Source organism: Mycobacterium sp. 852002-53434_SCH5985345 (genome assembly GCF_001667155.1).
Taxonomy (GTDB): Bacteria; Actinomycetota; Actinomycetes; order Mycobacteriales; family Mycobacteriaceae; genus Mycobacterium.
Map to the genome: position 1 here is coordinate 114979 of NZ_LZIE01000063.1, position 41071 is coordinate 156049.

At 67.3% G+C, this 41071-nt stretch carries 37 protein-coding genes and 1 pseudogene (1 of these 38 cut by a window edge); 17 read left to right on the forward strand and 21 right to left on the reverse strand.

Features of this window, described 5'->3' with window-relative positions:
- Nucleotides 1-416: pseudogene (locus tag A5756_RS15625) on the forward strand (heavy metal-binding domain-containing protein) (it extends 371 nt beyond the left edge of the window).
- Nucleotides 416-796 carry a DUF5073 family protein gene (locus tag A5756_RS15630; RefSeq protein WP_066953831.1) on the forward strand — a complete coding sequence of 127 codons (381 nt, stop codon included), beginning with the start codon at nt 416-418 and terminating at the stop codon, nt 794-796. Before A5756_RS15625 ends, A5756_RS15630 begins: the two are co-directional and overlap by 1 nt.
- Before the next feature lie 8 nt (nt 797-804).
- On the opposite strand, the gene A5756_RS15635 is transcribed toward A5756_RS15630, so the two are convergent.
- From A5756_RS15635 to A5756_RS15645, 3 genes are all read right to left on the reverse strand, one after another.
- Entirely contained in the window at nt 805-1440 is a 636-nt protein-coding gene (locus A5756_RS15635) for a cutinase family protein (protein WP_369817356.1), read from the reverse strand.
- A gap of 90 nt (nt 1441-1530) precedes the next feature.
- Nucleotides 1531-2007, reverse strand: a complete 477-nt coding sequence (locus tag A5756_RS15640) for a hypothetical protein (protein ID WP_066953834.1) — start codon at nt 2005-2007, stop codon at nt 1531-1533.
- Between the two features lie 43 nt (nt 2008-2050).
- Nucleotides 2051-2722, reverse strand: coding sequence for a TetR/AcrR family transcriptional regulator (locus tag A5756_RS15645; RefSeq protein ID WP_066953837.1), 672 nt, complete (start codon nt 2720-2722; stop codon nt 2051-2053).
- A 155-nt stretch (nt 2723-2877) separates the two neighbouring features.
- Here A5756_RS15645 and A5756_RS15650 point away from each other — a divergent pair, with 155 nt between their 5' ends.
- Nucleotides 2878-4644 (forward strand): amidohydrolase family protein, encoded by a 1767-nt coding sequence (locus A5756_RS15650; protein WP_066953840.1) that lies wholly within the window; start codon nt 2878-2880, stop codon nt 4642-4644.
- An 18-nt stretch (nt 4645-4662) separates the two neighbouring features.
- Here the strand turns inward: A5756_RS15650 and A5756_RS15655 are convergent, their stop codons facing one another.
- Nucleotides 4663-5226, reverse strand: coding sequence for a TetR/AcrR family transcriptional regulator (locus A5756_RS15655; RefSeq protein WP_197505781.1), 564 nt, complete (start codon nt 5224-5226; stop codon nt 4663-4665).
- Nucleotides 5227-5403: 177 nt separating this feature from the next.
- Between A5756_RS15655 and A5756_RS15660 the strand changes: the two genes are divergently transcribed.
- Both A5756_RS15660 and A5756_RS15665 read left to right on the forward strand, forming a co-directional pair.
- Nucleotides 5404-5964 (forward strand): bifunctional 2-polyprenyl-6-hydroxyphenol methylase/3-demethylubiquinol 3-O-methyltransferase UbiG, encoded by a 561-nt coding sequence (locus tag A5756_RS15660; RefSeq protein WP_066953845.1) that lies wholly within the window; start codon nt 5404-5406, stop codon nt 5962-5964.
- 88 nt (nt 5965-6052) lie between these two features.
- A complete protein-coding gene (locus A5756_RS15665) occupies nt 6053-6898 on the forward strand; it encodes an enoyl-CoA hydratase/isomerase family protein (protein WP_066953848.1) in 846 nt (281 codons plus the stop codon).
- On the opposite strand, the gene A5756_RS15670 is transcribed toward A5756_RS15665, so the two are convergent.
- The 8 genes from A5756_RS15670 to A5756_RS15705 are packed head-to-tail and all read right to left on the reverse strand — an operon-like array spanning nt 6895 to nt 15549.
- Nucleotides 6895-8592, reverse strand: coding sequence for an FAD-binding protein (locus A5756_RS15670; RefSeq protein WP_066953851.1), 1698 nt, complete (start codon nt 8590-8592; stop codon nt 6895-6897). The two genes, A5756_RS15665 and A5756_RS15670, sit on opposite strands and share 4 nt — an antisense overlap.
- Nucleotides 8589-9986 (reverse strand): SRPBCC family protein, encoded by a 1398-nt coding sequence (locus A5756_RS15675; protein ID WP_066953853.1) that lies wholly within the window; start codon nt 9984-9986, stop codon nt 8589-8591. Before A5756_RS15675 ends, A5756_RS15670 begins: the two co-directional genes overlap by 4 nt.
- Before the next feature lie 18 nt (nt 9987-10004).
- Nucleotides 10005-11540 carry an acyl-CoA synthetase gene (locus A5756_RS15680; RefSeq protein ID WP_066953856.1) on the reverse strand — a complete coding sequence of 512 codons (1536 nt, stop codon included), beginning with the start codon at nt 11538-11540 and terminating at the stop codon, nt 10005-10007.
- 21 nt (nt 11541-11561) lie between these two features.
- A complete protein-coding gene (locus A5756_RS15685) occupies nt 11562-12434 on the reverse strand; it encodes an enoyl-CoA hydratase-related protein (RefSeq protein WP_066953859.1) in 873 nt (290 codons plus the stop codon).
- Nucleotides 12435-12454: 20 nt separating this feature from the next.
- Nucleotides 12455-12691 (reverse strand): lipoyl domain-containing protein, encoded by a 237-nt coding sequence (locus A5756_RS15690; protein ID WP_066953863.1) that lies wholly within the window; start codon nt 12689-12691, stop codon nt 12455-12457.
- Nucleotides 12684-13700 carry an alpha-ketoacid dehydrogenase subunit beta gene (locus A5756_RS15695; RefSeq protein ID WP_066953866.1) on the reverse strand — a complete coding sequence of 339 codons (1017 nt, stop codon included), beginning with the start codon at nt 13698-13700 and terminating at the stop codon, nt 12684-12686. The genes A5756_RS15690 and A5756_RS15695 overlap by 8 nt, the downstream gene beginning before the upstream one ends.
- The gene (locus A5756_RS15700; RefSeq protein ID WP_066954010.1) at nt 13697-14680 is read right to left on the reverse strand and encodes a thiamine pyrophosphate-dependent dehydrogenase E1 component subunit alpha; all 984 of its coding nucleotides are present in this window, start codon (nt 14678-14680) and stop codon (nt 13697-13699) included. The genes A5756_RS15695 and A5756_RS15700 overlap by 4 nt, the downstream gene beginning before the upstream one ends.
- A 5-nt stretch (nt 14681-14685) precedes the next feature.
- Nucleotides 14686-15549, reverse strand: a complete 864-nt coding sequence (locus tag A5756_RS15705) for a mycofactocin-coupled SDR family oxidoreductase (RefSeq protein WP_066953869.1) — start codon at nt 15547-15549, stop codon at nt 14686-14688.
- Between the two features lie 266 nt (nt 15550-15815).
- On the opposite strand from A5756_RS15705, the gene A5756_RS15710 reads away from it, so the two are divergent.
- From A5756_RS15710 to A5756_RS15720, 3 genes are all read left to right on the forward strand, one after another.
- Nucleotides 15816-17048 (forward strand): CaiB/BaiF CoA-transferase family protein, encoded by a 1233-nt coding sequence (locus A5756_RS15710; protein WP_066953872.1) that lies wholly within the window; start codon nt 15816-15818, stop codon nt 17046-17048.
- A gap of 114 nt (nt 17049-17162) precedes the next feature.
- Nucleotides 17163-18527 (forward strand): wax ester/triacylglycerol synthase domain-containing protein, encoded by a 1365-nt coding sequence (locus A5756_RS15715; RefSeq protein ID WP_066953875.1) that lies wholly within the window; start codon nt 17163-17165, stop codon nt 18525-18527.
- A gap of 244 nt (nt 18528-18771) precedes the next feature.
- Nucleotides 18772-19059: an ANTAR domain-containing protein gene (locus tag A5756_RS15720; RefSeq protein WP_066953878.1), complete on the forward strand. Its 288-nt coding sequence runs from the start codon at nt 18772-18774 to the stop codon at nt 19057-19059.
- A gap of 94 nt (nt 19060-19153) precedes the next feature.
- Here A5756_RS15720 and A5756_RS15725 read toward each other — a convergent pair whose 3' ends face one another.
- On the reverse strand, nt 19154-19900 hold the full coding sequence (locus A5756_RS15725) for an IclR family transcriptional regulator (RefSeq protein WP_066953882.1): 747 nt from the start codon (nt 19898-19900) through the stop codon (nt 19154-19156).
- 67 nt (nt 19901-19967) lie between these two features.
- Here A5756_RS15725 and A5756_RS15730 point away from each other — a divergent pair, with 67 nt between their 5' ends.
- Nucleotides 19968-21308 carry an FAD-binding oxidoreductase gene (locus tag A5756_RS15730; RefSeq protein WP_066953885.1) on the forward strand — a complete coding sequence of 447 codons (1341 nt, stop codon included), beginning with the start codon at nt 19968-19970 and terminating at the stop codon, nt 21306-21308.
- Nucleotides 21308-22138: a DAPG hydrolase family protein gene (locus A5756_RS15735; RefSeq protein WP_066953888.1), complete on the forward strand. Its 831-nt coding sequence runs from the start codon at nt 21308-21310 to the stop codon at nt 22136-22138. Before A5756_RS15730 ends, A5756_RS15735 begins: the two co-directional genes overlap by 1 nt.
- Before the next feature lie 8 nt (nt 22139-22146).
- Here the strand turns inward: A5756_RS15735 and A5756_RS15740 are convergent, their stop codons facing one another.
- Nucleotides 22147-23109: a DMT family transporter gene (locus A5756_RS15740; protein WP_082960043.1), complete on the reverse strand. Its 963-nt coding sequence runs from the start codon at nt 23107-23109 to the stop codon at nt 22147-22149.
- A gap of 62 nt (nt 23110-23171) precedes the next feature.
- On the opposite strand from A5756_RS15740, the gene A5756_RS15745 reads away from it, so the two are divergent.
- The gene (locus A5756_RS15745) at nt 23172-23780 is read left to right on the forward strand and encodes a CGNR zinc finger domain-containing protein (RefSeq protein WP_066953894.1); all 609 of its coding nucleotides are present in this window, start codon (nt 23172-23174) and stop codon (nt 23778-23780) included.
- On the opposite strand, the gene A5756_RS15750 is transcribed toward A5756_RS15745, so the two are convergent.
- Nucleotides 23777-25522, reverse strand: coding sequence for a DUF4407 domain-containing protein (locus A5756_RS15750; protein ID WP_066954013.1), 1746 nt, complete (start codon nt 25520-25522; stop codon nt 23777-23779). The genes A5756_RS15745 and A5756_RS15750 overlap by 4 nt on opposite strands.
- A 194-nt stretch (nt 25523-25716) precedes the next feature.
- Between A5756_RS15750 and A5756_RS15755 the strand changes: the two genes are divergently transcribed.
- Complete coding sequence (locus A5756_RS15755) at nt 25717-26274, forward strand: hypothetical protein (RefSeq protein WP_066953897.1); 558 nt, start codon at nt 25717-25719, stop codon at nt 26272-26274.
- A gap of 113 nt (nt 26275-26387) precedes the next feature.
- Nucleotides 26388-26816 carry an SRPBCC family protein gene (locus A5756_RS15760; RefSeq protein ID WP_066953901.1) on the forward strand — a complete coding sequence of 143 codons (429 nt, stop codon included), beginning with the start codon at nt 26388-26390 and terminating at the stop codon, nt 26814-26816.
- 18 nt (nt 26817-26834) lie between these two features.
- Here A5756_RS15760 and A5756_RS15765 read toward each other — a convergent pair whose 3' ends face one another.
- The 5 genes from A5756_RS15765 to malQ form a co-directional block, all read right to left on the reverse strand.
- The gene (locus tag A5756_RS15765; protein ID WP_066953904.1) at nt 26835-27116 is read right to left on the reverse strand and encodes a hypothetical protein; all 282 of its coding nucleotides are present in this window, start codon (nt 27114-27116) and stop codon (nt 26835-26837) included.
- Nucleotides 27117-27225: 109 nt separating this feature from the next.
- Nucleotides 27226-28968 (reverse strand): molybdopterin-dependent oxidoreductase, encoded by a 1743-nt coding sequence (locus tag A5756_RS15770; protein ID WP_066954016.1) that lies wholly within the window; start codon nt 28966-28968, stop codon nt 27226-27228.
- A 323-nt stretch (nt 28969-29291) separates the two neighbouring features.
- Nucleotides 29292-29756, reverse strand: a complete 465-nt coding sequence (locus A5756_RS15775) for a nuclear transport factor 2 family protein (RefSeq protein ID WP_066954019.1) — start codon at nt 29754-29756, stop codon at nt 29292-29294.
- A 5-nt stretch (nt 29757-29761) separates the two neighbouring features.
- On the reverse strand, nt 29762-30643 hold the full coding sequence (locus A5756_RS15780) for an LLM class F420-dependent oxidoreductase (RefSeq protein WP_066953908.1): 882 nt from the start codon (nt 30641-30643) through the stop codon (nt 29762-29764).
- 4 nt (nt 30644-30647) lie between these two features.
- Entirely contained in the window at nt 30648-32819 is a 2172-nt protein-coding gene (gene malQ, locus A5756_RS15785) for a 4-alpha-glucanotransferase (protein WP_066953912.1), read from the reverse strand.
- Between the two features lie 403 nt (nt 32820-33222).
- On the opposite strand from malQ, the gene eccB reads away from it, so the two are divergent.
- Complete coding sequence (eccB, locus tag A5756_RS15790; protein ID WP_066953915.1) at nt 33223-34740, forward strand: type VII secretion protein EccB; 1518 nt, start codon at nt 33223-33225, stop codon at nt 34738-34740.
- Entirely contained in the window at nt 34737-38906 is a 4170-nt protein-coding gene (eccCa, locus tag A5756_RS15795) for a type VII secretion protein EccCa (protein ID WP_066953918.1), read from the forward strand. The genes eccB and eccCa overlap by 4 nt, the downstream gene beginning before the upstream one ends.
- A 32-nt stretch (nt 38907-38938) precedes the next feature.
- Here eccCa and A5756_RS15800 read toward each other — a convergent pair whose 3' ends face one another.
- Entirely contained in the window at nt 38939-40111 is a 1173-nt protein-coding gene (locus A5756_RS15800; RefSeq protein WP_066953921.1) for a cytochrome P450, read from the reverse strand.
- Nucleotides 40112-40331: 220 nt separating this feature from the next.
- On the opposite strand from A5756_RS15800, the gene A5756_RS15805 reads away from it, so the two are divergent.
- Complete coding sequence (locus A5756_RS15805) at nt 40332-40526, forward strand: ferredoxin (protein WP_066953924.1); 195 nt, start codon at nt 40332-40334, stop codon at nt 40524-40526.
- Nucleotides 40527-40996: 470 nt separating this feature from the next.
- Nucleotides 40997-41071: PPE domain-containing protein (locus A5756_RS25935; RefSeq protein WP_156622491.1), on the forward strand; the 75-nt coding region annotated here is incomplete at its 3' end.

A 41071-nucleotide genomic window follows, 5' to 3' on the forward strand; every position in this document is an offset into this window, starting at 1 on the left:
GAAGCCCGGGGCCTATCGCCGCCCCAACGGGCAGGCGTTCACCAGTCACCTGTCCGGGCAGGATCTGACCACCCTCCTGCGATCGGGATTTGTCCCGGTGGCGTTCGTGATGGGCAACTGCGTATTTCCACATCGCCGTGCAAGGGTTCCTGCGCACGCTCGGCCAGGTTGGACGCAACGCCGAGATGCCCCAGTGGACGCAGGGGAGCTACCAGGCGCGCGAGCTGGCGATGTCGCGCATGCAGAGTGAGGCCGAGCGCGACGGCGGAACCGGCGTCGTCGGGGTGCACTTCGCCATTTCCAACTACGCCTGGGGGCATCACACCGTGGAGTTCTATGTCGCGGGTACCGCGGTCCGCCGCGGCGGTGAGGCGCAGACGCTGACGCCGTCGTTCGTCCTGCCCATGAGCGATTGATGACGAGCCTCGATTACGAGCGGGTCGGCGAGTCCATCGGAACGGCCTTGTCCGGTCCCGGGGGAGTCGGGCTGGTCCTGAGAGTCTTCTCGGGCGTTCCGGGGGTGATTTTCGCTCCGGCGCGCCGCGGTTTCTTCCGGTCGCAGCCGGAGCGGGTGCAGATCGGCCATTGGCGTTATGAAGTCACTCCCGACGGCCGCCTGAGCGCCGCCCACCTGGTGAACGGCATCGTCCTGGCCGAAGAGGTCCTCGCCGCCGGCGCCGTCGGACCGCACATCGCTCGTGCCCTCGGGCAGCTGGTGACCAGCTACGGCCCGACGATCATCCCCAACATCGATGCGGCCCTCGAGGTCCTCGAGGCCGGGGCCGGACCGCGCTGAAAGCCGGTTCAGACGCGACCGGCGGCGAAATCGGCCGCCTGGTCGACCATGCCCGCCTCGACGTACTGCCGGTGCGCGACGGGGTTTCCCGCGTCCGAGCAGATCGGGTCGCCGGGCACGCATAATTCGATGGTCTTGGCCGCGTACGAAGGGCCGATCGTCACGGGCGGCTCGTTGATGATGTTCATGAACTGGCTCGACGGCTTTCCGAACAGCGCGACCGCCGACACGTGGTTGGAGACCTCGGCCGGCATCGGCTGCAGCGCCTGCACCAGGTGCACCCCGTCCGGTACCGCGCTTTCGGTGACGAAGCCAATCACGGCCGCGCCCTGGGAGTATCCGCCCAGCACCATCCTCGTTCGCGGGCAGGAGACCGCCATGTGTTCGACGTGCGCGCCCGCGTCGCTGATACCGTCCACTGCCCTGGGGAAGTCCGTGGTCGCCGGGTAGTCGACGGGATACACGCCCAGGGACCTGCCGCCGACGCGCGGGCGCAGGCTGTCGACGAAGCTCTGCCCGATCCGGCCGACGCCGGGCGGCTCGTTGGTACCCCGGGCGAACACCACCTCGACATCGGGACACGGCTCGGCGGCCGCGACGGGGGCGACCGGGAACCCCCAAAAGGGTGCCAGCACAGCACAAATCAAACTGCCGAGACGAAGCGCCTTCACAGCGTGATTTTGTCACAGGGTGACAAAGTGCGCGCGTTATGCGGCGGCGGCCCCCGGGCCGGGCTACCGCGGCGAGTCGGCCCCGGGCGCGTGGGATCGTCTGTGCACCAACGAGCCGGCGGAGCGCAGCACGCCGCGAAACGCGTAGGCGGCGGTCACGATGGTCAGCAGGATCAGCAGGACGAACATGGGCAACCAGTTGCCCCGGCTGTGGTCGACGTCCCACCAGATGATGGTGAACAGCACCGCGCAGACCAGGAGCACCACGTCCCGCCAGTTGCCCCGGTAGGACAACGCCGCCTTGCGCAGGGCCCGGCCCCGGTCGGCGGTCTCGATCAGGTCGTCGATGCGGGCGTCGATGGTGCGCTGCAATTCGGCGCGCCGCGTGGCGGCCTCCGGCGGCAGCCGCTCGAGCAAGTCCATGTCCTGCGCGATCAGCCCCCGATAGTCCGGGCCCCGGAATTGGCCGGCCGCGACGGCCAGCATCGCGCCACCGAACACCGGCGCACTATTCAGAGCGATCTGTCCGAGACCCGTCATGCCCGCTCCTTCCGGTCGTCGTCAACGTCGCTCGATGACGGGGTCAGGATGCCTTGAAAGGGCGGCGTCGTGTTCGCGGCGGCTCCGGGCTTTGCAGCGCATCCATCGCGCGCACCAGCTGCGGGTAGGCGATCGCCGGTCCCAGCCAACGCGTGAGATAGCGCCGCAGATCGGCACCGCTGCGCGGCGCCCGCCCCGGGTCGGCGAGGAACGAATGCAGCACCCGCAGGCTGAATTCGTTCAATTCGTCGAGGCCGGATTCGTCGAAACCGTAACGCTCCCAATCGATGTCGTAGCGATGCAGCATCGACCGGCCGAACGCCAGGGCGGTGTCCGAGATGATGGAGACCTTCTGCCCGCCGCGATGGCGTTGGCTGAGCACGAATTCGACCTGGTTGTCCGACGCCAGCTCTTCGATGGCGTACGCCATTCCTTCGGTCATCGCCACGACGGGATCGGTGACCCCCTCGAGGTGTGCCGCCATCCGATCCAGGAACCCGTCGGCCGATCGCATCGCCGAGGCCACCAACAGCGCCTGCGTCCCGGGGAAGTACCGATACACGGTCTGCCGGGTGACCCCGAGCGCCCGCGCCACGTCGGCGATCCGCAGCGCCGACCCGCGTTCGTCGATGATCTTGTCGGCGGCATCCAGGATGCGCTCGATCGCCTCCTCGTCGGAGGCGGGCGTGTTCCCTGCCCAACCGTGACTGCGCATCTATCGAGCGGCAAACCCGTAGTCGGTGATCCCCACAGCCGGATCATAGCGGCTGGGAGCAGGCGATCGTGGCTGGTTAACACGACCGGACACTTCCGTCGTTATGTATGCTCATTGCGAACCATGGGGGTGCCGCGCGGCAGGAAGGCCGACCTTTGCACTACGACACCGTGATCACCAACGGCCGTTGGTTCGACGGGACGGGCGCGCCGTCGGGGCGCAGAAACATCGGGGTGCGCGACGGCCGGGTCGTCACCATCACGCCCGAACCGCTCGACACGGCGGGCGCCGACGTAATCGACGCGACGGGCCAGTGGGTGATCCCCGGAATAATCGACATCCACACTCACTACGACGTCGAAATACTCTGTGAGCCCGAGCTTTCCGAATCGCTGAGGCACGGCGTGACGACCGTGATGCTGGGATCGTGTTCGCTGTCCACGGTGTATCTGGACAACGTCGACGCGGGTGACATCTTCGGCCGGGTCGAAGCGATTCCGCGGCGCTATGTCATCGAGCACCTGGATGCGGCCCGCTCGTGGACCAATCCGGCGGAGTATGTCGCCGAACTCGAGCGGCGGAACTTGGGTCCGAACGTCGCGGCCTTCATGGGCCACTCCGACATGCGCGCCGCGACGATGGGCCTGGACCGGGCAACCCGCAGGGACGTCCGGCCATCGGCAGCCGAGTTGGCGCGGATGGAGTCGATGCTGAACGAGGCGCTCGACGAAGGCTTCGTCGGGATGTCGTCGCAACAACTGCTGTTCGACAAACTCGACGGCGAGGTCTGCCGGTCGCGCACCCTGCCGTCGACCTACGCGAAGTCCCGCGAACTGCGCCGGTTGAACGCTATCTTGCGGCGGCGCAACAAGATTCTGCAGTCGGGGCCGGACATCAAGAACCCGCTATCGGTGGTGTCACAGCTGGCGACGTCGCTGGGATTCGGCCGGCCCCGGTTGAAGACCAGCCTGCTCTCGGCGGCCGACATCAAGGCCATACCGCCGGTGATCCACCTCATGGACTCCCTTGCCCGGGTGGTGAACGCCCTGGGCGGCGACTTTCGTTGGCAGCATCTGCCCGTCCCGTTCGAGGTCTACGCCGACGGCATCTCGCTGGTGGTTTTCGAGGAGTTCGGCGCCGGTGCGGCGGCGCTGCACCTGCAGGGTGAGATCGAGCGCAATCAGCTCATGCGCGACGAGGACTACCGCCGCTGGTTCCGCGAGGACTACGACAAGAGGTTCGGGCCACGGGTGTGGCACCGCGACTTCTTCGACGCCGAGATCGTCGCCTGCCCGGACGCGTCGGTGATCGGCAAGTCGTTCGGCCAGGTGGGCCTGGACCGCGGCGGGCTGCATCCGGTCGACGCATTCCTCGACTTGGTGGTGGAGCACGGCGAAAACCTGCGCTGGCGGACCACTATCTCCAATCATCGTCCCCAGGTGCTCAGGAAGCTGGCGCAGAGCGGAACCGTCCAGATGGGTTTCTCGGACGCCGGCGCACACCTGCGCAACATGGCCTTCTACAACTCCGGACTGCGGCTGCTGCGGCACGTGCACGAGGCGGATAAGCACGGCTCCCCGTTCATGTCGATCGAGCGTGCCGTGCACCGGCTCACCGGCGAGCTCGGGTCCTGGTACGGAATCGACGCGGGCACCCTGCGCGAAGGGGATCGCGCCGACATCGTCGTGATCAACCCGGACAAGCTCGACGGTTCGCTGGATCGTTACGCCGAGCATCCGGTGCAGTCCTACGGCGGCTTGACCCGGATGGTCAACCGCAACGACGACACGGTCAGCGCCGTGTTGGTGGCGGGACAGTTCGCGTTCGGTGCCGGCGAGGCCGCACCGGCGCTGGGCAAGCGGAAGTTCGGCCGCTTCCTGCGGGCGGGCGAGTCGTCCAGGAGCTTGACGCCGGTCGCTTAATCGTTGCCGCGCAGCGGTTTATGCCACGGATGCACCCAGAATCAGGTTGACGGCCTCGTCGAGTTGTCCCGCAATCTCGTCGAAGCTGACGAACCGGGCGGTCATCAGAGCGCCGGAGAACGTCATCTGCAGCGTCGATTTCACGGCGCGGGGCCAGCCCGGCCCCAGTGCGGCGCCGATACGGGTGGCCACCTCGTGGCCGATCTGCTCCCGAATCGGCTTCACCGCCGGATCGTCGGCCATTAGGGCCGCGCCGCACGCGGCGGTCAGTTCGGGCTCGTCGGCGACCACGACGGCCATGTCGCGCAGCGTCGCGCTGACGCGCGTCTTCGTCGTGTCGTTGACATCGGTATACAGCGGCAGCTCGCGGAGAAAGCGCAGGTACACCGCCGCGACCAGCGCGCTTTTCGACGGAAAGTAGGTGTAGGCGCTGGCGGGCGACACTCCGGCGCGACTCGCCACCGAACGCATCGTCAGGTTGGCGTACGACGACGCGCGCAGCTCGTCCAGCCCGGCATCCAGGACCTTGCGGATCGTCTGGCCGGGCCGGCGATCGGACCGGCGAGCCGCATCTTTAGACACCCGTCCAGTGTAGGAAGGCGGCGAGAGCGCGAACAACTTCCGTCCGGGTCGTGTCCAGGGACCGATCCGCGCCCCGCGCTGTTGTTTTGCGTCAGCCGCCGAAGGGCGGTCCGGTATCCGTCGGCCGAGATTTACAGACAGCTGTCCAGAACAGCGGGTGCCTCTAGAGTGGCGGCTATGGCCGAGGCGGACCGGCAGCGCTGGGACGAGCGGTACGCGACGAGAACACCGCCGTCAGTGAACGCGGTGGGACCACCCGACTTCTTGGTACCCCATGTAGATGTAGTGCCTACTGCGGGAAGGGCTCTCGATCTCGCTTGCGGACCCGGAGCCGGCGCGGTGTGGCTCGCGATGCGCGGGCTTGAGGTGGTGGGCGTGGACGTATCCCCGGTGGCGGTCGGCCAGGCGCGCGAGCTGGCCCAGCGCGCCGGCGTGAGCGGCCGGTGCCGCTTCGACGTCGCCGACCTCGATGACGGCCTGCCGGCCGGGCCGTCCGTCGACGTCATCCTGTGCCATAGATTCCGGGACCGCCGCCTCGACCGGGCGATCGTCGAACGCCTGGCGCCCGGCGGCGTGCTGGCGATCGCTGTGCTGAGCGAAGTGGGGGCCGCCGCGGGACCGTTTCGGGCGGTCGCCGGTGAGCTTCCCGCGGCGTTTGCCGATCTCGACCTGTTGGCCGCCGGTGAAGCCGAGGGCTACGCTTGGCTGCTGGCGCGCGCACGGCGCGAAGCTCGCTGAGTAGCAAGAGTTTTCCGCACGAATCGCGGCACGCCGAAATGGCGTTTGGCGGTGCCATTTCGGCTGCCGGCCGGGTAATGTCACGCAAATGGAGCGGCGCGTTCTCGAAGCGGTCATCTATGAGCGCGAGCCGCCGATTGCGCGGATCATCCTGAACCGGGTCGACAAGGCCAACACCAAGGACGCGGTCCTGGTGACCGAAGTCGACGAATGCCTGCATGAGGCCGACCGCGACAAGGAGATCAAGGTCGTCATCCTCAAGGCCAACGGAAAGGGTTTCTGTGGCGGACATGTGGCCCGCTGGGGCCCCGACGAAAACCCGTATCCCGACTTCGGCGAGACGTTCGAGGATCTGTACAAGGGCACGGCCGACCTGTTCCTGTGGCCGACGCTGTACCTGTGGGAGTTTCCGAAGCCGACCATCTCCGCGATTCACGGCTACTGCATGGGCGGCGGAATCTATCTCGGTCTGCTGACCGACTTCTGCGTCGCGTCGGAGGACGCGTATTTCCAAATGCCGCTTGCCCAAAGCCTTGGCGAGCCCGGCGGGCACACCATGATCGAACCGTGGTTGCTGATGAACTGGCATCGCACCATGGACTGGCTGCTGCTGGCTCCGACGCTCTCCGCGCAGGAAGCCCTCGACTGGGGCCTGCTCAACAAGGTGGTGCCGCGCGAAGACCTCGACGAAGTGGTCGAGCAGATGGCGCGCAAGATCGCCCAAATCCCGTTGACCACCCTGATGGCGGTGAAGAACAACGTGAAGCGCGCGTGGGAACTGATGGGCATGCGGGTGCACCTGCAAGTCAGCCACATCCTGACGAACATGGTCGGCGCCGCCTCCGACGTCCAGGCGCGGCGGGCCGAGCTGAAGCAATCGGGTATGAAGCCACGCGATTTCGTCGGCCGCGACGAAAAGGATGCCGGGACCTAGCGCCTTGGATCGCCGGCGACACCCCGGCCGCCGGCGTGCCGGGCGGCGACATAGCCGAACACCATTGTGTAGGCGATGCTTCCGCCCGCGCCCAGATAATTGCGGCCCATGACAGTCGCGGTGATGTTTCCCGTCGCGTACAGTCCGTCGATCACGCGGTCGTCCTCGTCGAGCACCTGGGCGTGCTCGTTCGTAATCACCCCGCCGCACGTTCCGACGTCGGCCGGAACGACTTTGGTGGCGTAGAACGGTGACCGCTCGAGCGGGCCGAGGGCGGCGTTCGGGCGATGCCCGGGATCACCCAGACAGTCGTTGTACGCCGACTGACCGCGCCCGAAGTCCGGGTCAAGGCCCTTGGCCGCAAAGCCGTTGAAGCGCTTGATCGTCTGCTCCAACGCGTCGGCCGGTACGCCCATCTGGCGCGCCAGCTCGCCGACGGTCTCGCCCCGCATCACCGCGCCCCGCGCGATGAGTTCTTCGGGCAGGCGACGCTTCTTGAACGGGTTGGCCCCCGAAACGTACCGGCTGATGTAACCCTCGTCGAAGACCATCCAGCACGGCACCGCCTTGTTCGCGTACATCGCCTTGCCGACTTCGACGTACGAGTTGGACTCGTTGCAGAATCGCCGGCCGGTTCCGTCGACGTAGATGGCGCCGGGACGCTGCCGCCCGCTGCCCAGCGCCTTCGCGGCGTCACCTCCGTCGGCGATGAAAACCGAGGGCAGCCACCAGGCCTCGTCCATCAGGTCGGTCTTGGCGCCCAGCCGGATCGCGGTCTGCAACACCTCGCCGGTGTCGCCGGCGTTCGCGATCGACCAGAGCCCCTCGTTGGGCTGCTCCCCGCTGTAGCGGCGGCGCATGTCCGCGTTACGGCTGAAGCCGCCCGCCGCCAACAGGACGCCCTTGCGCGCCTCGATGTTCAGCGCCTCGCCGTGACGTGAGACGCGCGCGCCGACGACCCGGCCGTCCTCGACGATCAGGTCCTCCATCGCCGCGCCGGTCCAGATCGGCGGCTCGCCGCGCAGATCGATCAGCACCTTGAGCATCTGACCGATGAGCGAGGCGCCGTTGGTGAGGATCTCCCGACGGCGGAGCCGGGCGGCCCTGGTGCGCGCGAACACTCGCATCGCCACCGCGAAGGCTCGCGGCGACCGATTGAAGTACTGCACCGAACGCAGCTCGTTGGTCTTGAGAACGAACCCGCCGTAAGCCTTGGCCATCGAGGGCTGGACCCGGTCACGCCAGTTGCCCAGCGCGGCGGCATCGTACGGGACGCACTCGATGGCGCGACCGGCTTCGTTGCCCCCCTTGTGGTTCGGGTAATAGTCGCTCCAGCCGGGGCACCGCACAAACCGAACACCCTTGCGGGTGAGGAAGTTGATCATTTCGTATCCCGCGCTGAGGAACGTCTCGCGGCGCGCCGGTGACGAGGCCGGACCGATGTCGCCGACGACGTCGTCGAAATATGCCAGGCCGTCCTCGTGCGAGTCCGGGATGCCGTCGGCGCGCATCAGCGGGTTGTTCGGCAGCCACACCATGCCACCCGAAAGGCCGGTGGAACCTCCGACCAGGGATTGCTTTTCGATCACCAGCGGCTCGATGCCGGAGTCGAGCGCCGCCAGCGCCGCGACCATGCCGCCCCCGCCGCTGCCGGCGATGAGCAGGTCCACGGAGCGGTCCCACCGGGTGGTCATCGTGCCTCCGCGCGCAAGGCCAGGTCGGCGACCGGTACGTCGATGGTGGTGTTGGTCTTCTGGATCGCGGGGACCAGCGCCTCGTGCGGCAGCCCGGCGAGGAAGCCGTCGACGACGCGTTCGAAGTTGGAGATCAGGCCCTCGATCTGGTCCGACAGCCGCATGTATTCGAAGCCCTTGGAGTGCAACCCTTTCTGCTGTCTCGGCAGATTGGAGAAGTCTTGCGCGGGGATCGGCGGCCAGCGCGGGTCGTCGGGCGCCATCGGCGCCGGGGGCTGGGGCCTGCCTGCGGGAACGTCGTCGGGAAACCGGGTGAGGGACCAGATCTCGAACAGGGTGTCCTCGGGGCCGAGCGGGCGGATGCGGTACGACGACGCGCTGCTGTAGGTGGGGAGGATGAAGTAGTGCGGGAAGCAGAACCCGATCGCATCGGTGATCCCGCGGCGGACCAGCTCGTTCAGGTCGGGCATGGTGCTGCCCCGGGCCCGATGCCAGCTGACGACGGCGTCGTTGAGGGCGCTGCGCCAGGCATTCATCGCCGCCGCGGGATCGGCGGGCAGCTCGATGTTCTGCAGCCCCTCGGCGATTCGGATGTCGTTGTCGTGCGTCATGCCGCCCATGCCGGTGCCGAGGGTGCGCATGAAGTACAGGCTGCTCGCGACGACGGGATGCACCGCCGATTTGGCGGGGCCACCGTTCTGTGCGGACGGCAGCAGCTGAGGATGGGTTTGGGGGACGTGGTAGCCCTCCATGAACGCCGCCGCCGCCAGCTTCCAATTCACCGGCAACCGGCACGACTGCCACCACTCGACCCGCAGCGATTCCACCCGCCAGGCGTCGTACGTCGACGCGAAGGGCTCCAGGCAGTCGCGCAGCGCGGGGGCCCCGTCGTCGAGGTTGATCCACGCGCATCCGCCCCAGGTCTCACACCGCACCGAAACCAGCTGCAGATCTTGGGGATTCATGTTTTCCGCGGCGAACGCCTCGGGCCGCAACACGAACGTGCTGCGCCCGTCGATGCCCCAGCACCAGCCGTGGAAGGGGCAAACGAAAGTCCGCCGGGACCCGCTGCCTTCCACCAGCTTCACCCCGCGATGGCGGCACGCGTTGTGGTAAGCCTGGACCGTGTCCGCGTCGACACGCACCACGATGATCGACTGATCGAGGATCTCGTATTCGACGAAGTCGCCGGGCTTGGGAATCTCCTCGAGCCGGCACGCCATCTGCCAGACGCGCGGCCAGAAGGCCTCCGCCTCCAGCGCGTAGAACTCGGGGTCGTAATAGCGCTGCTTGGGAATGCGGTCGACGGACTGGACCGCCCACGGCACCGGTAGCGGTGTCCAGTTCCTGGCCGTGCTCACCGAGCTGGTCGCTGAGTCTGTCTTGGAAGCCATCTCGCCATTCCTCTTCGATTACACGATCCGCGTTGACCGCCCCTGCCAGTAACGCTCGCGAATGCGTCTCTTGTACAGCTTTCCGTTCGGGTCCCGGGGCAGTTCCGGAACGAATTCGACGGTGCGCGGGCACTTGTAGCCCGCCAGGTGCGCTCGGCAGTACTCGATGAGTTCGGCCTCGAGGTCGGGCCCCGGCCGGACACCGTCGACCGGCTGTACGACGGCCTTGACCTCCTCGCCGAACTCGTCGTTGGGGACGCCAAAGACGGCCGCGTCAACAAGCTTGGGATGCATGATCAGAAGGTTCTCGACTTCCTGGGGGTAGATGTTCACCCCGCCGGAAACGATCATGAATGTGGACCGGTCGGTGAGGTAGAGATAGCCGTCGTCGTCGACGTACCCCATGTCGCCCAGGGTGCGCCAGCCCCGGTCGTTGAACACCGAGGCGGTCTTGGCGGGGTCCTTGAAGTATTCAAAGGCGGGCCCGCCTTCGAAGAAGAGCTCACCGGCGTGGCCGGCGGGCAACTCGACGCCGCCGTCTCCGATGACGTGCACCGGCGACATGGGTTTGCCCACCGAACCGGGATGGGCCAGCCATTCCTCCGGACCGATGGTCGTGCCCGCGAATCCCTCGGTGCCACCGTAGTATTCGTGGATGATCGGCCCGAACCACTTCATCATGTGGTGTTTGACGTCGACCGGGCAGGGCGCGGCCGCATGGATCACACATCGCAGGCTCGACACGTCATACCTTTCCCGAACCGCCCTGGGCAGCTTGAGCATTCGCACGAACATGGTGGGCACGAACTGGGCATGCGTCACGCGGTGCGTCTCGATCAACCGCAGGACGGTCTCGGCGTCGAACTTGCGCATGAGGATCGCCGCGGCGCCGACGCGGTTGACCGCCATGGTGTAGTTCACTCCGGCCGCGTGGTAGAGCGGTGCGGGGGAGAGGTACACGCTCGACGGGCTCATCCCGTACTTGTGGGTGAGCGCCAATTCCAGCACCGCCTGAGCCCAGGAACCGTTGCCGTCGGTCGGAAGGGGCCGGCGGACCGCCTTCGGCCTGCCGGTGGTGCCCGACGAATACAGCATCTCCGACCCGTCCGACGCGGGCGGTGCGGCACCGGCCGTCGCCAGCGCCTCCTCGTACGCGCGCCAGCCGGGCAAGGCTCCCCCCACCGCGAGGTGAACGGTGACGGCCGGGTTGGCCGCGCGGACGTGGGCGGCAAGTTCGGGCATGGTGGCGTCGACGAAGACCGCCCGCGCATCGGAGTCGTCGATGACGTAGGCGACCTCGTCCGCGGTGAAGTGGGTGTTGACCGCGGTGTAATAGAGGCCGGAAAGCTGGCAGGCCCAGGTGATTTCGAGGAACTCGGGTCGGTTCGGCAAGATCAGGGCCACGCCGTCGCCGGGGCGCAGCCCGGCGCCGTGCAGCACCGCGGCGACGCGCTGGCTGCGGGCGTACAGCGCGGAGTGCGAGATCGTGTCACCGCCCGCGACGATGAGGGCCGGCGCCTGTCCGGCCCTCGTGGCGTGATCGGCAAGGTTCACTTGCGCGAGCCCCGCGGAACCCTAAGTGGCCGTGGCGCCGTCGGTCGACGCGGCCGCCGCGGCCTGCCGCCGGGCGTGCTCGGACGGCAACACCTTGTCCTTGAACACCGTCTGAATCAGCTGCTGGACGTCCTTGCTTATCGAGGCCAGCGCGACCAGGTCATTGGAGCTCTGCCAGTGCACCCGCATGCCCATCAGCTCCCAGGCCCGCTTCAGGTTGGCCTTCGTGAGCATCAGCGTCGTCAACGGAGCCTGGGCGATGTGCCGGGCAATGGCCTCGACACGGTCGTCGAGCTGATCACGTGGAACGACCTCGTTCACCAGGCCGACCTCCAGCGCCTTCTTGGCGTCGATCACCTCGGCGGTGAACAGGTAGTAGGCCGCGCGGCGCCAGTTCATGAAGACCCAGGGCTCGATGGAACATTCGCCCGAGGGCATCCCGAAGCCCTGCAGCGGCGGGTAGGAGAAATAGGCGTCCTCGGCGGCGATGACGATGTCGGTGGTCAGGCCCATATGGGTGCCGCCGCCGACGCAGTAGCCGTGCACCTGCGCGATGGTGGGCTTGGAGAACTCCCACAGATTCAGGGTCGGCTTGACGAACAGGTCCGACTGCGCCTTCCAGGGGTGGCCGGTCACCATGGCGTTCTCCACGAACGACGGGTAGTCGACGGCGTTGTTGCCGATGGCGTGTCCGGAGCAGAAGCCCTTGCCGTTGGCCTTGAGGACGAGCACCTTGATGTCGTAGTCGCGGTCGGCGTCCAGCAGCGCGGCATCCACCTCTTCGGCCAGCTTCTGATCCTGGGCGTTCGCCTTCTCCGGCCAGTTGAGGATGACGCGGGCGATGGGCCCCTCTTTCTGGTAGATGATTCTCTCGCGAGTCTCGTTGAGATCCATACGTGCTCACCTTTCCTGGTTCAAGAAGTGATGACGCCGATTTCGGCGCCGATGTCGTAGGTGGTGCCGACCTGGCCCGTCCATTGCACGGTGCCCGACGCCCCCGCTTCGATCTCCTGTTCCACCTTCTCGGTGGCGATCACGTAGAGGGGCGTGCCCGCATCCACGTGCTGGCCGGCGTCGACGAGAAGGTCGGTGAGCTCGGCCTCCGACACGGCCACCGAGACCCGCGGAATGCGGATGATGAAGTCAGCCATGCACTCTCGCTCCCGTCAGGGTCCTCCCTAAGGTCTTCAGCGCCGCGGCGACGATTCGTGCCGGGGAGGGGTACACCTGCGCTTCGAGCGCCGCCGCGGCCGGGTTGGGGACGAATCGGGCGGCCACCCGTTCGACGGGCGCCGCCAGCTCGGAGAACAGCTCCGCGTGCAGGATCGCAGCGAGCTCCGCTCCGGGGCCGGCGAATTGGACCGCGTCATGGATGATGACGGCACGGCGGGTACGGCGGGCGGAGTCGACGATGGTCTCGACGTCGAGCGGTACCAGCGTGCGCAGATCGACGACCTCGGCGCTCACACCCTGTTCGGCCAGCGTGGCCGCGGCGGTGAGGGCGTCGTGCACGCAGCGTCCGTAGCCGATCAGGCTCACGTCGGTGCCCGGCCGCTTGATGTCGGCGAGGCCCAGCGGGATGGAGAACGCGGGATCGACGGGGACGGGACCCTTCTTGCCCTGCAGCCGAATGGTTTCGACGAAGAGGCAGGGATCCTCGTCGAAGATCGCCGATGTCAGGAGGCCCTTCCCGTCGCGGGGTGTGGACGGCACGATCACCTTCATGCCGGGGATGTGCATGAACCACGCCTCGAGGCTTTGCGAATGCGTGGCACCGGTGGCCAGCCCGGCGTAGACCTGGGTGCGAATGGTGATCGGCGCCGTCGTGCGTCCGGCGGTCATGAACCTCAGCTTGGCCGCGTTGTTGATCAGCTGGTCGGCCGCGATGCCGATGAAATCCATGATCATGATCTCGGCCACCGGCAGCAGGCCGTCGATGGCGGCGCCGATGGCCGCGCCGACGATCGCCGCCTCCGAGATCGGGGTGTCCAGGACGCGGTCGTGACCGTACTTCGTCGACAGTCCCGCGGTCGGTCCGGACGCGCCCGGATCGGCGATGTCCTCACCGAGCAGGAACACCCGATCGTCGGCGGCAAGCGCTTGATCCAGTGCGAGGTTGAGCGCCTCGCGCATCGTCATCTCCCGCTCTTGCGTGTTCATACCGGGAACCTGATCGGGGTCGCGTACACATCCATATCCAGCTCTTCGATAGACGGGGAATCGGCGCCCATCACGGCTTGCAGCGCAGTTTCCACCGCCGCCAGCGCCTCGTCGTCGATGCGGTCGAGTTCGTCCGGAGTGCAGATGCCGGTGTCGGCGAGGTGGCTGCGGAACCGGGGGACCGGGTCGGCCTCCATCGCGGCGGCAAGTTGATCCTTGGGAATGTAGGGCATCCGGTCGCCGAAGTAATGGCCGCGGAAGCGAAACGTCACGCATTCGATGAAGGTGGGGCCGTCACCGGAGCGGGCCCGCCGCAGCGCGTCCTCGAGTGCGGATTTGACTGCCAGCGGGTCGTTTCCGTCGACACGCACCCCGGGCATGCCATAGCCGGCCGCCCGGTCGGCGACGTGTTCGAGCTTCATGGTGTCGGCCGTGGGCGTCATCTCGGCGTACTGGTTGTTCTGGCAGACGAAGACCATCGGCAGGTCCCACAGCGCCGCCATGTTCGCGGCCTCGTGGAAGGACCCGGTGTTCGTCGCGCCGTCACCGAAACTGACCACCGTGACGCGATCGGAACCCTTGCGTTTGGCCGCCATCGCCAATCCCACCGCCACCGGTGGTCCGGCCCCGACGATCCCGGTCGAAAGCATCACGCCCTTAGCGGGATTGGCGATGTGCATAGTGCCGCCCTTGCCGCGGCTGGCGCCGACGGTGCGGCCCATCATCTCGCCGTAGATCTCCTCGAGCGGGACGCCCTTGCCGATGAGGTCGTGCAGCCCGCGGTAGGTGGTCACCAGCCGATCGTCGGGGCGCAGCGCCACGCCCATTGCGGCGGCGATGGCCTCCTGGCCGCGCGAGGGCCAGTAGACGCACATGAACTCGCCGGTGCCGATGCCTTTGGACAGCCGGTCGTCGGCCGCCTTCATCAGCACCATCAGCTCATAAAGCCGGCGCTGGGCGTCCGGTGCGGAGTCGGTCATCGGTATCACGCACCCGACCACGGCTTGACCTTGAGGAAGCCGCCGCCGTCGACGCGGAGCTGCTGGCCGGTGATGTAGCGCGCCGCGTCGGAGGCCAGGAACAACACCGCCTCGCTGATGTCCTCGGGTTCGACGTAGGGGATCGGCATCGCCTGCACGAGCGGGAAGACCGGTTCGGCATCCTCGCGGGTCGGATCTTTCAAGTCCGGCCGGAAGGCCCGATACATCGGCGGGCTGTGCAACATGTCGGTGTTGACGTTGGTGGGGTGCACCGCGTTCATCCGGATGGAGAACCGGGCGAGCGCCAGGGCGAAGTCGTTGACGTAATGCGCGGCAGCCAATTTCGCGAAGGCATATCCGGCACCGCCGGGCCCCCCGTCGATGCCGGTGGTGTTCATCGACGACATGAACGCCGCGTTGGAACCGATGACGATGATCGACGCGCCGGCCTGCAGGTGCTTGAGGCTCGCGTGCACCAGGTTCAGCACGCCGACCAGGTCCACGTCCACGGCGTCGGCGAAGGCCTGCGGCGGCAGGCCCGCGGTGAGCGGGCAGATGCCCGCGTTGGCGACGACGACGTCGAGATGCCCCAACTCGGCGACGCCCCCATCGATCGCCGCGGACAGGGCCACCCGATCGCGAACGTCCGCGACCGCGGTGAACGCGCGCTGGCCCTCCTTCTCGACCAACCGGGCCGTCTCGTCGAGGTCTTCCCGCCGGGCCAGGGGATACTCATTGGTCTCGATGTCGGCGCACAGGTCCACCGCGATGATGTCCGCGCCTTCGGCGGCCAGCATCCGCGCGTGCGAACGGCCTTGGCCGCGTGCGGCGCCACTGATCACGGCCACCTTGCCGGTTACCCTGCCCATCGCCCGTCCTTCGTCCGTGTATCTACACCGCGACCCACGTTGGGGCCCAACACCATTCGTCGGTGCGGCCGCAATGACTCCGCCGGCCGTCCCGTTTCGCCGGGATACGCGGGGTCACGGGTGTTGGAATCGGGCCAACGGTCGGATCCATCGCATCTCTTCCACGAAAAACTGCTCTGACCTGCAGCTGGGCTACCACTACGCCCTAGACTAGCTAGAATATCTAAAATAGCAAGGAATGAACTGGTCGACCGAGGGAGTTGGCGATGTCTGGCGTGCGCGGTGGTGTCCTGCAAGGGGTGCGGGTGGTCGAATTGGCGTCGTGGACCTACGTGCCGTCGGCCGGTGCGGCCCTGTCGGACTGGGGCGCCGACGTGATCAAAGTCGAGGGCGTCGCCTCGGGTGACCCCGGGCGCGCGCTGGTCGTCGGCGGCTTCACCCGGCAGGCGGCGCGCCCGGACGCCGACTTCATCCTCGAGCTGGGCAACCGAGGCAAGCGCAGCATCGCCATCGACATCAAGTCCGAAACCGGTCGCGAGCTGTTCGGCCGCCTCTTGGCGAGTGCGGATGTGTTCCTTACCAATTGGCTGCCCGGGGCGCTCGAGCGGGCCCGGCTCACCGTGGACGACATCCGTTCGTTCAACCCGAAAATCATCATCGCGCGCGGCACCGGGCTGGGCGTGCGGGGACCGGACCGCGACCGCGGCGGGTTCGACGCGGCCACCTATCTCGCGCGGGGCGGCGTCGCCTACACGCTCACGCCGTTCGGCACGGACACGCCCGCGGTGCAGGGGCCGGGGTTCGGCGACCTCCAAGGCGGGGCGACGCTCGCCGGTGGCGTCTGCGCCGCGCTCTTCCACCGCGAGCGCACTGGTGAACCGACGATCGTCGACTCCTCGCTGCTGGCCCAGGCGATGTGGGCGATAGCGCCGTCCATCTCGGCGGCCGACTTCTTCGACATCGACGGGATCCCGGGGGCGCCGCCGGGGCTGGCCATCAACCCGCTCGTGAACAGGTACAAGACCCGCGACGGCAGGTGGATTCAGTTGGTGTTCCTGCAGCCGGACAAGTTCTGGGCAGGGTTCTGTGAACGTGTGGGCCTGGCTGACCTGGTCACCGATGAGCGATTCGTGCCGTCGAGCAACTTGATCGCCAACGCCGCGGAGGCCACCGAGATTCTGGCCAACGTGTTCGCCCGGCACGATCTCGCCCACTGGCAGAAGGCGCTCGAAGACGAGCCGGGCGTGTGGGGTGCCCTGGCGACGCCGCGGGAAACGCTCAACGATCCGCAGGTCGAACCCAACGGGTACGTGGTGACCAACGTCGACGACCACGGCGAGAAGTACCGGATCGTCGCCGCGCCCGTTCAGTTCGACGAGACCCCGCCGGCGCCCGCGCGTGCGCCGGAACACGGTCAGCACACGGAAGAGATCCTGCTGGAACTCGACGTCGATTGGGACGACATCGCCAGGGCCAAGGATCTCAAGGCGATTCTGTAGGACGCCGGGACGGTCGACGAAAGGCGCTATCTGTGGTGACCAAAGTCATCGGCTGCCGATAACCCGGTGACCCAGGACGCTCGCCGACGTACGTTCGGTGCAAGGAGCACCGACATGACTGCATTCATGCGCGCCACAGACGCGTTCACCTGGGCGATGGAGACTGACCCACGGCTGCGATCGACCGTGGTCAGCGTCATACTTCTGGACCGGCCCCCGGACTGGGACGAAGTGCGGAAGCGATTCGACTTGATCAGCCGCACGCTCCCGATGTTCCGGCAGCGCGTGGTGCAGTCACCTCCGCCGGCCCCGCCGCGATGGGAGCGTTACCGGGACTTCGACCTCGATTACCACCTGCGGCGAGCGACAGTTTCCGCCCCCGGAACTCTTGACGACGTGCTCGAGATGGCCCGATTGGCCGAGATGCAGGATTTCGATCGGGCCCGCGCGTTGTGGGAAACGACGTTCGTCGAGGGTCTGGAAAACGGCGGTGCGGCCGTGATCTGCAAGTTTCACCACGCGCTCACCGATGGGGTCGGCGGGGTCCAGATCGCGATGCACCTGTTCGACCTCTCGGAAGATCTGTATTCCGTGGAACCCATGCCGCCCGAGCCACGGGTCACGGCCCCGGCGCTGCTGGGGGGTTACCGCGACGCCGTGCGCTACGACACCGGCTTGCTCAACAGCGCCCTGACGGGCGCGGCCACGTTGGTGCCACGTCTGATGTACGACGGCGTCCGCCGGCCCGTCGCCACCATCCGGTCCGCGGCGAACACCGCGGCATCGGTCTACCGAACCGTCCGGCCGATCAGCCGACCCGGGTCACCGCTGGCGACGGACCGTGGCCTGATCCGGCGTCTCGGGGTGCATCAGGTGCCGACGCGGCCGCTTCGGGAAGCGGCGCACCGTTGCGGTGGGGCGTTGAATGACGCTTTCGTCGCCGGGGTGGCGGGTGGACTGCGCCTCTATCACGAGAAGCACGGCGTCGCGGTGAACGACTTGCACATCACGATGCCGATCAGCCTGCGGACCGAAGCCGATGGCATTGGCGGGAACCGGATCACGCTGATGCGCTTCGACGTGCCCGTCGGCGAGGCGGATCCAGCAAAGCGGATCGCGGCGATACGCCAGCGCACCGCGGCGGTACGGAACGAAAGATCGCTGCCCTACACGCAATTGATCGCCGGAGTGCTCAATCTGGTGCCCCGTTGGTACATCGGCTCGGTTCTGCGCCACGTCGATTTCGTGGCCAGCGATGTGCCGGGCGTTCCCGTGCCGGTCTACCTCGGCGGTGCAGCGGTGCGGGCCCAGTACGCGTTCGGACCCACCATCGGCGCGGCGGTCAACGTCACGCTCCTCACCTATGTCGACACGTGTGGTCTCGGGTTGAACGTCGATACCACCGCGATACCCGACTACGACGTATTCCATGACGCTATCGTCGGTGGCTTTGACGAATTATTGTCTTTGGCAAACTGATCCGAAGATCACGGATTCCGGCACCGACCAGGCACTTCACCGGATTGGTTGATTAGCAACCGATCCCGGAACGGTCACAGGCGGGTATCGATCGCGGCGGTGGTCTGGCACAACGCGAAAGATCGACAAATCATGGCACAGGGCGCCTTTGAGGTTTGCGGCCGCGATGATGCGTAGCGCAGGAATTCCTCGTCCGCTGTGCGAGTGGTGGATTCGTGACGGCGCCGCAGGAGGTATCCACAACATGACAACGAATTGGGTTCCCGCCCAGACCTCGTGTGGCCCACACTCTGGTCGCATCCTCGACACCGCGCGGGGCATTCTCATCGGCCTTCGCCGGTGCCCGTCGGAAGCGGCCCTGGACGAATTGCACAGCGCGGCATTGCGGCACAAAGTGCCGGTATTCGCGATGGCGTGGGCGCTGGTACACCTGGCCGGCGACGGCGAAAAGACACCGAGCTTCACCGACGCGCAATCCGCGGCTCGGCACGAGTGGGGAACGCTGTTCTCCTCCGCCGCAGTGCCCTGCTGAGCGGGCATCAAGACGTTGGGACGGCCGAGCTTTCGAGGGGTAACCCGGCCGTCTCCAACTCCAATCACGCCGGCATCGACGAGCTCCGCCGAGGCTAGCGCGGCCAGGCCGCCGATTCGCCGGCCGCACGCAATGCCGCCACGATGCGCTGCTCCTTCTCCCGGAAGCGCTCCGTCGGTGCCGGCACCGAGATAGCGATCAGGTTGTCGCCCACCCCGCGTCGCGCGATCGCGGCCGCCGAGATACCCGGCGTGTGTTCGTCTCGGTCGAAAGCGATTCCGGTGCGCCGGATCTCGGCCACCTCGGCGCGGAGGCGGTCGGAGGACCCGGGATCCAAGCGGGAGATCACCGCCTCGGCGTCGGCGTCGTCGAGGGCCGCGAGGGCCGCTTTGCCGTTGGCGGTCGACTCCAGCGGGAACCGGACGCCGACGGCCGACACGGCGCGCAGGCGATGCGACGATTCGATCTGGTCGACGAACCACATTCGCCGGCCACGCAAAACCGAGAGGTCGACCGTCTCGCCGTCGGTCGCGCGCGCTACCCGTTCGATCGTTGGGCGGAACACCGCCGCGATGTGCGCGCCGTCGGAATTGCCCAACCCCAGCAATCGGTCGCCCAGGGAGAAACGGCCCTGTGGATCGACACTGGCCAGTCCGACCTCGACCAGGCCCACCAGCAGCCGGCGAGCCGTCGACTTGGCCAGCCCGAGACGCTCACCGAGGTCCACCAGACGCAACCGGCCCGGCTCCGCGGCGATCTCGTCCAGCGCGGCGGCGGCGCGACGCAGTACCTGGATGCCCTCGTCGCGCCCGGCTGCAAAATTGTCCCCCGAGGACGGCATCCGTCCACTATAGTGTTCCGCATTGCGGATCACAAAGATCCGAACTGCGGATCACGGGAGATTCCAGATGAGCGGGCTACCGGCCGGGCGGCACCATTTCCGCGGCGATGACGGCTACGAGGCGGCCCGTCGTGGCACCGTCTGGCACCAGCGGGTACCGGAACGCTACCCCGAAGTGATCGTGCAGGCCGTCGACACCGACGACATCATCGCCGGCATCCGCCATGCGACGGCCCACGGTCTCAAGGTCAGCATTGTCTCGGGCGGACACAGCTTCGCGGCCAGCCATCTGCGCGACGGCTCCGTCCTGCTCGACGTCAGCCGCCTCGACCACGTTTCCATCGACGCCGAAAATGGCCTTGCCCGAGTGGGTCCGGGCAAGGGCGGCAGCCTCCTCATGGCCGACCTCGAGGCGCAGGGCTTGTTCTTTCCCGGCGGTCACTGCAAAGGGGTCTGCCTCGGTGGCTATCTCCTGCAGGGCGGATACGGCTGGAACAGCCGAATCTTCGGCCCGGCCTGCGAGAGCGTGGTGGGCCTCGATGTCGTCACCGCCGAGGGCGAACGGATTCACTGCGACGCCAGCAACAACGCCGACCTCTACTGGGCCGCCCGTGGTGCCGGACCCGGTTTTTTCGGCGTGGTCACGTCGTTCTATCTGAAGCTTTATCCGCGCCCGGGCGCCTGCGGCACCAGCGTCTATGTCTATCCGTTCGAGCTGGCCGACGAGGTTTTCGCGTGGACCCGCGCCGTCAGCGCCGAAGTGGACCCCCGGGTCGAGCTGCAGGCCGTGGCATCCCGCGGCGAACCGAACATGGGCATCGACACCCCGGTCATCTCGCTGGCGTCGCCCGCCTTCGCGGATTCCGATGCTGAGGCGGAAAAGGCGCTCGCCCTGTTCGGCACCTGCCCGGTCGCCGATCGGGCGCTGGTCAAAATCCCATACATGCCAACCGATCTCGCGACCTGGTATGACGTCGCGATGAGCCATTACCTGTCCGATCATTACTACGCGGTTGACAACATGTGGACGTCGGCGCCCGCGGAAGACCTGCTGCCGGGCATCCGGACGATCCTGGACACCATGCCCCCACACCCGGCGCATTTTCTGTGGTTGAACTGGGGCCCGTGCCCTCCCCGCCAGGACATGGCCTACAGCATCGAAGGCGACATCTACCTGGCGCTCTACGGTTCGTGGAAGGACCCGGCCGACGAGGCGAAGTACGCCGACTGGGCGCGGTCCAACATGGCCGCGATGTCCGAATTCGCCATCGGGATTCAGCTCGCCGACGAGAACCTCGGCCAGCGTCCGGCGCGGTTCGCCAGCGACGCCGCAATGGCCAAACTCGACCGCGTGCGCGCCGAGTACGACCCCGACGGTGTGTTCAACAGCTGGATGGGGCGACTCTGATGGCGGGCGATCTGTATCTGGGGTATCGCGGTGACGACGCGAACACCCCGTTCGGCAAGTTCTTCACGCCCGAAATGGCCGCGCTGCCACGCCATGTCGTCGAGGCACTCGAACACGGGCCGCAAGGCGCCATGGCGCTGTTGGCCTTCGACGACGCCGCGCGCGTCGCCGACGACGGCTACCAGCGGACCGAGACCGGCTACGGGGTCCTTGACGACGGCGGCTATCAGGTGTCGGTACGCACCGACATGCCGGGGGTCACGCCGGAGATGTGGTCGTGGTGGTTCGGCTGGCACGGCTGCGACGCCCGCCGCTACAAGCTGTGGCATCCCCGGGCCCATCTGCACGCCGCCTGGAAAGGTCAACGGCAGGACGGCCGGGACGACGCGGCCGTCGGCCTACGGGGCGCCGACCGCTACGTCGGCCGCTGGTCGTTGATCAGCGAGTACATCGGCTCGACGATGCTCAATGGCGCAATCCAATTCGTCGATCCTGCGGCGATGGGCTGCCCACCCGACAGCGACGGTGCGGTGGCGATCTGCGCCCGGCTGGGATCCAGCGAGGCCCCGGTGGACGTCGGATGGTTCATCCACCACGTCCGGTCGACGCCGAACGGGTCCGAGATGCGGTCACGATTCTGGATGGGCGGCAGGCACATCGAAGTGCGCAACGTCCCCGGCGTCGCTTCGCGCGCGGTGCGCCCGATCGCCTCGCGGGTGCTCGGCAACGCGGAAACCGGCGCCCGCAATCTGATGGTGCACTGCGCACAGGAGATGAATCACCTGGCGGCCTTCCTCCCGGAACTCTATGCCGCCTTCGGCAACGAGTAGCCGCACCGTTAGCGCCGAGCGCTCGCCGACGGATGCGTTGCACGAACCGCCGGAACCTCGGGCGTGCATGCATCGTGTGATGCGTTGGAAGATAGGGAAATTCGTGTGCTGCCGAGATATCCCGCCAACATCACGAGTGCGCAACCTGCAAGCTGAAGGGGAGACGGGCGTTCACCGAGCGCGACCGCGCCGAGCGTGATAGCACCCACCGGGGTGAGCAACAGGAGGGCGGAGCTCACGGTGCTGGGTAGGCGGCCCGAGCAGAAGGCGACGAGCAGCCAGCCGAACAATTGCCCGGTGATGGCAACCAGGGTCAACCATGCGAGAGCTCGCCAGCCCGGCCAGACCAGCAGGCCATGCCACCACGGGCCGACTGCCACCGCCACAATCGCGGACGTCGCGAGCACGACGCTATATGTCTGCATCGGCCTGCCGGCTTGCCCGCCGCGTCGCAGCAGGAACAGAAACCCGGAGTAGCACAGCGCTGCGCCCACGGCGTGCATCGTTCCGCGGATGGGATCAGAGCCCGAAATCCCTTGCTCGAGTAGGCCGCCGGCGAGCAACACGCCGACCAGCAAGGCGGGCAGCGACAGCAGGAATCGGCGCGAAATGCGTTCCCCGTCGGCCAGCCAGCTGAGCACCGGGACAACGGCGACCTGGGCATTGACGAGGACCGTCGACAAGCCCGCTCCCACTTCCGGGATGGCCTGCGTCCACAGCAACATATCGCCGGCGAACAAGGCGCCACACAGGATCGCCGACAGCAGCGCCCGCCGTGGCAAGCCGCCGCGGCGCCGCCATTCCGGGGCCGCAAGGAGCATGACCACGGGCAACGCGATCAGGCAGCGCGCGGCCGTGGCGGTGGCCGGTGTGGTGGCGGCCAACTTGAGCAGCACCGCCGACGCCGACACGGACAAGGCGCCCGTTGCCAATCCGACCCGATCCAGTGAGGGTGCGGGAACATGTCTCATGGTCGGGGGATACCCACCATGCTAATGGGTAAATCAGTGCTTAACCATTAGCATGGTTGCTTATGGCACGGTCGGAAGCGGCCAATCTCGATTTGCGCGGGGGCCATCCCGCAGTCGATTTGGTCAACACGGTGGCATGGCGGGGCGACCCCCATCGCCGTACCGACTATTTGTCGGACTATCCGGACCTGGTCGCTTGGGCGGAGCACGCAGGGGTGTTGTCGCTCCGCGAGGCGCGCACCCTCGCCGCGGGCGTCACCTCGGACCGCGTTGCTTGCGACGGAGCGCTGCATCGGACGAAGCAGCTCAGGGAGGCCCTCCATCGCATCTGGACGGGGTGCGGGTCCGCCCGCGATGCCGGCAAAGTCGCTGACGCCTACCGATCCGCGCTGCGGGCCAGGCGCCTGGTCGTCGGTGCGGATGCCGCCGACTGGCAGGAGCCTGCGTTGATGGCGCAAACCCCGCTCCACCGGCTCGCGGTCGAAGCGGTGACGTTCCTGACGGGGGTCCCGGGCTCACGTATCAAGCGATGCGGCGACGACGAGTGCGGATGGCTGTTCCTCGACACCAGCCACCGGCAGAACCGTCGCTGGTGCAGTACGGCCGACTGCGGCAACAGGGCCCGGGTCCGTCGGTTCTACGAGCGCACCAGGGACAGCTCAGATCGTTAAGCCGGCGGGAGCCGACGCGGGCCGGTCGGCGAATCCAGTTCGGCCGGACCCTCCCGCTGCGCCAACTCCGGGTTGTCGGCGCGCGCGCCCAGCGACGGGCCGCGCGGCTCCTGGCCACCCAGGTGGGTCACCGCCGCGCGCTCGACCCGCGACGAATCGATGAATCCCGCCTGACCGGGAGGGGCTTCACCGGCCTCAGCGGGCCGGGTGGGCCGACCGCCCGCGTCGGAACTTTCGGCGTCGACCGTCACCTTGTGGGTGCGCCTGAACGCGAACGTGATCTCCTCGACCTCTTCGAAGACGTGACGCGCGGTGCGCAGCGGCGCGGTCGTGGTGTCGATGACCCGGGCCACGAACGGCGGCACCAGCGGGCGTATCCAGCGCGCCGCGGCCTTGGTGGCGTCCGGAATCGACGGAATCGACGAGTTGTCCCGATCTTTGCGCGGCTCCACCTCGCGCGCGATGGGCGCCGGCAAGTTCTCCACATCGGCGGTGTGCACCGGGACGGGGGGGCCGAGGGCCGCACGGCTGGCGGCCTCGGCTTCCGCGGCGATCGGCAGGTAAATGTCTTCGTCGGCGGGCTCGAAGGCGCGGTGCGACGACGCCAGCACCGGGGGATCGAACGCGTCCACGATGCGCCGGCGTTGCTGCTCGCGGTCGATCTCGGTCTGAGCCTCGATCGCCAGCCGGGCCTGGGTGAGTTGGTGCTCGGCCCACATGATTTCGGCCTCGCGGCGAACCTCGGCCCGCTTGATCGCGATCGCCGTGTCCGCCTCGAGTTCCGCGCGTTCCCGCTCCGCACGCGCCGCCGCACGGCGATCGTGGCTGGTCTCGCCCCGCCACCGCCCCAGGATCAGCGGCAGCAAGTAGAGCAGCACGCAGAACGCCATGGTCAGCAGCCGCATCGCCAGCGCACCGAAGTCGGCGGAGGTCAGGTCGTTCATGGCGACCCAGCGCGCACCCAGACCACGATCCGCGTCCGCGGTGACGCCGTGGCGTGCCTCGTCGAGCGCGTGCGCTTCGCGGGAGATTTCGGCGTCCAGCCCGGGCGCCTGGCGATCCCGGGCCGCCAGCGCGTCGTCGAGTTCGCGCTGGGCGTCCGCGAGAAGCTCGTTCGCCGTGCGCGTTTCGGGCCCGGCACCGGGCACACCGGTGATCCGGGTCTGCGGGCAGCCGGGCGTGGGGTGGTATTCGCAACGCGCGATGACCAGGGCCTGGTCTTGCTGCTGGTGAGCGCGGTCGACAGCCGTGTCGAGCGCGCCGCGTGCATCCCTGCTCTGTTGCAGGGACGCCGTCGCCTGCGCGACCGCCGGCGCGGAGCCGGCGTTGCGCAGGGCGCGTTCGTCGAGACGGTGGTCGATCGAGCCGGAGAGCAGGATGACTGCGGCCAATTCGCCGACGGTGACGCCGAGGGCGGCCGCGACCACCGCCCGTGCCGCGAGTCCGGCGCGACTCCGGCCGGAACCGGAGGTGACGGCGCGGGTGACCGCGCCGGCCAGCAGGCCGAAGAGCAGGGTCAGCGGCACCACGAACAGGAGCGACCAGTGGGCCGATTCGCTCACCGCCAGCGCTGCGACGAGCCAGGCCAGCATCGCTCCGAACAACACCACCGCGCCGGTGACGGCGTGCGTGGACCGCTCATGGCGCTCATCCAGCTCCCGCCGGTGCCCGCCGCCAAGCCAGGTGAGCAGGCCCGCGGGCGAGAAGTCCGAGCGCCGCTCGGGGATTTTCCGGGCACACATCGAAATCACCTCCCAAGTCATCAAGCCTCCCAGGCCACCACCCGCAGGATCGAATCGAAGCGCCCGGCCTGTGGCGTGCTTCACAGCGCGCCCGGATCACCGATGATCCCGGCGGGGGTGTAACGAACGCGGATTTCTGCGACGCGGGCAGATCAGCGACGGTTCCGGCGGCCGGCGTGAGACGGTATAAGCCTATGGAGACTCACGATTATGTCACCTACGAAGAGTTCGGACGCAGATTCTTCGAGGTCGCTGTCACCCCCGAGCGTGTCGCCGCCGCTTTGGCCGACATCGCGGGCAACGAGTTCGCCATGGAGCCCATCGCTCAGGGGCCTGGCGGGATCGCCAAGGTCAGCGCCAACGTCAAGATCCACGAACCCAAGGTCACCCGCCGCCTGGGCGACAGCATCACGTTCGTCATCCACATTCCCTTGTCGATCGATCTGCTGCTCGACCTTCGGCTCGACAAGCAGCGGTTCGTCGTCTCCGGGGACATCGCGCTGCGGGCCACGGCCCGAGCCGCCGAACCGCTGCTGCTGATCGTCGACGTCGCGAAACCGCGGCCTTCCGATATCACCGTCAACGTGTCGTCGAAGTCCTTCCGCGGCGAGGTGCTGCGCATCCTCGCCGGCGTCGATGGCGAGATCCGCCGATTCGTCGCGCAGTACGTCGCCGAGGAGATCGACGCGCCCCAGTCGCAGTCCGCGCAGATCATCGACGTGGCGAAGCAATTGCAGGAGGTCTGGCCCTAAGGGCGCGGCGAACGCGTAGGCCCGGCCCCACCGGGGTATCCAGTGCATTGCGCGCTGGTCGCCTGTGTTGCCGTGCCGGTGCCAACCGCAATCGTGGGGAGGAGCGACAAGGCGTGGCACGAGTAAATGTTTCGGTGTCGTCGGAGGTAGACCCAGAGGCCGCCTGGAAGCTGGCGTCCGACCTGAGCCGATTCGACGAGTGGATGACCATATTCGCCGGGTGGCGCGGACCGGTGCCCGACAAGATCGAGGAGGGCACGTGCGTCTCGTCGTGCGTGAAGGTGAAGGGTTTCCGCAACGTCATCCACTGGACGGTCACCAACTACGATGAACCGAAATCGATTGAGCTGCAAGGCCGCGGTCGCGGTGGGATCCGCCTCGGGGTCGCGATGACCGTCACCGATCAGCAGCCCGGAACCGATTTCCATCTCACCGCCGACCTCAGGGGCGGATTACTCAGCGGCCCGATCGGCGGGTTGGTCGCCCGGATCCTGCGCTCCGATGTGGAGAAGTCCGTGAAAAATCTCGCCTCGCTGCAGTAGGCGTTGCAACCGGCGGTGCTACCGCGCAGCGTGGCCGACGGGCCAGTCTCGTTCCGCCTGGCGAATCCGCCTGCGGTCCATGCCAAGCCACGCCAGCCCGGCCCCGAACGTGAGCATGGCGACGATCGCGGCGGCGACACCCGCGCCGGCGTCACCGAGGGCGAAGGTGGCCACGCACATCACGAGTGCCAACACCGCGGCCCCGACGACGATCAGCCCGGGCGTGCGCCCCAAGTCGTGCGCCGGTTCGACGCTACCGGAGCGAGGGATCCGATCATGATCGACAGGGCGGTGGCTCATGGGCGTCTCTCCTCCGGTCACTTCCGTTCGGCCGCTTCCGTGGAGCTACCCGGATTGCCGAAGGGACAAACGACCTGAGGCGTCGGCGCCGAGGGTTCGGCGCTACGCCCTACAGCGTCTGGTGCCGCCCAAAGTATTTGTGGTCCTCGCTGTAACCGCCGTAGCCGCTGCCGATGTCGCGGTAGTCGGCCACGAACTCGATCCCTTTGATCCACTTGACGAGTTTGAAACCGTGCTGCAGTTCGTTGCGCAACCGCAGCGGCCTGCCATGCATGTAGGGGAGGGGATGGTCGTTCATGTTGTAGGCGAGCATCGTCATGTGATGGTCCATCTGGCCGATGTGATGGGCGTTGTAATAGATGCCGCCGGTCGCGCCGAGGCCCATGGAATAGAACACCGCCCATTTGGCTTCGGGCAGCGGTTTGACGATGTCCATGATCGTCTTCATCTGCACGCCACCCCATTTGGCGACGCCCGACCAGGCTTGGATGCAGAAGTGCTGGCTGATCTGCTCGTGGTACGGCAGCGCCATCAAGTCCTCGAGCGAGAACTCCATCGGATGCTCGACCAGACCGTAGACCTTGAGCCGCCAGTCCCGGAAGTCGTTTGCTTCCAGCTCTTTGTACTCCACGGTCTCCGGCAGCCGGCCGTTGCGCCAGTGGTGCGGCGAGATGTCCTTTTCGGTGAAGGCGCCGGGCTTGGGGTCGAGCTGCTCCAGCATCCGCTGGAACGGGCCGACGAGCGCGTATCCGACCCGCTGAATCACCCGCGGATGGCGAATAGTGAAGGGCGTGGCCCAAACCCACGCGATCGCCGTCAGCACCATGGCCGCGGCGAAGATTCCGAAGCCCACCCAGCTGTTGTCGTCGCGGGAGGCGAACATGTGGTTGAGGTTTCGCAGCGCACTGGTGGTCAACACCATCGTGACGTGCACCAGGATGAAGAACAGGAAGTAGACCAGCACCACGAAATGCAGTGACCGCGCGTGCTGGATGCTCAGCCGCTTGCTGAGCCAGTGCACGCGCTGCGACAGCGCGGGCGACATGCCCAGCCCGGTGATCAACGCCGCGGGGGCGGCAATGAAGACCGTGGTGAAGTAGGACAACAGCTGCAGGCCGTTGTAGGCGACCCAGCCGTTGTCGGTGGGCCAGTCCAGCGACAGGTACTGGACGGCCACCGACGCGGCGTTGGGGAAGACATCCCAGCTGGTGGGCACGATGTGCCGCCACTGTCCGGTCGCGAAGAGCAACACGTAGAAGACCGCACCGTTGACGAGCCACAGCACATCGACGCCCAGGTGCCACCACCGGGCCAGTCCGATCGAGTGCCGGAATCCGGGCAGTCCCAATTGTGGTGGCAGGGCGACGGTGTCGGCGTTGGCGGTCCACAGCTCGTCGTCCGGCACCGGCGGGCCGACGCGCAGCCACTCGTCCTTACCCGGGGTGGCGTTGCGGCTGAAGTAGAGCCGGGGGTGGTCGCAGAGGATCTGGATCCCGGTCCTGATGATGAACATCATCATGAACAGATTGAAGAAATGCGTCCACCCGATCCAGGCCGGCAGACCGGGGGTGACATTGGAGCTGTCCGTCCCTGGATGACGCGCAATGAACGACTGGACTGCCGGCATGTTGTGCAGGCCTTTGCCGACCGCCACCCCGGCGATCAGCAGGGCGAAGCCGATCGGGATCAGCCAGAGCAGGTTGAACCACCGGTCGCGGCCGATGCGCAGCTTCGGCGCGGTCGCCCGCCGGGTGAGATCGAAACCGCCGCCGTAGGTCTCGACATCGATGACGTCTTCGGCGGTGTGAATCTCGTTGCGGTAATCCGGGGAGGAGTCCAGCGGCGTGCCCACCGCCAGCGTCGATACATTGCCGTTCGGCGCTTCCCGTCCTCTGGTGGTTCCGGCGGTATTGACGTTCAGGTTCCCCTGTTCCGTGTTCGTCACGCGGCCGAAAATACACGGATCCACTTGTAAAAATTGGACACGATCAGGAAGAAGCGCACCGGCTGCGGCCTCACCCGGGCCCAGGGCGGCCTGCACCCACCCGGAGCGGGCGAAATCCACCACGCCCTCAGGCGCGATGACCGCACCTGCCTAACGAAGCGCCTATTTGCGCCGCAGATTCGGTTTATGGAGGGTCGCTGTGAGTTTGCGCAAAGTCTTCTGCAAGCTTGCTAGATCGCGTCGTGTGGCCGCACCCGGCGGGCCTTTCGGGTCTCAAGGGCGTTGATGGTCAACACACGGCGGCCGATCAGCCATCCGTCGGTCAGCTCGTATTCGTCGTCGTAGCGCAGATGCCAGACCACGTCGACGAATTCGTCGCCGCGCTGGTCCCAGTGGTGCGCGATGCACGCAACCCGCCCACGGGCCGCACCCGGCCCGGTGGCCTCGTAGACCTCGCCGACGATGGCGTGCTCGGTGCGGGCGACGGCCGCGACGGTAGCGACTGCGGCTGTGATGGCGCCTCGCCCACGGTGCGCATGGATCGGCTCAAGCGCCGTGGGCGGTTCGGGCACCGCCAGCACGGCGGTGTCAGTGAAAAGCGTTGCTATCAAATCGAATCGACGCTCGTCCAGGTGGGCCGCGTAGCTGTGCACCAAGTGGCTGAGGGCTGATCGGTCGTCGGCTGACAGGCTCATCGGGGTCACGCGATCAGCGAAAGCCGTTGCGCGCACGCCGATAGCACGTCCTTGGCCTGCTCGATGTCGACAGTCGACGGCATCGCCAGCACGAGCCGGTCGGCGCCCTGATCGGCCAGGCTGCCCGCCCGTTCGGCGTCGATCTTGTTGACGGCGTGGCCCAATGACACTTCCAGGGCCGCCGGATCGCGGCCCGCCGACGCGGCCTCGTCGCGCATGAGCGCGATCAGCGATGCCAGCTGCGGCCCCGCCACCCCGAGCGGTTGGAAGCCGTCCGCCAAGCGGCCGGCGCGACGGGCCGCTGCCCGGCTGTGCCCGCCGATGTGGACCGGAAGCCGCTCTCCGGCAATGGGTTTCGGGTAACACATGACGTTGTCGAAGCTGAAGAACTCCCCGTGGTGCGAGGCCCCGTGCGGTTGATCGGCCCACAGTGCCCTCAAGACGGCCAGCTGCTCGTCGGCGCGTCTGCCGCGGTTCTCGAAGTCCGCGCCGCACGCCTCCAGCTCCTCCCTGAGCCATCCCACACCCACGCACAGCCGCAGCCGCCCGCCCGACAACGCGTCCACGCTTGCGGCCCGTTTGGCGAGGACCACCGGATGGTGGTTGGGCAACACCAACACGCCCGTGGCCAGCCCGAGGGTGGTGGTGCGCCCGGCCAGGAACGACAGCAGATCGAGCGGGTCCGGGATGGGGCAGTCGGCCGCCAGGCCCACGCGTCCCGAACTGTCATACGGGTAGACGCTGTCGTAGCGGGTGACCAGCACCGTGTGCTCGACGACAACGATCGACTCGAACCCGCACTGTTCCAGGTGGCCGGCGAAGGCCGCCATCCACTCGGGATCCGCGGTGACGCCGTCGGCCACCGGCGCCACGACTGAGACCTTCATGGCCTCAGAAGCTAACAGGCACGCTCTCGACGGCCGCGGGCGCAATCGCACTGCGCACGGCCTCGGCCAGGGTGGCCGCGCGGACGTCGGTGAACAAGTCTTCGAGCAGCACCGGGCGCCCGGCGGGATCGGTCAGCGGAATCCGCCAGTTGGGGTATTCGTCGGTGGTGCCGGGCTGGTTCTGGGTCCGGCGGTCACCCACCGCGTCGGTCAGTGCCACGCCCACCAACCGCGACGGCGTCCGGCCTAAGTACCGGTACAAAGCGATGACGATTTTCTCCGCGTCGTCTTCGCCGTCGTCGAGCAAGCCCACCCGCCGTAATTCGGCCATCCAGGCCGCCAGCTCGGCCCTGTCGGTGGCGAGCTCGTCCTCGGCGGGGCGGGTCAGCAATCCCAGGGCTTCGCGCAGCCGCACGTGGTCGCCCGCCAGATAGCCCGCGGTCGGCGGCAGATCGTGCGTGGTCACCGAGGACAGGCAGTACTCGCGCCAGCGCTCGGCCGGCAGCGGACCGCCGTTTCCGTCCCGGTCCAACTCGAACCACAGGATCGAGGTGCCCAGCAATCCGCGCAGCAGCAGGTAGTCGCGCACCCACGGTTCGACCGTGCCCAGATCCTCGCCGACGACCAGCGCCCCGGCGCGATGTGCCTCGAGGGCCACGATGCCGATCATCGCTTCATGGTCGTAACGCACGTACGTACCCTCGGTGGGCGCTGCGCCCTCCGGGATCCACCACAGCCGGAACAATCCGATGATGTGGTCGATGCGTACGCCGCCGGCATGCCGCAGCACCGCGCTGATCACTGCCCGAAACGGCCGATACTCCTCGGCGTCGAGCCGATCTGGCCGCCAGGGCGGCTGGGACCAGTCCTGGCCGAGCTGATTGAACTCGTCCGGCGGCGCGCCGGCGGTGACACCGAGCGCCAACGCATCCTGTAGCGCCCACGCGTCGGCGCCGTTGGGATGCACGCCGACGGCGAGATCGTGCATCACGCCCAGCGCCATTCCGGCCCGGATCGCCTGCGACTGCGCCGAGGCAAGTTGCTCGTCGAGTTGCCACTGCAGCCACCGATGGAAATCGACTGCCTCCGCATGCTTCTCGACGAACCGCTCGACGCCGGGCGCGCGGGGATGCTGTAGCGACTTCGGCCACGAATGCCAATCGTCGCCGTACTCCTCGGCCAGGGCGCACCAGGTGGCGAAGTCATCGAGTGGGGTTCCCTCGCGGGCGCGGAAGGCTGCGTAGGACAGCTCGCGGCCCGCGGACCGCGGCACCCGGTGCAAAAGCTGGAGCGCCGCGCACTTCGCCGCCCACGCGCCGTCGCGATCGATCGCGTCGAGCCGAGCGGCTCGCTGTTGCGCGTCGAAGCGCAGCCGCCGCACCCGGCTGCGCTTGGGCAGCTCGGCGAACTCGGGAATCGCCTCGACGTGAAGATAAATGGGGTTGACGAAGCGCCGTGATGTCGGCAGGTACGGCGACGGCTCCATATGTCCCGCCGGCCCAGAAAACTGAGCCGCGTGCAGCGGATTGACCAATAAGTAGTCGGCGCCGTGCCGCGACGCCGACCAGACGGCCAGGTCGGTCAGATCCGTCAGATCGCCGACGCCCCACGACTGTGTGGAGCGCACGCTGTAGAGCTGGGCGGCCAGGCCCCAGGCCCGCCGGGCGCCGAGCCGCTCCGGCAGCCCGAGCCAATCCGGCGTCACGATCACCGCGCTGCTGGTCTCACTGCCACCGGAACGCAGGTGCACCCGGTGATAACCGAGCGGCAGATCGGCCGGCAGCACGAAGCTGGCCTCGCCGACCCAGCGGCCGTCCAGGTCGAACGGCGGGGTGAAGTTGTCGACCTGCCGGATACCGCCGCGTACCGTGCCGTCCTCGAGCCGTAACCAGACCTCGGCGGGATCGCCGTGGGTCACGTGCACCCAAAACCGCGTCTGGTCACCGGTGCGGCCGACGATGGTCGCCGGCAACCGGCGCGCCCAATACGACCGGAGCGTCGCGGTCAGCGCGACGTTGCGCTCCTGCTCCGTGCCGGCCGCGACGCCGAGCGCGGCCAACACTGCCACCAGCGTGGTTGCCGATACCGGCACCCGCCGCCCGGTCCAGTCGTCGTACTCGGTCGCGATGCCGTGCCTCCTGGCAAGTTCGACCAACGACGGCGCGAGCTCACTCATACCGCTCATCTTGCTGCCAGAAATCGCCGGCCCACCAATCGGGAGAGGCGGCGCGCGCCGCCGCCCATTGCGCCGCTCTTGCGTTCACTGGACGGCACACGCTCGACAGGACGAGCCGGCCATTCGCCATTACGATGCCCTGAGGAGACATGAGTGTCCGGGCGGGAATCGGCGGGGGAACTCGAAAGTGCCTGTTCAACGGCGCTTGGCGCGTTGTCCGCGTCGGCCGGCGCGGCGAGGCGGGGACGCCCGCATAGATGTACGCAAAGTGATGTAGATGTGAACGCACGTCGTCGCGTGGCGAGGTCGCTACGGGTGACTTACCGTTATCGATGTAATTCGCGCCGCGGATATTTTCAGGAACAATATCCAGGCGTTCTAGCAGACCGGATGGTGAATCAAAGTGGCGGAAGAGAGTCGCGGGCAACGCGGGTCGGGGTATGGCCTCGGGTTGTCGACGCGGACGCAGGTGACCGGCTACCAGTTCCTCGCTCGCCGCACCGCAATGGCGCTCACCCGGTGGCGCGTCCGCATGGAGGTCGAGCCAGGGCGGCGCCAGACTCTGGCCGTGGTGGCCTCGGTGTCGGCGGCGCTGGTGATCTGCCTGGGCGCGCTGCTCTACTCGTTCCTCAGCCCGGCGGGCCAGGTCGGTGATTCGCCGATCATTGCCGACCGTGACTCCGGCGCGCTTTATGTCCGCGTGGGCGACAAGCTGTACCCCGCGCTGAACCTGGCGTCTGCGCGGCTGATCACCGGCCGCCCGGACAACCCGCACCTGGTCAAGTCCAACCAGATCGCCACGCTGCCGCGCGGCCCAATGGTGGGCATCCCGGGAGCGCCGTCGAACTTCCACCCCTCGGCTCCGACCACGTCGTCGTGGCTGGTGTGCGACACCGTCGGCACCTCGAGCGGGGTCAGCGCGCCGTCCGGGGTGACGGTGACCGTCATCGACGGGAACCCGGACCTCAGCAACCACCGGCACGTGCTGAACGGGTCGGACGCCGTGGTGCTGAGCTACGGGGGGGACGCGTGGGTGATCCGCGAGGGACGCCGGTCGCGCATCGACGCGACGAACCGTTCGGTGCTGCTGCCGCTTGGCCTGACGCCCGAGCAGGTGGGCCAGGCCAAGCCCATGAGCCGCGCCCTGTTCGACGCGTTGCCGGTGGGCCCCGAACTGACCGTGCCGCAGGTGCAGAACGCGGGCTCCGGCGCGTCGTTCCCAAACGCGCCCGGCCCGATCGGCACGGTGATCGTCACGCCGCAAATCAGTGGGCCGCAACAGTATTCGCTGGTGCTGGCTGACGGTGTGCAGACGCTGCCCCCGTTGGTGGCGCAGATCCTGCAGAACGCCGGGCCCGGCAACACCAAGCCGGTGACCGTGGAACCGTCCGCGCTGGCCAAGATGCCCGTGGTCAACAAGCTGGACCTGTCCTCCTACCCGGACGCCCCGCTCAACGTGGCGGACATCCGCGAGAATCCGTCGACCTGCTGGTGGTGGCAGAAGACGTCCGGCGAGAACCGGGCCCGCATCCAGGTCGTGTCCGGCGCGACCATTCCGGTTGCGGCCAAGGACGAGAACAAAGTGGTGTCGCTGGTCAAGGCCGACACCACGGGTCGCGAAGCCGACCAGGTCTTCTTCGGTCCCGACTACGGGAACTTCGTGGCCGTCACCGGCAACGACCCCGGCGCCAAGACGACGGAGTCGCTGTGGTGGCTGACGGACGCGGGCGCCCGGTTCGGGGTTGACGACACCCGGGACGTGCGGGAGGCGTTGGGCCTGAAGACGAAACCGAGCCTGGCGCCGTGGGTGGCCCTGCGGCTGCTCCCACAAGGCCCCACCCTCTCGCGGGCGGACGCCCTCGTGGAGCACGACACCCTACCGATGGACATGTCCCCAGCAGAATTGGCGGTACCTAAGTGAAACGCGGGTTTGCTCGGCCGACACCGGAGAAGCCTCCGGTCATCAAGCCGGAGAACATCGTCCTTCCGACGCCCCTGAGCATTCCGCCGCCGGAGGGCAAGCCCTGGTGGCTGATCGTGGTCGGCGTCGTGGTGGTCGGCCTGCTGATCGGCATGGTCGCCATGACCTTCGCCAGCGGGTCGCACGTGTTCGGCGGCGCCGGGTCGATCTTCCCGATCTTCATGATCGGTGGTGTCGCGATGATGATGTTCGGCGGCCGGTTCGGCGGTCAGCAACAGATGAGCCGGCCCAAGCTGGACGCGATGCGCGCCCAATTCATGCTGATGCTCGACATGCTGCGCGAGACCGCCCACGAGTCGGCGGACAGCATGGACGCCAACTACCGGTGGTTCCACCCGGCGCCCACCACGCTGTCCGCCGCGGTGGGATCGTCGCGGATGTGGGAACGCAAGCCCGACGGCAAGGACCTCAACTTCGGTGTGGTGCGGGTCGGCGTCGGCATGACGCGTCCCGAGGTGACCTGGGGTGAGCCCCAGAACATGCCGACCGACATCGAGCTGGAGCCGGTGACGGGGAAGGCGCTGCAGGAATTCGGGCGCTACCAAAGCGTCGTCTACAACCTGCCCAAGATGATCTCGCTGCTAGTCGAACCCTGGTACTCGCTCGACGGGGAGCGGGAGCAGGTCCTGGGACTGATGCGGGCGATCATCTGCCAGCTGGCGTTCTCGCACGGCCCGGATCACGTGCAGATGGTCGTCGTCACCTCGGATCTGGACGAGTGGGACTGGGTGAAGTGGCTTCCGCACTTCGGTGACTCGCGACGTCAGGACGCCGCGGGGAACGCGCGGATGGTCTACAGCTCGGTACGCGAGTTCGCCGCCGAGCAGGCCGAATTGTTCGCCGGCCGTGGCTCTTTCACGCCGCGGCACGCGAGTTCGTCGGCGCAGACTCCGACGCCCCACACGGTGATCGTCGCCGACGTCGTCGACCCCCAGTGGGAGTACGTGATCAGCTCCGAAGGCGTCGACGGGGTGACGTTCTTCGACCTGACCGGCTCCTCGATGTGGACGGCGGTCCCCGAGCGCAGCCTGCGGTTCGACGACAAGGGTGTGATCGAGGCGCTGCCCCGCGACCGCGACACCTGGATGGTGATCGACGAGAAGCCGTGGTTCTTCGCGCTGACCGACCACATCAGCATCGCGGAGGCGGAGGAATTCGCCCAGGCGGTGGCTCGCTGGCGGCTCGCCGAGGCGTACGAAGAGATCGGTCAGCGGGTGGCCCACATCGGCGCCCGGGACATCATGGCCTACTACGGAATCGACGATCCGGGCCGCATCGACTTCGAGTCGCTGTGGGGCAGCCGTAACGACTCGATGGGCCGATCGCGGTTGCGGGCACCGTTCGGTGTTCGTTCGGACAACGGCGAGTTGCTGTTCTTGGACATGAAGTCGCTGGACGAGGGCGGTGACGGCCCGCACGGCGTCATGTCCGGTACGACGGGTTCCGGTAAATCGACGCTGGTGCGAACCGTGATCGAGTCGCTGATGCTCAGCCACCCGCCGGAAGAGCTGCAGTTCGTGTTGGCCGACCTCAAGGGTGGGTCGGCGGTCAAGCCGTTCGCCGGCGTACCGCACGTGTCGCGGATCATCACCGACCTGGAAGAGGACCAGGCGCTCATGGAGCGCTTCCTCGACGCCCTGTGGGGCGAGATCGCCCGGCGCAAGGCGATCTGCGACAGCGCCGGTGTCGACGATGCCAAGGAGTACAACTCGGTCCGCCTCAGGATGCGCGCACGCGGCCAGGACATGGCGCCGCTGCCGATGCTCGTGGTGGTCATCGACGAGTTCTACGAATGGTTCCGCATCATGCCGACCGCGGTCGACGTGCTCGACTCGATCGGCCGGCAGGGCCGCGCCTACTGGATTCACCTGATGATGGCGTCGCAGACCATCGAAAGCCGCGCCGAAAAGCTCATGGAGAACATGGGTTACCGGCTGGTGCTGAAGGCGCGCACCGCCGGTGCGGCGCAGGCGGCCGGTGTGCCGAACGCCGTGAACCTGCCGGCGCAGGCGGGTCTGGGCTACTTCCGGCGCAGCCTGGAAGACATCGTCCGCTTCCAGGCCGAGTTCCTGTGGCGGGACTACTTCCCCCGCGGGCTCACCGACGACGGCGAGGAAGCGCCTGCGTTGGTGCACAGCATCGATTACGTTCGCCCGCAACTGTTTACCAACTCGTTCACCCCGCTCGAGGTGAGCGTGGGCGGACCGGAGCTCACGCCGGCCGCCATCACGAATGGCGAGACCCTGGAAGCCGACGGCACGCCGCGCGATGACGACGACGTCGAGGGCATCCGGGTTCCGAAGGTCGGCACGGTCATCATCGATCAGCTGCGCAAGATCGACTTCGAGCCGTACCGGCTGTGGCAACCGCCGCTCAATCAGCCGATCCCCATCGACGAATTGGTCAACCGGTTCCTCGGCCACCCGTGGCAGGAGGATTACGGCACGGCCCGCGACCTGGTCTTCCCGATCGGGATCATCGACCGTCCGTTCAAGCACGACCAGCCGCCGTGGACGGTCGACACCTCGGGTCCGGGCGCCAACGTCCTGATCCTGGGCGCCGGCGGTTCGGGTAAGACCACGGCCCTGCAGACCCTGATCTGCTCGGCCGCGCTGACCCACACCCCCGAGCAGGTCCAGTTCTACTGCCTGGCCTACAGCAGCACCGCGCTGACCACCGTCGCCCGGCTGCCGCACGTGGGTGAGGTGGCCGGCCCGACCGATCCCTACGGCGTGCGCCGGACGGTGGCCGAACTGCTGGCGCTGGTGCGGCAGCGGAAGAGCACCTTCCTCGAGTACGGGATCGCCTCGATGGAGGTGTTCCGGCGCCGCAAGTTCGGCGGCGAGCCCGGCCCCGTCCCCAACGACGGGTTCGGCGACGTCTACCTGGTGGTCGACAACTACCGGGCGCTGGCCGAAGAGAACGAGGTGCTGATCGAGCAGGTGAACCTGATCATCAACCAGGGCCCCTCGTTCGGGGTCCACGTGATCGTCACCGCGGACCGCGAATCCGAGCTGCGGCCCCCGGTGCGCAGTGGCTTCGGCTCCCGGGTCGAATTGCGGCTGGCGGCCGTGGAAGACGCCAAGCTGGTGCGGTCCCGCTTCGCCAAGGACGTTCCGGTCAAGCCGGGCCGCGGCATGGTCGCGGTCAACTACGTCCGACTGGACTCCGACCCGCAGGCCGGTCTGCACACGTTGGTGGCCCGGCCTGCACTCGCCACCACCGCCGGCTATGTCTTCGAATCCGACAGCGTCATCGACGCGGTCAGTCGTCTCACCAGCGGCCAGGCCCCACCGGTGCGCCGGCTCCCCGCCCGGTTCGACGTGGAGCAGCTGCGCGAGCTGGCCGCGCGGGACACCCGCCAAGGGGTCGGCGCGGGCGGAATCGCCTGGGCCATCTCCGAATTGGATTTGTCGCCGGTCTACCTCAACTTCGCCGAGAATGCGCACCTGATGGTGACGGGTCGACGCGAATGTGGGCGCACCACCACGCTGGCGACCATCATGAGCGAAATCGGCCGGCTGTACGCGCCGGGAGCCAGCAGCGCACCTCCGCCAGCGGCCGGCCAGCCGTCGGCACAGGTGTGGCTGGTGGACCCACGACGTCAGCTGCTGACCACACTGGGCCCGGACTACGTCGAGAAGTTCGCTTACAACCTCGACGGCGTCCAGGCGATGATGGGCGAGCTGGCAGCCGTCCTGGCCGGACGCGAACCGCCGCCCGGCCTCTCCGCGGAAGAGTTGCTGGCGCGGTCGTGGTGGAGCGGCCCGGAGATCTTCCTGATCGTCGACGACATCCAGCAGCTGCCGGCCGGATTCGATTCGCCGCTGCACAAGGCGGCGCCGTGGGTGACCCGGGCCGCCGACGTCGGCTTGCACGTGCTGGTGACGCGCACCTTCGGTGGCTGGTCTTCGGCGGGCAGCGACCCGATGCTGCGGGCCCTGGCCCAGGCGAATGCGCCGTTGCTGGTGATGGACGCCGACCCGGACGAGGGATTCATCCGCGGAAAGATGAAGGGTGGCCCGCTGCCCCGCGGTCGAGGCCTGCTGATGGCCGAGGACACCGGCGTGTTCGTACAGGTCGCGGCGACGGAGTTGCGCAAGTAAGACGGAATGCCGCTGCGTTGGGGTTGGCAGGATCAGCCCCAGCGCAGCGGTAACTCTTTGAGTGCGAAGCTTTTTGAGGGGTAATTGATCGCGGGGACGTAGTCCGCGGGAACGTCGAAGTCGGGAATCTGTTTGAGCCATTCCCCGACGATCACGGTCAGTTCGATCCGCGCCAGGTGAGACCCCAGGCAGCGGTGCGGGCCGCCCCCAAACCCCCAGTGCCGGTGGATCTTTCCGTCCATCACCAATTCGTTGACCGACGTGGCATCGCTGTCGTCACGGTTGACCGCGGCCATGCACAACCGCACCGACGTCCCAGGGGGCAACGTCATCCCGCCAATGTTGACGAATTCGGTGGTGATCCGGGGTGCCACCGGTGCAGAAGGTTCCAGCCGGACGATCTCTTCGACGAAAACCCGGGTCTGCCTTGGGTTGTCGCGCAGCAACTCGCGCAGCTGTGGTCGGCGCGCCAGCTCGAACAGGCAGAATCCGATCGCCGCCGTCACCGTGTCCAGACCGGCCAGAACCAGCAGGTGGCTCATGCCCAGCAGTTCCAGATCGCTGAAATCACCGTCGCTGTTCATGATTTGCGACAGCATGTCGGGTCCTGGGTTCTGCCGGCGTTGCTGGATCGCATCGGCCAGATACGCCAGCAGCAGCTCACTCTTCTCGATGTCAGCCTGGGTGATGTAGGGCTTGTCGTTGACGACGGCGTCCTTCCAATCGATCAGGCGATCGCGATCTTGGATCGGCAGGCCATAGAGGTCCATGAAGACCTGAAAGGGGTACAGGTGTGCGAAGTCGGCCATCACTTCGCACGTGCCCTGGGCGGCAAGGGCAGCGATCATTTCGGCGGCGTGCCGCTCCAGCACCGGCCGCGATTTGCTCAGACCGAGGGGGCTGAAGAAGGGCTGCAGCACCTTCCGGTAACGCGTGTGTTGCGGCGGGTCAAAAGCCAGGGGCAGCACCGGCAATGGGTGCCCGGGGGGCTGAAGGATCGTCGACGAGAACACCTTGGGATCGCGTAGCGCGGCCAGCACGTCCTCACGGCGCGTGATGTAGTAGTGGCCGTTCATGAACACCACCGGCCCGGCATCCCGCAGCGTTTTCCACCCGACGCCCCGGTCCAAGGCCATGGGCAATTTCTCGAAATCGAGCCGCGGTAGGTGGAAGGTGGCTTGCTGGCCTTGGCCAGGAGTGCTCATGGGCTCTCCGCTTATCTGTCTGATCTCGGCAACCGCTGCGGTGGGGACGTCGTCGGCACCGATTTTCGCTGAACCCCAATATCGCATGTGTCGCAAAGGGACACGAATCCGACCGCTGGTCCGTTTACGGCGGCCGGTCCCGCTCCGCGAGAATCTTCTACACTGCAGCGAGCGATCTCCGTTTGGATTGCTTCACGGAGCCGGGTAGGGAGGAAACCTGATGAGGGTTCGTCTCGAACAATCCAAATGCGTGGGTCACGCCCAGTGCTACGCCGTTGATCCGAATCTGTTCCCGATAGACGACTCTGGCTACTCGATCCTCGAAGAGCACGAGGTGCGGCCCGAGGACGAGCAGCTGACTCGCGACGGTGTGGCTTCCTGCCCGGAAATGGCATTGATTCTCGAAGAGGACTGACGTCCGAACCGCGTTGAAAGCAAACCGCGGATGAACAATCAGTTCGCAGAAATGAACGGCAGCCGACTGGGAGTGAACAGTGGCTGGCCTGGAATGAACAGTTGGCGTCGCGTATCGGCGTGCCCACGATAACGAACTAATCTCATTGACGAGCGACAGTTCGGCAAGACCGTGGACTGTCGCTCGGTTGCTGACAGCAGGGGATCAATCGAGGCTAAAGGTGCACGTTGTTCCTGACCCGGGTGTCCGAGAAGCGTGGTACGAGACCACATTTGGACGCCGGACAAGGGATCGGCGGATGCGCCGGCCAGCCCGCCGACTGGGGTGGCAGACCGTGAGGTCTGAGTCGGTGATTCCGGGCGGTCAGCGACCTACGGGTGGCAATTGCTTACGAAGCCGTGACCACGGCCACCACTGATCCGATGCGACTGCCGCGATCGCCAGCGATCGCGGCCAACTGAGGAGAACAGGTGTTTGACTTCGGGGCGTTACCGCCGGAGGTTAATTCCGGTCGGATGTATGCGGGTCCGGGTTCGGGGCCGTTG

What these genes read in the sequence shown, in the direction of transcription:
- A5756_RS15630 (WP_066953831.1), top strand. Translation starts at nt 416, where the DNA reads ATGACGAGCCTCGATTACGAGCGGGTCGGCGAGTCCATCGGAACGGCC.
- A5756_RS15640 (WP_066953834.1), bottom strand. Translation starts at nt 2,007, where the DNA reads ATGACGGGTCTCGGACAGATCGCTCTGAATAGTGCGCCGGTGTTCGGT.
- A5756_RS15645 (WP_066953837.1), bottom strand. Translation starts at nt 2,722, where the DNA reads ATGCGCAGTCACGGTTGGGCAGGGAACACGCCCGCCTCCGACGAGGAG.
- A5756_RS15660 (WP_066953845.1), top strand. Translation starts at nt 5,404, where the DNA reads ATGGCCGAGGCGGACCGGCAGCGCTGGGACGAGCGGTACGCGACGAGA.
- A5756_RS15665 (WP_066953848.1), top strand. Translation starts at nt 6,053, where the DNA reads ATGGAGCGGCGCGTTCTCGAAGCGGTCATCTATGAGCGCGAGCCGCCG.
- A5756_RS15670 (WP_066953851.1), bottom strand. Translation starts at nt 8,592, where the DNA reads ATGACCACCCGGTGGGACCGCTCCGTGGACCTGCTCATCGCCGGCAGC.
- A5756_RS15675 (WP_066953853.1), bottom strand. Translation starts at nt 9,986, where the DNA reads ATGGCTTCCAAGACAGACTCAGCGACCAGCTCGGTGAGCACGGCCAGG.
- A5756_RS15685 (WP_066953859.1), bottom strand. Translation starts at nt 12,434, where the DNA reads ATGGATCTCAACGAGACTCGCGAGAGAATCATCTACCAGAAAGAGGGG.
- A5756_RS15690 (WP_066953863.1), bottom strand. Translation starts at nt 12,691, where the DNA reads ATGGCTGACTTCATCATCCGCATTCCGCGGGTCTCGGTGGCCGTGTCG.
- A5756_RS15695 (WP_066953866.1), bottom strand. Translation starts at nt 13,700, where the DNA reads ATGAACACGCAAGAGCGGGAGATGACGATGCGCGAGGCGCTCAACCTC.
- A5756_RS15700 (WP_066954010.1), bottom strand. Translation starts at nt 14,680, where the DNA reads ATGACCGACTCCGCACCGGACGCCCAGCGCCGGCTTTATGAGCTGATG.
- A5756_RS15705 (WP_066953869.1), bottom strand. Translation starts at nt 15,549, where the DNA reads ATGGGCAGGGTAACCGGCAAGGTGGCCGTGATCAGTGGCGCCGCACGC.
- A5756_RS15710 (WP_066953872.1), top strand. Translation starts at nt 15,816, where the DNA reads ATGTCTGGCGTGCGCGGTGGTGTCCTGCAAGGGGTGCGGGTGGTCGAA.
- A5756_RS15715 (WP_066953875.1), top strand. Translation starts at nt 17,163, where the DNA reads ATGACTGCATTCATGCGCGCCACAGACGCGTTCACCTGGGCGATGGAG.
- A5756_RS15720 (WP_066953878.1), top strand. Translation starts at nt 18,772, where the DNA reads ATGACAACGAATTGGGTTCCCGCCCAGACCTCGTGTGGCCCACACTCT.
- A5756_RS15725 (WP_066953882.1), bottom strand. Translation starts at nt 19,900, where the DNA reads ATGCCGTCCTCGGGGGACAATTTTGCAGCCGGGCGCGACGAGGGCATC.
- A5756_RS15730 (WP_066953885.1), top strand. Translation starts at nt 19,968, where the DNA reads ATGAGCGGGCTACCGGCCGGGCGGCACCATTTCCGCGGCGATGACGGC.
- A5756_RS15735 (WP_066953888.1), top strand. Translation starts at nt 21,308, where the DNA reads ATGGCGGGCGATCTGTATCTGGGGTATCGCGGTGACGACGCGAACACC.
- A5756_RS15740 (WP_082960043.1), bottom strand. Translation starts at nt 23,109, where the DNA reads ATGAGACATGTTCCCGCACCCTCACTGGATCGGGTCGGATTGGCAACG.
- A5756_RS15745 (WP_066953894.1), top strand. Translation starts at nt 23,172, where the DNA reads ATGGCACGGTCGGAAGCGGCCAATCTCGATTTGCGCGGGGGCCATCCC.
- A5756_RS15750 (WP_066954013.1), bottom strand. Translation starts at nt 25,522, where the DNA reads ATGTGTGCCCGGAAAATCCCCGAGCGGCGCTCGGACTTCTCGCCCGCG.
- A5756_RS15755 (WP_066953897.1), top strand. Translation starts at nt 25,717, where the DNA reads ATGGAGACTCACGATTATGTCACCTACGAAGAGTTCGGACGCAGATTC.
- A5756_RS15765 (WP_066953904.1), bottom strand. Translation starts at nt 27,116, where the DNA reads ATGAGCCACCGCCCTGTCGATCATGATCGGATCCCTCGCTCCGGTAGC.
- A5756_RS15775 (WP_066954019.1), bottom strand. Translation starts at nt 29,756, where the DNA reads ATGAGCCTGTCAGCCGACGACCGATCAGCCCTCAGCCACTTGGTGCAC.
- A5756_RS15780 (WP_066953908.1), bottom strand. Translation starts at nt 30,643, where the DNA reads ATGAAGGTCTCAGTCGTGGCGCCGGTGGCCGACGGCGTCACCGCGGAT.
- malQ (WP_066953912.1), bottom strand. Translation starts at nt 32,819, where the DNA reads ATGAGTGAGCTCGCGCCGTCGTTGGTCGAACTTGCCAGGAGGCACGGC.
- A5756_RS15800 (WP_066953921.1), bottom strand. Translation starts at nt 40,111, where the DNA reads ATGAGCACTCCTGGCCAAGGCCAGCAAGCCACCTTCCACCTACCGCGG.
- A5756_RS15805 (WP_066953924.1), top strand. Translation starts at nt 40,332, where the DNA reads ATGAGGGTTCGTCTCGAACAATCCAAATGCGTGGGTCACGCCCAGTGC.